Raw genomic sequence first — 57,671 nt, 5'->3', positions numbered from 1 at the left:
AATTCTACAAGCACCTCTCTCATGACTGGGAAGACCCGCTCAAGGTGATCAACTACCGGGCCGAAGGGCGCATCGAATACCAGGCGCTGCTCTATTTGCCGAAGCGCGCACCTTTTGATCTCTACTACACCAGCTTTAAAGGTGGCCTGCAGCTTTATGTAAAGAAGGTTCTGATTCTTGAGCGGGCCGAAGAGCTGCTGCCGCGTTACCTGCGCTTTGTGCGTGGGGTTGTCGAAAGCGCCGATCTGCCGCTCAATATCTCGCGCGAAATTCTGCAGCAAGACCGGCACATTACGGCGATCAAAAAGGGCCTCACGACCAAGATTATTTCTACGCTGACAGACCTCTTGGAGAAAGAGCGTGATAAATACGCCGATTTCTACCGCGAATTCGGGGCAGCGATGAAAGAAGGCGCTTCAACCGACTTTGAACATAAAGAAAAACTTTCGGGTCTGTTACTGTTCGCCTCTTCAAACGACCCTGAAAAAACGACGACGCTGAAAGAATATATCGGGCGCATGAAGGCCGAACAAAAAGATATCTATTACCTTTCGGGTGAATCTCGCCTCACGCTCGAAAATTCGCCGCATACCGAGTCATTGCGCGCGAAAGGCTACGAAATTCTGTACCTCATAGACGCGTACGACGAAATCGTGCTGCAGAACATCGGCGAATTTGAAGGCAAAAAATTCAAATCGGCGAGCAAGGGTGAGCTTGATCTCGCTGACGATAAGCAAAAAGAAGAAGCGACCGAGAAAGTCAAAGAAGCTGAAAAGGCCATGGGGGCGCTGTTAGGCGCGCTGAAAGAGCAACTGAAAGACGTCGCGAAAGAGGTAAAGTTTACCTCGGTGCTCGTGTCAGCCCCTTCGCGCGTTGTAGCTGACGAGTTTGACGTCTCCCCTTACCTCGAGAAAATTCTGAGCCGCAATGGTGAAAAGGTACCGCCACGGCTGAAAACGCTCGAGCTGAACCCGGCGCATGAGCTCGTCACGAAGCTATACGCGCGTTACGATAAAAATCCCAATGACCCGGTGATTGCTGATTACGCGCAGCTTTTGTGGGGGCACGCGGTGATCGCCGATGGCGGCGAGCTCAAAGACGTCGCGCGATTTAATAAAGCATTGCTTTCGGTCGCAACCGGGGCATTGCAATAAAAAAGGGAAAGGCTCCCGTAGATGCAAAATCGGCCTCGCCTGCAGTGGGCGAGGCGATTTCGCGCGGCCGCAACGAACACCTTAACCGACTGTGGAAATCTTACACTGACTACCCCACGGCGCGCCAGGCAGACAAGTGGCTCGCCGGGTATTTTCGCGAGCACAAGAGCTATGGCAAGCGCGACCGCGCATGGTACAGCGAAGCTTTCTTTACGCGACTGCGCACTGTCATCGCGCGGCTGCCCTTAGAGCAGACCAGTGATGCCGCAAGCGTTTGGGTCGCGCTGAAAAATCATGCGGCTGGCGCCACAGCACCTGCGAATGTGATTCACGCGGCAGCGCTGCCTCAAAGCTGGCAAACCTGGCTCGAACACAGCTCTCTACCGAGCGACTCAATACCGGCGTTCTTAAGAAATCTCGAATCAAAACCGCCGCTGTACCTGCGCGCGAACTTCACCGATAAGGTGGGGCAGATCGAAACCGAACTCAGGGCAGCCGGCTTCGAGGTGACGACTACCCGCCGCGATTCGGGTCTGATTACTTTTACCGTGAAAGGTACAACTCCCATTTACGATTTGCAGGCGCTGAAAAAAGGCTACATCGAAATTCAAGACCTGGCCTCGCAGCTTTTGGGCGAGGCCGTCGATGCACACCCCGGCATGTCGGTGTGGGATGTCTGCGCCGGCGGTGGCGGCAAGACGCTGCAGATAGCGTCGCAGATGCAGAACCGCGGCGTACTCTACGCTTCAGACATACGCGACTATAAACTCGATGAGCTTAAGTTGCGCACGCGCCGAGGTGGATTTCATAACGTGAGAAGATTCATTTATGATGCAGAGAAATCGCCCACGCTGACACGCGAGATCACCAACAGTGGCGGCTTTCACCGAATTCTCGTCGATGCGCCTTGCTCGTCTTCTGGCACGCTGCGCCGCAACCCCGATGTGCGCTTTCGCATACAGAATGACGACCCCGAAAAATTTGCCGCGCTGCAGCTGAAGATTCTTTCATCGGTCGAACCCTACCTGCGCGCGCAGGGCAGACTGGTCTATTCAACCTGCAGCGTGTTTCGCATTGAGAACGAAGGCGTCGTGGCAAAGTTTATTGCCGCGCACCCGCAGTATAGGGTAGTCGATTCGAAGCTCGTCGGCTCGCCAGAGCTTGATTCAGATACGATGTTTTATTGTATACTGGCAAAGGCTTGACGACCGTCAGGGCGCAAGACGTAGTGCGCCGTGCTCACAGTCGTCGCAGGGTTCGCGCCATTCTGTCAGTTGGCCCACGCCTTCTGGCTCATCGCCGGCTTTCTTTATGTCATGCTGGCCGCGATTGTTGTCGCTCTTGGGTTCTTATTCGACCTCGTTAGTTGGTTCAGTCTCGGTCTCTATGAATTCTATCTGCCTGTTTTCATGAATGCCTGGCACTTTTTCGCAGCAGCATTGAACTTTCAATGCGGGTGAGCGCAAACTGTCGAGCTCAAGCCGAAAAATACTTGCCTCCCGGTATTTCGACCCGTAAACTGTACGCATGGTCCCCGGGACTCTGGAAAAAATACTCCACGAAACCGAGTCGTTAAGTGCTGAAGACAAGACACGTCTGGCCGACCAATTATATTCTCAGGTTGGCATTTCCAGAGAAATCGAAAATGAATGGCGCTTCGAGTTAGACCGCCGCAGTGCACTTTCGACTTCAGGGAAAATGGGCTCGATCACGCTCGCAGAGTTCAGGGCCAAATACGGTGAAAGAATTAATCGTCACTCAGAGCGCCCAATTTGAAATAGAACAAGCCATCGCTTGGTACGACGCCATTCAGCCCGACTTGGGTGACAATCTGTTGTACCAGATCGACATTGGGCTTAGGCATATTGCAGAGAGACCTGCCGCGTGGTCTTTATTTGCGGTGAAATACCGACATTGCTGGTCAGCGCCAGATTAAGAATCGCTTTCGCGGGAGTTTTTCCGGAGCCTGCTAAAGATATATCTCGGTTAGGCTCTTGGTCAAGAAGCGAAAAGCCTCTTCTGGGTCGTCAGAGAAATGGATAAAGTCTATATCCTCATACTTGATCATGCGCCACTTTGCCATGGCTTCAATGTTCAGAACTTTTTCCCAATATTCTTTACCGAAGAGCACGATGGGCAGGCGCTTCTGTACCTTGCGAGTCTGCACTAGAGTCAGCACTTCGAAAAGTTCGTCGAGCGTGCCATAACCGCCGGGAAAGGCGACCAGCGCTTTCGCCATGTTCATCAGCCAGAACTTTCTCATAAAGAAGTAATGAAATTCGAAGTTGAGTGTCTGCGTGATGTAAGGGTTCGGCTCCTGTTCGAAAGGCAGCGAGATATTCATACCGACTGAGAGCCCGCGCGCGTGCGCTGCGCCTCGGTTGGCTGCTTCCATAATACCGGGGCCGCCGCCCGAGCAGATGAGAAAACGGCGCGCATCGGCGGGCAGCGCCTTCGACCACTGCGTCAGTCGGTATGCCAGGCGCACCGCGTCTTTGTAATACCTGAGCCGCAGATTGAAATGCTGCTCTTCTTCGGCATTCCATTCGCCCGCTGCCTGCAACTTTTCGCGCTCGGCCTTCGCCTGGTGCGGCGCGGGCAAACGCGCTGAGCCAAAGAAGACGATGGTATCCTTGACGCGCAACTTCTCAAAATGAGTGAGTGGCATCAGGTACTCTGTGAGAATGCGAACCTGCCGCGCCTCGAACGACGTCATGAACTCAGGGTCTTCGTATGCTTTAAAGAGCGCGCGCTTTTTGGTCATCGTTCTAATTGTCGGCAGCTTTGGTGTGATGCTACATGCCGGTTCGCGCAGAGATGGCCTCCCCTTCGACCCGGCTCAGGGCAGGCCTGCCAGCGCGAACCATGATGCATCCGCCAGCCAAGGAGGGCGAGGGTCGCGAGAGCTATGGAGGGCGGCAGCGACCTTGTACGCCGGATCGCACGCAGATGCCATCCTTGGCAGTGCGATGCCCGGTACCTCCTTGTACGCCGGAACCAGGCCACCCACTACGGGTGAGAGGTGGCGGCCGCTGAAGGGCGATATCGACGTGCTGCTGCTGCGCAACCAGCCCAACCATGTCATCGAAGGCATCGGCGCTGCGGGCATGCTTCTGGGCGAAACCGAGGTGGAGCTCAGAGCGAAATACGGCGAACCCGCATACCGCGACCTGGCGAGCCCCGAAACGCTGGTCTATACGCAAGAGACATTCAATGGCTCATTCGTGCTGCGCAACGGACGCATTACCGAAATTCGGCTCGAGGTCGAAAAACACAAGTCACCCTCGTTGAACTTTTTCACTCCCCATGGGCTGCATGAGACAGACCTGAAGGGCAAGACAGCTGCAGAAGCTTATGCCTACCTCTCGCGGTTCTACAAAACCCGCAGATTGAGGCAGGTCGGCGAAACCGTCGATGTTTATGGCCGGGGAATAAGGTTCATTTTCCGTGGCCGCGCGATTATTCGCGTCGAAGTTTACGCGGCGGCAGAATACGGTAAAGATTGAGGCGCAGGCGCGCAACGCGGGTATCTTCACCTTGTCGCTCTGACGCCAAACGAAAAACTCTCGTCAGGTCGATGCTGACACCCTTGACACAACCCCTGATACCGCTGACCGACGCCGAATTTGCGCTCTTTCAGAAGCTCATCTATGAGTGGGCGGGCATTCACATGGGTCACACCAAACAGGCGTTGGTGACCGGTCGCCTCATGAAACGGGTGCGGCACTACGGCTTCAACAGTTTTTCTGAATACCTGAAGCTCGTGCGCGACGAGGCCCATGCTGACGAAAAGCAGGTGATGATCAATCTGCTGACGACCAACGAGACGTATTTTTTTCGCGAGCCCAAACACTTCGCGTGGCTCAAACGAAAGCTTGCCAGCCACCCGCAGGGTGAAACGTTTCGCCTTTGGAGCGCAGCCTGCTCATCGGGGCAAGAGGTCTATTCGCTTGCGATGGTGCTCGCCGACACGTTGGGCGCGCGCCCATGGCAGATTGTCGGCTCTGACATCAGCGAAAAAATACTCGAAATTGCCATGCGCGCCATATACCCCATAGAGCAGGCTGCCCAGATCAGCCCCGAATACCTTAAGAGATTCTGCCTCAAGGGTGTGCGCGAAGCTGAAGGCACGTTCTGCATTCAAGGCGACCTGCTGAAAAATATCCGGTTTCTGCAGATTAACCTGATTGCAGCATTACCACCCAGCCTCGGTGAGTTCGATGCCATTTTCTTACGCAATGTCATGATCTATTTTGACCGCGAGACACGGCAAAAGGTCTCTGAAAATCTGGCGCGTTATCTAAAGCCGGGGGGCCACCTCGTGATTGGCCACGCCGAAAGTCTGCACGGCATCAGCGCGCGGCTGAAAGCGGTTGAGCCGACAATTTACACCGTCAGCGACAAAGGTGATGGCACCGGCCGATGAATTCGATGAAACCTTCTGTGCAAGAAATCTACCTACAGCCCGGCGAATATTTCTGGGGTGGCGAAAACAACCGGGTGAAGACGCTGCTCGGTTCATGCGTGGCGATCTGTATCTGGCACCCCAGATTCAAAATCGGTGGCATGAGCCATTGCCTGTTGCCCTCAAGAGGTTCTCAGGGCGGTGAGCAACCTCAGGCCGAACTCAGCGGCAAGTATGTCGACGAATGCCTCGAGATTTTCTTTCGTGAAATGGTGCGCGCCGGTACGCGCAAGCAAGACTATGTCGTGAAAGTTTTCGGTGGCGGTAACATGTTCGAGCTCAAAGACCCATCGGGTGCCACAGTCGGCGAGCGCAACATCGAGATGCTGAAGGTTGTGCTGGCCCGTGAAGGCATTTCGATTGCGGCGCAGCACCTCGGCGGCAAAGGCCATCGTAATGTAATTTTTCAACTGTGGAACGGTGACTGCTGGGTGAAACACGCAGACTTACTCTTGCCCACAGGGCATGAAGAAACATGAACGCGCTATACCATCACGCATCGAAGTTGGTTGCTATAGGCGCTTCGGCCGGCGGGCCGCACGCAATTGAAACGGTGCTGGGTGAACTTGGCGCCGACATGCCGCCGATTCTCATCACGCAGCACATGCCCGAAGTCTTTACGCGCGCATTCGCGCGCCGGCTCGACGAAATTATGGCGCTCACCGTTGTTGAGGCCGATGCGACCGAAAAGCTGAAGTCGGGCACAGTCTACATCGCACCCGGCGACCGCCACCTCATCGTCAGGCGCCAGGGCCTCGAACTATTCGCGACCACCGATGCGGGCCCGCCGGTTAATCGCCACCGGCCTTCTGTCGACGTGCTTTTCGAGTCAGTCGTCAGCGCCGCACCGGCATCGGCCATGGGAATCATTCTCACCGGCATGGGAAACGATGGGGCACGCGGGCTGGCAGCAATGCGCCATGCAGGATTTCTCACGATCGCGCAAGATGAAGCGACTTCGGTTGTCTGGGGCATGCCGCGAGAGGCGGTCAAACTCGAAGCGGTCGACGGCTCGCACATATTGCCGCTCTCAAAAATCGGCCCCGCTATAAAGAATTTTGTGAAGTTACCTATTTAGGGCTGCGCCTGCCTAAAAAGTCGCCGCTCCGGCGAAAACGCTGCATTTGCCTGCGGCAAATACACGCGAAACGGCCTAATCAGGCCGGTTTCCGCCTGTGCGCCGCGCCTGTGCAGCGCGGTTCGCGACTTTTTGACAGTCCCGAAAAATCCGGCGCAGGGTTCTGCGCCGGATTTTTTCGGTTTACATCGGCGGCGCGACATTTATCGTAATTTTATCGACCTCAAATTCGGGGTCAAACGTCTAATGAATTGACCGGCTCGTGTCGGCCAAAAGGAGAATTATGAAGAACAAACTGCATTCTATTATGCTGGCAGCTGCGGTAATCAGCGCTGCACCACTTTTCGCCCAGGGCGGCGGGCTCGAAATTAAGGGCGGCGTCGGCTCAGTCAAGGCAGCCAACGATAAGGCGGGTTTTGACGCCGGCATCGCATACGCCTACAAAATCGAGCGCTTCTTTGCGTTCGTGCCAGAAATCAACTTCAACTGGATCAACTTTGACCAGTGTACTAATTCGCCATGCCGAACGCAAACCGTCGGTGGCCTTACGTCGACACTGACAACAACCCGCAACCACTATACCCTGCCGTTGATGCTCAATCTGCGCTTCATAGTGCCCATGGGTACCGAAGATACCCCGGCCGTACAGCCATACGTAACGCTTGGTGCGGGCTATGCATGGTCTTTCTTTGAGGCAAAAACGCCTGCGTACACTGACTCAGTAACCAGCACACCAGTGCCAGCTTCAACTGTCAGCGATTCGGCAGCTGGTTTTATGTATCAAGGCATGGTAGGCCTTGCGTTTAACCTCGGCATGCTCACCGAAGGTTCTGCGTCCACAACCAACATTCTGCTCGAAGGTGGCTACCGCGGTGGCGAAGTTGAAAAAAGCGGATTCAAGTTCGACATGAGTGGCTACGTGCTGCGTGTCGGCGCTGCTTTCAATTTCTAAGCAACCTTTACAGCAAACACAAAAAAACGGGCGTCAGCCCGTTTTTTTATGCCTTCAGCGCAATGCACTTTACAGTATAAGAAAGCAGTAGTGGCTTGAATCCGCATGCGTACTGTTGCCTCCCTGTTGCTGCCGCTTGCGTTTGTCTTTCTGCCCGGTTGTAGCCAGCGCGCACTCGCCGCGCCCGAGAGTGCGCTGCCCATTATTTATGGCGCCGACGAGGCCTTTCGCCCTTACGAATGGTTTAGCGAAGACGGGCGGCTCGACGGTTTTCAGATCGAGCTCGTGCGCGAAATCGGCGCGGTCATGGGCCGCCGTGTCACCTTCGTTTCAGGCCCGTGGAGCACAATTCGCGGCCGGCTGATCGAAGGCAGCGTCGATGTCGTGAGCATGTTCGACCAGCCGGTGCGGCGAGAATACGCTGACTTTGGCGATCCGCATTCTGTTCTCGCTTCTGAAATATTTATTCGGGTTGGGTCGAAACCAATTCATTCGCTCGAAGAACTCAATGGCAAAGAAGTCATTCAGCAGGCAGGCGCGCTTTCTACAGAATACCTGCGCACGCAGGGCATCAAATATACTTCGATTCAGGTGCGTGACCAGTTTGAGGCAATGCGGCTTCTGGCGTCGGGTAAACACGACTGCGTCATCACGACCCAGGTGGGCGGACGCTATGCTTTGCAGAAACTGAAATTGCAAAACATCACAACCTCGGGCAAGCCGATTCTGGCATCGAATGTCGCGTTTGCAGTAAAAAAAGGGAATACCGAGATATTGAATTTGTTGAACGAAGGCCTTGCGAAACTCAAGGCCAATGGCACGTACGAAATTATTTACCAGCGCTGGCTTGGCGAAGGTAACCGCATTCAGCTCGGTGAAATGCGGCAGATGCAGCGTGTGCTGCTCTTGAGTCTGGGTGTTCTGGCGTTGCTCATTATCGGAGCGCTCGTTTGGGTCAAGATGCTGCGCCGCGCCGTGGCGGCAAAGACGTTCGAGCTGCAATATCTTGCCGAACACGATTCACTGACCGGCATATACAACCGGCATTACATCACTGTGGCGATCAGAGAGGCGATTCAAGAATTTCATGCGCACCCGACGCAGCGTGCCTTTGGTATTCTTTTCATCGACCTCGACCGGTTCAAACTTGTGAATGACAGCCTCGGCCACCATATCGGCGATCTTGTCATTAAGGCGGTCGCGTTCGAACTGCTCGCTTCAGTCGACAACCGCTGCCTGGTCGCACGCTGGGGTGGTGACGAATTTGTCGTGCTGGTGAAGTCGGTGCCCGACAATGCGGCGCTGCTCAAAGTTGCGCACAAGATCGCCGACAAACTCAAGACTCCATATACCCTCAGCGGCAAAGACATCTTTATCGGGGCGAGCGTCGGCGCCGTGATGGCTTCGCTAAGGTACCAGTCGGCAGACCAGATGCTGCGCGACGCCGATAACGCGATGTACCGCGCCAAAGCCGACAAGCGCACTTCGGTGCGCGTTTTCGAGCAGCAGATGCACGAACTCGCCGCGCGCAACCTGCGCCTCAGTTCAGATTTTCAGAAGGCAATCGCGCGCACTGAGCTCGTGAACTTTTACCAGCCGATTTATCATTTGAAATCAGGCCAGCTTGTCGGCTTCGAGGCGCTTGTCAGATGGCAACACCCTGAACTTGGTCTCTTGGCGCCGGGGTCGTTTCTGCCGATTCTCGAGAAGACCGAGGCGATGCGGCTTCTGGGCGAAGCAGTCATGCGCGAAGCTGCTGCGACCGCGAAGCGCTGGCATGAAAACCACACGAGCGAATTCTATGTGAGTATCAACGTCTCAGACGAACAGTTCGCTTTCGGCAATCTGGCTGAGATGTTGAGGTCGCTGCTTGAAGAATTTAATCTGCCCGCGCATTTTTTGCGCATCGAGATTACCGAGACCGTTCTCATGGCCGATATTTTCGGCGGCATGTCGCAGCTCGACGAACTCAAGCGGCTCGGCATTCGCATTCTGATCGACGATTTTGGTACCGGGTTTTCGTCGCTCAGCCATCTCGCGACGATACCCGCCGAAACCATCAAGATCGACCGCTCGTTTGTGCATTCGCTGGCGGCGAACACCAAAAACTATGAAATCGTGCGCACGATACTATCGCTCAGCAGCAATCTGCATCTGGGCGCAGTCGCCGAAGGCATCGAGACGATCGAAGAGCGCGAGCTTCTCAGCAGTCTTGGCTGTGAATTTGGCCAGGGCTATCTTTTTGCTGCGCCAATGCCCGCAGCCGACGCCGAAATTCTTCTGGGCATGAACCGATTATCGGGATAAAAATGGCTCGACGGCTGCGATTCTGCCCGCGCAGTACGCCTATGTCGCTTCGAAAAATAAGGATTTCTCAAGTTCTGTTTCTTTTTCTGCTTAGCTCAGGCAGCGCGCTTTTTGCTGAGGTTACGCTGAAATATGCGACCCTTGCCCCAGAAAACACCGTCTGGGCCCGCACGATCAAAAAATGCGTCGATGAAATTGATGCGAAGACGCAGGGGCAGGTGAAAATTCGCGTGTTCTACGGCGGCATCGCGGGCGACGAACCGTCGGTAATGCGCAAGCTCAAGACCGGCACAATCGACATCGCGTCTTTTACGGGCCAGACGCTCGGTACGGTCGTCACAGAATCGCGCATCTTTGAGCTCCCCTTCTTTTTTGAGAACAGCCGGCAGGTCGACGCAGTCATTGCGAAAATTTACCCTGAGCTATCGAAAAAATTTCTCGCGCAGGGCCTCGTGCTTTCAGGTTGGGGCGAAAACGGCTTCGTTTATCTGATGAGCAAGAACAAGCCGATCACGCGCTATGAAGACATGCAAGGTGTGAAAATCTGGGCGCCGAAAGGCGATCCGCTCGTGAAGGCGATGCTCGCCGAATATGGTCTTGTGCCGGTCTACCTCGGTTTCGAAGCGGTGCTACCGCAGCTCAAGACCGGCGGTATCGATGCCTTTTACGCGCCGCCTTACGGTGCAATCGGCCTGCAATGGTTTCGGGAAGCAAAGTACCTGACGAATAGCCGCCTCGCGAATGCGGCCGGCGCAACGCTGCTGGCAAAATCGGCTTATGATAAATTGACTGACGATCAAAAGAAGATCGTGCACTCGACGCTCGAAAAATACGCGCATGAGCTAACGCTTGAGCTGCGCAAAGAGAACGACAAAGCCTATCAGGTGCTCTTAAGCAAAGGCATACAGAAGGTCGAGCCGAGCGCAGAAGAACTTGCACGGCTGAAAGCCACGGCACTCAAGGTACAAGATAAGCTCGTCGGCCAGCTCTACTCGAAAGAATTGCTGCAGGCGGCGCGTAAGGCCCGCGACGGAGTCAAATAATGGCGACAAAGAAAAAAAAGACTGCACGCAAGGCGGCTGTCAAAAAGTCGAAAGCTAAACCTAAGGCAAAAAGCAAACCGAAGGCCCGCGCGAAAGCAAAGCCAGCGAAAAAAAGCTCTGGCAAAAAGCGCGCTACCACCAAGCGCCGCAATAGCCAAAAAGCGAGCACCAGCCGCGTCGCACGAACCTCGCTGCGAATTCCCGAGCCGCCACCGACACAATACCGCTACGCATGGGAGCGCGATAACTATGAAACCCTGAAGTCTTTCTGGCCTTTCTATCTGCACGAACATTCACGGCGCAGTAACCGGTTGCTGCACTTCGTCGGTTCAACTCTGGCGCTGCTGTTGGCTGCAGTAGGTATCGGTACCGGTACGTATATACTTATGTTGTTTGCACTCATCAGTGGCTATGCATTCGCCTGGTTCGGCCATTTCTTTATCGAAAAGAACCGGCCTGCGACATTCAAATATCCGCTGAAATCTTTTATTTCAGACTGGCGCATGTGGTATGCAATGCTTACCGGCAATATCGACCGCGAGCTGAAAAAGTTCGGCATCGTCTCGCGTTAGAACCCCGGCCAGATACCGCATAAGCGGTTTTTTGCCGCATTTGGCATGCCCTTTGCTGCGCAAGGGCGGATGCTCGAACTCAGGTACGGCAAACGGCGGGTAGTAAAATATCGGGGCGCAAAGACCGTTATCGGTGGCCTTACGCCCAAAGACAAGATCGACATTCTCATGTACGTCAGCAAAGAGCTGTCGACAATCAACGATAAAGACACGCTGTTCTCGCGCGTCATTTCTCTTTGCTCTGAAATTTTCGAGGCCGACAACGTGACGCTGCGCATATGGGAAAACGATATGCTGCACCCGGTGGCGTTTCTCGCGCAGACAGTGCCCGAACGCCGGCCGCTCGCGAGTGGCGAAGGTTTTTCGGGTTCGGTTTTCGCCGAACAGAAGTCGAGCCTTATATACGATCTTTCGCAGAACTCGAAATACCTAGACCCGGGAGAAAATACGCTCTGCGTTATTTGCGCGCCGATCAGCGTGCGCGAAGACAAGCTCGGTACGCTCGCAGTCGAAAAGGGGACTTCGCACTTTTACAAGAACGATGACCTCGAGATTCTTGAAGCGATGGCAGCGCAGATCGCGCTCGCGATTTTGAGCGCGCGCCTCATCACCGGTATACTTGAGGCACAGAAAACCCAGCAACGCCTCACCAGCCAGCTACAGTTCGACCTGCGTATCGGGCGCACAGTGCAGTCGCAGATAATACATTCATCGATACCCGCTTTTAAGGCAATCGACATCAGGGCAGCGTATGAGCCGATGGTTGAGGTGAGCGGCGACTATTTCGACTATTACAGGTCGCATGAATCGCTCACGCTGATTATGGCCGACGTCTCGGGCCACGGAGTACCCGCTGCGCTCATCACCATGGCATTGCACTACCACTTTCGTCTGCTGAGTGCGCAGGGTTTGAGTCTGCTCGAGCTTCTGGCACAGCTGAGCGACCATATGAAGCCAATATTGCCTTCGGGTATTTATTTTACAGCACAGCTTCTGCGCGTTCACAGCGATTACAGTTTTACTTTTGTGAACGCGGGACATCCTAAACTCATGCATTTTTCTGCCTACAGCAACCAACTGCTGACGCAATACGACACGCCGGGTTACCCGCTCGGCATTGCCTCGTTTGACATCAACGACTATCAAGAGATCAGCGGAAAGTTGCGCCCCGGCGAAACGCTCGTGATGCTGACAGATGGTTTTGCCGAGCAGCAGAACAGCCAGCGCGAACAGCCCGGTGTCGAAAAAGTCATCAGCTGGATAGGCACAGCCCTCGCCGAACCCGCCGGCGCGATCGACTCGTTTATGCAGAGCTTCAAGCTCTATAAGGGCGACGAACCCAATGGCGACGACTTAACCATACTTACGCTGCACTATAATCTGCGCCACCTCGAGGCTGACACACTCATTCACCAGAGCCGGCAGAAAATCAAGAAAGCCGATCACGCCGGGGCAAGAGCGTCGGCGATGGCGGCGCTGGCGGTACGCCCCGAACACCAGGATGCTCTGATAATTGTCGGCAAACTTGCACTCGTCGAGCGTGACTACCGGACTGCAGCCGAATACCTCGGGCATGCATGCGCCTTTGACGACCATGTCGAGCCGCAGATTTTGTTGCTTGCGGGGCATGCCGCCTACAAGGCCGATGATATTTCTTCGGCCAAACGCTACTTAAAGCTGCTGGTCGCCGATGAGCCGCAAAACCTGAAAGCCTCGCTGCTGCTCATTCGCTGCTATGTGCGTGCCAACGAGCCGCACAAGGCACTGAGAACCCTGAATGCGGCGATGAAATATGCACCGCAAAATGAAAAATTGCACCAGGTCGCGGCGTATTTGACAAAGTCGAAAAAAACACCGATTCCGGCGAAAGTATAAAAAACGCTCGATCTTATCTTTCACCGTCCATAATCGCCTTATGGAAATTTCATACTATTTCAAGAATCTGCCCCCAACCGACGCGATCAAAGCATATGCAGGCAAAAAGATTGAAAAGCTCAAAGAGCGGCTGCACCATATCGAAGGCATCGACGTGCGGTTCTCGCTCGAACGGCAAAACCAGTTTTTTGAGATCACAGTGCACGGTGACGCCACCGTCTTTCACCTTAAAAAGAGCGACAAAGACCTCTACGCGGCGATCGACAATGCACTCGATGTGCTGAACAACCAGATCGACAAGTATCGCAAGAAGTTCGAAGAGAAGACTGCCAATGTAAAAGAGATGTTCATACCCCAGGCGGCGGGCCGCGTTCAAGACGAAGAGACTGAAATCGAGGTGCGCGATGCAGAAATTAAGCCCATGGACGATCTCGAAGCCGTGCTGCAGTTGCGGTCTAAACAATTTCGTTTCTTAATGTACCACCATGTCGACGAGAAACGATACGGCCTTGTGACCGCCCGCAACGATGGCAACTACAGCATTGTCATGCCGGGCGGCGGTGGTTTTGTTGAGACAATCGTGCGACTCTCGGGCAATAAACTCGAAAAGCTCGCCGAATCGGTGTACCCCGTCTCGAAGTTCACTGTTGCCGAGGCTCTCGATGTGCTCAGCGATGCGGCGCTCGAATTTCTTGCGTTTGTGAACGAAGAGTCTGGCCGCCTGAATGTCATGTTTCATGCCCAGGGTGGCGGTATCATGATCAAGAGGCCTGCTATCTGAAATCGGTCAAGGTCCGCGAACTTTTAAAAGACGCAGACCGGCTGCGTCTGAAGCTCATCAACGAAGACGCCGATCTCGACAGAGAGCTGCGCGAGATCGACGTCAACCGCCCGGGGCTTGCACTGAATGGATTTTTCGAACACTTTGCCCACGATCGCGTGCAGGTCTTCGGGCAGGGTGAGCATGCGTTCGTGAGCAGCATTTTGCCAGAAAAGCTGCAAGAGCCGCTGGAGCGTTACTTCAATTACCCGATTACGGGAATCGTCTTCACGCATTCTAATTTTCCCCCCGACCTTTTTCTCGAATACGCGCGCCGCAACCGCACACCGGTTTTTATTTCTGAACACCGCACGAGCAAGTTTATCAATGTGTTCACCGATTTTCTCGATGCCGCGCTCGCACCGCAGACTCTGCTCCATGGCACACTCGTTGAGGTTTCGGGCGTCGGTATTCTGATTCAGGGCAAGAGCGGCGTGGGCAAGAGTGAAACGGCGCTCGAACTCGTGCAGCGCGGGCATAGCCTCGTCGCAGACGACGCCGTGCGCATCATCTGCCGCGACGGCTCACGGCTTTACGGTTATGTTTCGCAGACTATCGAGCACCACCTCGAAATTCGCGGTCTTGGCATCATCAGCATCAGCGACCTTTTCGGGGCCGGGGCGGTGCGAATGAACAAACGTATCGACCTTATTATTCATCTCGAAGATTGGGATGACAAAAAGGAATACGACCGGCTGGGGCTTGAAGACCATACCGAAGAAATTCTGGGCGTTGAAATAGCCGTCATGACAATACCGGTGAGGCCGGGCCGAAACGTGCCGGTGCTGATCGAAACGGCCGCAAAGAATTTTAACCTCAAGTCGCGCGGCCACAACGCGGCGCGCAAATTTCAAGAAAGGCTTTCCCGCATGATTCGCGAGGCTGCAGAAAGCTAGGGGGCACCATGGTATCACGCACAGCGACAATCAAGAACGAATCGGGCGTTCATGCAAGGCCGGCAGCAGTTTTCGTAAAAATGGCGAATCGGTTTCCCTGTGAAATATTCGTAGAAAAAGACAACCAGCGCATTAACGGCAAGAGTATCATGGGCCTCATGATGCTGGCGCTCACGCGTGACACCCGCATTACCGTCATTGCTGAGGGCGAAAAAGAAGAAGAGGCAGTTGCGGCCCTCTGCGCGCTGGTCGAGAATAGTTTTATTGAAGCTTAGGGTGCCGCAAAAAGGCGCAGATCCCCGGCCATTTCATGGCCTGGGAAAATCAGCATGCCGTGGGCGCATCGCGCGTACCTTACCTTCAAACTCGTAGAGCGATCGCTTGCCGTAATAGTCTGACTGGGTTTCTGCTGCGTGGCAATCGGCATTCGCAGCATTGCCGCGAATCGCATGCGCGAGATCGATTTGCGCGCGCAAATGGCGAATTTCTGCTGGGTCTGAAGACATCGATTGGTCAGGGCCGGGCAAAGTTTTGTCGAGGGTAAAATGTTTCTCGATAATCTGAGCTCCGCATGCGACTGCTGCAAAAGCCGCTTCGCTGCCCGTTGTGTGATCAGAGAAACCGACGACTGTTGCAGCCGGTGCGAGGCTCGCGATGCGCAGCATGCGGCTGATATTTGCCTGCTCGTTTTTGGTAGGGTAGAGTGAGACGCAGTGCAGCAACGCGTAATTCTGCTTCGCTTTTTTGTTCAGGTGCGCGATGGCGCTGACAATCTCTGCTTCGCTGGCTGCGCCCGTCGAAACGATAAGAGGTTTGTCGCACGCGGCAGCGGCATCGATGAGCGGCCAGTTGTTCACATCGCCCGATGCAATCTTGAACGCGGGTGCACCGAGTTGATCGAGCATCGGCACCTGATCTTCAGTCAGCGGGGTCGAAAAGAATGCCAGCCCCAAGCCCACGACATGGTCGCGCAAAGATTCGTGAAACGCCGCGTCGAGTTCGAGGCCGGCGAAAATATCATAAAGGCCGTGCGTATTTTCGAACTGCCTGTTGATAAAGTATCGGGTGGTGTATGACTGCATTTTGACCGCATCGACGCCCGAATCTTTTGCGGCGTCTGCCATGCGGCGCGCCAGATCGAGATCACGATTATGGTTTAAGCCGAATTCGGCGATGAGAAATGGCTTTTCAACCGGCGAGATGACGCGATCGGCCGGGTTGGCCGCGCTCTTGCGAAGAATCACGGTTCGACACGCCTTCGGCTGCTCACCGCAAGCTCTACCTTAATGCTTCTTTGAACGGCCGCGCAGGCCCTTCAGAAACTTCACGGGGTTTACGTTCTCACCGTTCTTGGAAATTTCAAAATGCAGATGCGGTCCGAATGAGTAACCGGTGTCACCGGTGCGCCCGAGCACCTGACCACGGCGAACGCGCTGGCCGACTGCCACGTGGCGGCGGCTGAGGTGTGCATAAAGCGTTTTATATGTTTCGTCGTGCTGTACGATAATCGCATTGCCATAGCCGCCGAGCCAACCCGAATACGTGATGGTGCCTGATTTTGCCGCCCGTACGGGAACGTAGAACGCCTTGAGGTCGAGACCCTTGTGAAAAGCCGAACGCGGCCAGCGGCGGTAGCCATAACCACTCGTGATGACGCGGCTCGAAACGGGTATCAGCCAGCCTTCTGCATGGCGAATAGGCTTCGCTCCGGGCAAGAAAATTTCTTCACCGATGTCGAGCAGGTCGATGTTGACATGCTCGTTTTCGGTCATGAACTTATCGAGCGGTACCTTATGCGCCTGTAAGATGTTTGCGAGGCGTTCATTTTTCTTCACGATGTAATAAAAGCCATCGCGCGTCGGTATCGACAGAGTCTGCCCGACAGAAATCTCTTGAAATTCGTTGAGGCGACTTGAACCGCTGATCGACTCGGGTTTAACTTTGTATTTTTTAGCAACGGATTTCAGGGTGTCACCCGGCTTTACTTTGTACTGCAGCTTCTGCACTTTTTGTGCGCCTTTTTCGCCGGCCTTGTCGACCTGCTCGCGTTCTTCGAGCACACCCATCAACTGGTCTTTGATTTTTTCATCGCCTTCAAACTGTGCGATTTCACCGGTGATGTCAGAAGCTTCTGAAATAACCTTACCGGATTCGAGACGGCCGACACCGCCCACGCCGGTCTTCGCATCAGAGAAGGCGAGCTTCACTGCATTCTGGCGCTTTTTCCAGAGGCCAAAGCTCAGCGAGACAGAGAGGCAGGTAACGGCCAGAAGCAGCCAGACCATCGCCTTGCGGTCGATGTGCAGCGCGCCGCTCTTGAGTGTGCCGCGGCGCTTGTAAAAATACAGAAACTGGCCTTTGCCCTGGTAGGCGATTTCGGCAAAACCCAGATTGATTCGCATGCCCGCGATCGCAGGTTTCGCCTGCTGCGCAGGCAATACCGTCGCCGCGCTTGCAGCCGCAGTCGGCTTCACGTTCAGAACGAAGAAATCTTTGTCGGCTCTTTTGCGTGGCTTCTCAGAGGGCATGTCGGGCCTATAGTTTGATTTTCGACCCGAAGAGGATGTTTTTGTGAGTGCTTTTTTTTTCGCCAAGGCAGACCTGGGTTTATTGAATACCCTTTTTGTCTAATTCGCGCATGAGACCGTAACTCTCTTCGACGATTTTGCGCGGGTCTTTCTTGTGGCCGCCGTGAATGTTCACGGTGCCTTTGAGCACCACGCCGCGCGAAATATTGAGCACCGGAGTTGTAATGTCACCGAGCATGCGGCCGGTTTCGGTCAGGCGCACTTCGTCTTTTGCATCGATGTCGCCGATGAGCGTGCCTGCGAGTACAACCTCGCGTGCGCTGATGTTGGTCTTGACTTTACCGGTTTCGCCGACGACGAGCGCTTCGTCGGTGCGAATATCGCCCTCAAATTTGCCGTCGACGCGCAGGCTGCCTGAAATATAGAAGCGACCTTCAAAGATCGAGCCTTCGCCGATTACCGAGTTTGTTTGATCGTACTTCGCCATAATGTCTCTGAGCTGCCTTTTTGTTGTAGATTAGCTATACCAAATCTAACCAGCGAGGCGGGGCGAGAATCAAAAAAGACCCTAAAGACCGCCGGCCGGGTTCGCACGTTACGACCCGGCGCTTGCGGGCGAAGGTTTATTTTGGCACCCGTAAATGCCGATAATTGTATGCATGGTGGGTACCCGTTCGCAACTTTTTACCCGATATTTTGCCGCTTTTCTCATGGCTACCCCCCTCGTTGCCGTCGGGGGTATAAGCGATAAGCCGGATTTCGACGATTACCGTAGGGTGGGGCGCGTGGTTCAGCCCTTCTCTCGCAGCAGTGAAAAGAAACCATACGGAGTCACCCTGCAGCTGCGCGAGAATTCAATACGCAACCTCGCCGGCGGGGTCGTCTATGGCACCGGCACTATGCGCGGTTACGGAAAGTATATCATCGTCGATCACGGCAAGGGCTGGCATACGCTCTATTCAAACGTGGCGCGCATTCATGTCGCGCGCGGGCAGCAACTGGCGCGCGGCAGCGTAATCGGTTCAGCGCGAAGCAAAAGGCTTTTTTTGGTTGTATCCTACAGGGGAAATCCAATTAACCCCTCAGAGACTATTGGCAGATCAACGCATGAAGAGCACGCGGGGCGTGCTCTTCATGCGTTGGCTGCAAGCGACGAAACAAGATAATGGCCTGGGAACTCGTAAACGGAACAATCATCACTCCCCACGATGTGCTTGAGCGCGGCTCGGTGCAGATCGACAAGACGCACATTCAGCACGTGTCGAAAAGTTCGCGCAAGTCTGCCGACACCATGCAGATCGACGTCAACGGCATGTTGGTTTTTCCCGGGCTGATAAACTGCCACGATCACCTGCTCGGCACCTACGTGCCGCGGGTCGGCGACCGCCGGCCATACCTCAACTGGCTCGAATGGGATAACGATCTCAAGAGCGCCCCGGTCTATGCCGAGCGGCAGCAGATAGATTCTTCTGACCTTTACCTGCTCGGTGGCTACCGCCACCTGTTATGCGGCATCACGCGTGTGCAAGACCACATTCCTCATTTTGTGCGCGAGGCGTTTGCCAAAAATCTGCCGATTCGCATTATCTCTGATTTTGCCATGGCGCACTCGGTGACTTCGTTTGCCCTCAAGTGGGGCGACGGTATCGAAGCAGAGCACGCAAAAGCAGTGAAGAACAACATTCCATTCATCACTCACTGCTCTGAGGGTTACGACGAAGAAACCCTGCGCAGCGTCGAAACGCTCGCGGCGAAAGGTGCGCTCAGCAAACAAACCGTGCTCATTCACGGCATCGCGTTTTCTGACAAAGACATGGATCTTCTCGCCGAGCACCAGTGCAATGTCGTGTGGTGTCCCGTGTCGAACCTCTATATGTTTGAACAGACGGCGCGCGTCAAAGAACTCATGGACCGCGGCATCAATGTCACTCTTGGCACAGATTCGCCGATGTCGGGCAGTTTCAGCATTTTCGAAGAGTTTCGCACCGCGAGGGAGTTCTACCGGTTTGCTTATGGCGCCGAGCTCGACGACAAGGTGCTCATCGACATGATGACCACAAACGCAGCACGCGCGATGTGCCTCTCCGATGCAGGTTCAATCGCCGATGGCAAAGCGGCAGACCTGCTGCTCATCGACGGTGCGGCAACGAACCCGTGGGCTGCACTGACGCACGCCGACTATTCTGACATTATGCTCGTGATTACTGAAGGCCAGCCCAAATATGGCGACATTGCCTTTGCGCCGGTTTTCGATGCGATGAAAATACCCTACCAGACTATCATGGTGAAGGGTGCGCGCAAGATTGTTGCCGGCGATATTCTCGGCCTGCAAAATCGTATACGGCGTGCGGTCAAATTCAAGAAAGAACTCGACTTTTTGCCGATAGAGGCCGCCTAATGCCGATTACACGAAATTACTCCGCTGGCTCGATCGTCTACTTTGCGGGCGATGTCGGCGAAGATGTGTACGTCATGCAAAAGGGGCGTATCTCTCTGATATCCACCTCGCTCGACCAGAAAGATGACATCAAAGAAGATGTGCGTAAGGGTGAGTTTTTTGGCGTCAAGTCGGCACTCGGCCGCTACCCGCGAGAAGAAACTGCACAGGTGCTCGCCGATTCGCAGGTGCTCGTTTTCAAACTCGCAGAGTTCGAGCAGTTTGGTCAGAAGAACACGCGCATTGTTTTGCAGATGCTCAAGGTGTTTTCATCGCAGCTGCGACGGGTGCACAAAGCCGTTCGCGAATTTCTCGGCGAGCACGGTGCTTCAGAAGCATCGATGGAGCTCGTGCGCGTGGGCGAATATTATTACAAAGCGGGCAAGACCGATTACGCGCTTTATGCCTTTGGCGCATACCAGAAGAATTTTCCCGCAGGGCCACTCACCGAACGCGTGCGCCGTCTGGCACAGTCGGTGAAAGAGGGCGCGGCTTTTCCCCTTGATTTGCCCGACATCAACGAAGAGATGCAGCGAAACGAAGTCGCGCAGCGCACCGGTCAAATGGTAAACCGCAGCGAGCCGCAACCGGTCGACGACTACGCAAACCATGCCGACGTCGACATGCCGTCAGATATGCCACCACCGCTCGATGTTGACATGGGTGACATCGGCGATCTGCCGCCGCCTGCCGGCGATTTTGATCTGCCCATGCCCGACGACTTTGATATGGGCACGCCGTCGAAAACACCTGCGCAACATTACAGCGACGGGCTCAGCGCATTTGCCAACCACCAGTTTGACGAAGCGCTCGCCGCATACCAGCAGGCGCTCGAAGGCTCAGGCAGTGATGCGGCGCTGCACGAAAAATGTTTGTTCGAGCTCGGGCGCACGCATGTGAAAAAAGCCGATGCCAAGAGCGCCGTTGAAAAGTTCTCAGAGCTGCTGCGCACGCATGCGCAGGGATCTCTCACCCGCAAGGCAATGATACAGCTCGCCGAAATATATGAGCGCGCGCGTGACAATGCCCGGGCTGCATCGCTCTACGAAAAGGCCTCGCGCATACCACCTCAAGATAAAGAGGCTAACATCGCGCTGCAGAAGGCGAATCAGCTTAAGGGGCAAAAATGACCGGCGGCGGGCTATTCAATAAATTCGGTAAGCAGTTCAACACGGGAGAAATCATCTTCTGCGAGTTTGAACCGGGCAATAGCTTCTATCTGATCCAGACCGGGCGCGTCAAAATCTCCAAGGTCGTCAAAGACAAAGAGAAGACGATGGATATTCTGAGCGTCGGCGACATATTCGGCGAAATGGCCATTCTTGAGGAGCAACCCCGTTCTGCGACCGCCACCGCTATTGAGCCTGTGACTGTGCTGCACTTTGATCGCGACAACTTTGTGTCGATGATGATGAGCCAGCCGCAGCTGGCGTTCAAGCTGCTGGTCGTTTTTTCAAAACGCATTTACGATGCAAAACGCCGCCTCATGATTCTGTTGCTCGACGACATTCAGTCGAAAATTTCAGACGTATTTCTGATGCTCGCTGAAAAAGAACCCACCTATGCGCACATGCGCGAGGTGTCGTTTCCCGTGACAATGGACGATGTCGCCAATTGGGCGGGTACAAGCGTCGACCAGGTGGCCGAGCAATTGAATCACTGGGCGAAGGTCGGTAAGGTCGAATTGTACTCAGACCGCATTTTCGTGCGAAACCTCGCCGATTTTAAGAGAATTGTCGCGCAGAAGCGCAAAACGGAAAAAAGGTAAATAACGGGCGCATTTATGCCGAAGTACAAATGAGGACAACCATGCTACGCAAATTGATATTTTCGACTCTGCTCGCGGCACCTTTGGTGTTTGCGCAAGACAAAGACAGCAAGGCGTCGCCTCCCGATACGCAGCCAGCGGGTGGCCAGATTCGTGACGAGCGTGTATCGGTTGAAAATCTCAGCTTCTGGAAAAAGAACGCGACCGATGGCAAGGGTGATTACCTCGAACTGACATTCGATATTGTCAACAAGACTGAAGACAGCATTCCGCTGAAATTGTTTATCATCGGCTTTAACGAAAAAGATCTCGTCGACTCGCAATACCGCCGTTACGTTGAATATCCCAAATGGAGAAAATTCGACGAAGATAAGCAGCTGCACAAGATTGTACTCTTCAACAGCATTCCCGACATAAAGCATGAAGACGTGGCAGCATACGCCAAGAAGAAAGAAGAGGCCGTGGCAAAAAACGGGGGCTTTAAGCCGCGCGAAGACGAGCCTGCGCCCGCGGGTTCAAAAAACAAGACCACGCTTAAGCAATTTCTCCACTATGTTCAGTACATTCACGAAAAACCCGAGTCAGGCGTCGATGTGCTGCTGCAGGGTTTTGAAGATGCAAAATATACTTTGAAAAAAGAGAAGGCGTATCGCATCGAAGAGAAGGCGCTCAAGGCCAACGTTTGGGGCAAGCTGCTCTCGCGCTACCGCGTCGACCGCAAGTTCTTTAATCATGTCGGGCTGGTGCTCTACGATACCGAAGCCAAAAAAATCGTGCATCGCCAGTTCTACAGCATCAACGGCAGATTCAAGATTCTCTGATCTAATCTTCTTGTCGTCGCGGCCCTGAGATTCATATTCGGCGCACATGCTGACGCGCCGCATCGGCCACTTCTTTGAACGCAGCCGCGAGCACTGGTTGTTCGTGCCGCTCTTCGTGCTGCTGATTTTGTCGTTCATCTACGTTTTTTTTATCGGCGACAAAGGGCTCATGGCCTATCGTGTGCGCATCAAAGAGAAAGAAGAGCTCAAAGAGCAGATTGAAAGTTTTAACCGACAAAAGAGCGAGCTGAGGCAAAAACTCACGATGCTGCGAAACAAAGACATGGCCGTGCAAAAATTCAGTAAGGATTTCTACCTTTTTCAGGAGAAGGTCCGTATTCTGAAATTTCGCGAATCTGCTGATGAAAAAACCGCAGAAGCAAGCGCGGCGGCCGACCTTGCGACCACGCAGAAATTCTATATCGTATTCACGAGTGTTCTAATCGCTCTCGTAACCCTGTTCTTCTACCGCCGCAATTCAGCGCGCATCATGGCCGACAAGGTGCGACCTTTCGCCCTCGGCGATGAAATCTAACATGAGGTATCTGTGATCAGAAGTATTTTAATTTTCATTGTGGCTGCAGCGCCGCTCGCTGCGGTTGCAGACCTGCGCAAATACCATGACGCGGTCGGCCGCTACGAGGCCCGCGAATACGATCAGGCAGTGAAACTATTCGTTGAGTTTGTCGCCGAAAACCCTTATGAGCCCGAGGTCAAGAAGTCGTGGTTCTATTTGGCAAATGCACTCGCCGAACAGGGTAAGTGCAACGAAGCTGTGGCCCGGGCCAATATCGCGCTCGAGCGCTACCCGGCCCACCCCGATCGGCACGAGTTGCGTGTGATCACCGGCGAATGCCTTTATCAGATGAACGCGCATTCCCGGGCCGACCGGCTGCTCGCCGACACCCGCAAACAGGCAAATATTGAGTCTTTGCACTACCGTATCGATATGTACCGGGGCTTTATTGCATATGATGCGAGATCATTTGCGCCCGCAACAAAACTCTATAAGAGCGCGATAGCCTTTGCCACAAAGTTTGGTTTTGAAGACCGCAACTTGTTTCGGGTGTATCGCGATCTCGGTACAATGCTGGCGCGCGACCCGCTGCAGACCGAGTCTGCGGTCGAATATTTGTCGCGGGCAATACAGTTGTCGGCAAAATACAAGCCAGGTGAGGCCGGCGCATTACGCCTTGCACTCCGCCGTATTTCACTTCGCCGCATCGACAAGCTGAATGGCCTCGATGACAATTCTATCGCAGATATCAGGGTCGATGGTGATGACGTCTATATTGCAACCTGGGGTGCCGGCCTCGTGCGTTATACAAGGTCTGCCGATAAGCTCGAAAAAATTAAATTGCCCTCGCCACAACTGCGCGGGCTTTACGCTGATTTCGATGAGCTCTATGTAACCTCTTTCGACGGTGTTTACCGCTACAGCAAAAAAACCGGAGAGACAGAAAGCCTTAGCGACGAAGCCGGTGCGTTGAAGCTGGGGCAAAAAACCATCAAAGACGACCGGTACGTGTATTTTTCAACTCTGAACCGCGGCTTGATACAATACGACACCATCAAGCGCAAGGTTGTGACGCTCGGTAAAGATTCATGGGTGGGTAGCAACCAGGTATATGCACTCGATGCAGATCTCGATTATATCGTTGTCGGCACGCTTGATCACGGCGCTGTTATCTATCATAAAAAAACCGGTGAGGTGCAAAGAATTACCGTCGGCGAAGGTTTGCTCAGGTCAGAAAACGTCAAGGCAGTGCTTCTCGATGGCCGGTATGTCTATATCGGAGCGCATAACGACGGTGTTTATGTTTACGATATTCAGCAGAAAAAACTGACACCGATCAAAGCCGAATTGCCTTTTCCCTCGGCGTTCGCCCGGCGTGACCATGAAATTTTTATAGGTACGTCGGGGCAGGGGTTAAGAGTTCTCGACAGAAACACCAACAGCCTCAATCGCATGACCGCCGTTGAAGGCCTGTCATCGAATGAAATTCAGATATTGCGTATCGAAGGTGATTTTCTCTGGATAGGCTATCTGGAAAACGGCATCGACGTCGTTTACCGCCCAGCCAAAGAGAAATAGACTACTTTTCGGCGAAGCGAATACGGGGTTTCTTCGCCGTCAGGGTGAGAAATTCGCGCCAGATGCGGTCTTGCATATTGACACCCTGACCAGTCGGCGCCATGTATTGCAGTTTTAGCACGATGTGATTACCAACCATTTGCGTCAGCACGCGGGGGTCACGATAGAAAGAAATCATGTCGAGCTCGGCATCGCCCGTCTGCAGCTGCTCTTTGGCTGCTCGGGCCGTCTCGTATTGCTTTTTCGCGCATTTTTCGAGCAGCTCGGCAGCGCTTTTCCAGTCTGAGGTTGCGGTGAGGCTGACCTGTAATTCTTGAAAGACATGCCCGACATGAGCACCGGTTGTTGCGAAACTCTCCGTGAAGATTTTGGCATTGGGAAAAAACACCACACGTCCGGTGGTCTGGCCGCCTTCAGCCGAAGAGACTTCCATTATGCTGGTTTCCATAAGGCGAATGTCGATGACGTCGCCCGCGACGTTACCAATCTGCACCCGGTCGCCGATGACGAAGGGTCGTCGAATCATGATGTATGCCCAGCCGACGACGCAAACCCACAGGTCACGCGTGACGATCAGAAAACCGGCGCCAAAGATACCCAGAAAGGTCGCCACATTGCGAATCGACGGCAGCCAGATTGGCAGAAGTAAAAAAAGCCCGATAAAGAAGCTGATATAAGAGACGGTGCGCTTGTAGCGCATGCGCACGAACTTGTCTTCGATGTTGCGGTAGGCGATGCGCAAGACGACCATGCGTGTGAGCAGCAGAATGCTCACGACGAGGGCCGTCGCGGCGAAAGCATGCCCGCTCGTCAGTCGCGCCCAGAATGCGTTCAGGTTCTGTGGCGAGAAGAACTCGAGCATTATGCGATCAGGCGCTTCGCTTGCGCATTGATGGGTTCAGTACTTTTTTGCGCAGTCTGAGGCTGGTCGGCGTCACTTCGAGAGTTTCGTCTTCTTCGAGAAAGTCAAGGCACTGTTCGAGTGACATTTTTTTGTGCGGCACGAGGCGCAGCGCTTCGTCTGTGCCCGAAGCACGCACGTTACTCTGCTTCTTTTCGCGTATTGGGTTTACGTCAAGGTCATTGTCTTTCGCGTGCAGGCCAATGATCATGCCCACGTAAACCGGCACCTGTGCGCCGAGAAACAGGTCGCCGCGATCTTGTATGCTGAAGAGTGAATACGCGTTGGTTGCACCGGCTTCCATGCTGACAATTGCGCCGCGGGTGCGACCCGAGAACTCGCCCGCAAAAGGGCGATAACCCAGAAAGATACCAGACATCGAGCCTTCGCCGCGGGTTTCCGTTAAGAAAAAGCTGCGAAAGCCGATAAGGCCGCGCGTTGGCATTTCATATTTGATGCGTACAAAGCCCGTTGAGAGCGTTTCCATGAGCAGCATAATGCCTTTGCGGCGGTTGAGCTCTTGGATCACTCCGCCTGAATACGCTTCGGGCATATCCATAATCATTTCTTCGTAGGGCTCGAGTTTTTCGCCGTTTTCTTCTTTAAAAATTACCTGTGGCTTTGAAACACCGAGTTCAAAACCTTCGCGGCGCATGTTCTCGATGAGAATCGCGAGCTGAAGCTCACCGCGGCCGGCGACCTTGAACGAATCGCCGAGATCTTCTACGCGCAGCGCGAGGTTAGTCTTGAGTTCGCGCTCAAGCCGCTCGCGAATGTTGCGCGAAGTGACCCATTTGCCCTCTTTGCCCGCAAACGGTGAATCGTTAACTGAGAACTGCATCGATACCGTCGGCGGCTCAATTTTGATACGGGGCAAAGCTTCGCTGACGCTTTCAGCGCACAGTGTGTCGCCGATCGTCATTTCTTCGATGCCCGCGATCGCGATGATATTCGGGCATGAAGCTTCGGTTACGTCGATGCGCTTGAGGCCCAAAAAGTCGAAGAGTTTTGTGATCTTGTGTTTGCTGACGGTTGGCTCGCCCTTTTCGTTCTCGCCGCGCAGAACCACCTGGTCGCCGACTTTGACCGAGCCGTTAAATACGCGGCCAATGCAGATTCGACCAAGGTAGTCGTTATAGTCAAGGCTCGTAACCTGAAATGTGAACGGGCCCTGCGGGTCGCCGGCGCCATCGCGCGCGTGTTTCAGTACCATGTCGAGCAGAGGCTTAATAGACGTCTTTGATTCTGGCTTTTCGAAATCCGCCCATTCTAAAAAGGCATAGTTGTTTTTCGCGCTCGCGTAAATGACAGGAAAGTCTGTCTGCTCGTCAGAAGCATTGAGCTCGACGAAGAGGTCGAATACATCGTTGATGACCGCCTGCGGATCGCAGTTCGGCTTATCTACTTTATTGATAACTAGAATAATTTTATGACCGAGTTCGAGCGCTTTCTTCAGTACGAAGCGTGTCTGTGGCATTGGGCCTTCCATCGCGTCGACGAGCAAGAGGCAGGTGTCGACCATACGCAGAATACGCTCGACTTCGCCGCCGAAGTCAGAGTGACCAGGGGTGTCGACGATATTGATTCGGGTACCTTCGTACTCAACCGCCGTGTTCTTCGCAAGAATCGTAATACCGCGCTCGCGCTCGAGGTCGTTCGAGTCCATCACGCGTTCTGTGACGTCTTTCGCTTCTGCTGTGCAGAAATTGAGAATTTTATCGACGAGAGTTGTTTTGCCGTGGTCGACGTGGGCAATAATGGCGATGTTTTTCATGTTTGTTGTTTGCTTCGGGGTATTGGCCCCTTCTATGCACCGCCAAAAATGGGCAATGAGATAGGGTGTAAAGAACAGTAAAGGGCTAACGGCCCGGTAGCTTGCCGCCCAGGCACTTACTGCGCTCAGACGTGTATTGGTAAATTTCTGAAAGCAGCGTCTGGTCGACAAAACCAAAAAGATGTTTGAACAGATTTTCGTCGAGCGAAGTTACCTCAAGAAAACGCCAGGTTTCACCCGAATCGGCCGAGACACCCATGAGGTTATAGCGCAGATCCATCGTTTGCTCGCCGTATTGCCAGCGCGACTTGCGCTCGATCAGCACGAAAAGCTGCCCGTGTGCCGTGTGTATGCGATCGGGGCGAATAAATTCGAAAGACAGCAGCTTTGCCTTATCTTTTTTCATTTCGGCAAATTCGGCGATGAGTAGCTTCTCCAGCGCTTCAGCGCCGCCCTTACGCTTCACGATCGGCTCGGCAGTGTAGCGAACCAGGGCCTTTGCATCTTCACGCTGAAAGGCATGCGTCATATCGACAGCCTGGGTGCGGGCGCGCTCCAAAAGCTCATCGGCCATCAGCGCGCCAGGCAGATGCAGCAGCGCCATAACGAATTGTAACTGCAATCGGCGAAAAGATAGTCTGGGCATGTACCAGCACAGATTGTGGGTATACCGTGAAAAGCCGCAGCCGTTAAACAGACTGCGATTCGCCGTATTCAAGCAGCAATTGGCCCGGCCATGTCCACGAGAATGTCAGGCTCGCTTTCGATTTACCATTGTTCCATTCGCTGCTTACCGCCGCAATCGAACGGTCGCCCGACTCGGGCAGAGGGGATTCGATCAGCTCTTTCCACGCGAGCTGTCGCGTGGTTTTCACCGGCGCCGCGTAACCCCGGTCTGGCATCGTTTTCATGATTTCTTGCACCACGGCAGAAAGATTCTGATAACTCTCTTCATTAAAGTCTTCATTGACCGTGAGGCGCAGCGAGGTCAGTTTCTCTGCATCGAATTGCAGCACGTAGACAATAACGCCACCCGTGATGGCCTCGCTCATCGCGGCAGTATTTTTCGGAGTAATGATGACACCGGCAAACTTCTGATTGAAGTCAGCCCGGCTGAGGTTTAGTGGTAATTCATGCAGGCGCATTACCGGTTCTTGAACCGAAACGCGACACCGTCTGCCTTGAGCGTGTCGCCGTCGCGTTTGTACTCAATTTCGCAGATGCCGTCGGCTCTCAGTTTTTCTGCTTCTTTTTTGAGCTCGCGCAGTACATCGGCGCGCTTTTTCTTCGGCCCTTCGACTTTCGCCTCGATAATACCCAGTTCTTCAATCGTGTCGCCAATTGGGCCACGATAATACATCGTCACACCTGTCGTGTCGACATTGGCACCTGGGTCGCCTGCCGCCATGTCCCAGAAGACGAGTTTGCCATTATTGGGGTAGGTGCGCCGCGTCTTGCTGGCGCAGGCGCCCAGTGAAACAAAGAGCACGATAAAGAGGGCAAGGCGAAGCATGACTACTCTTTTGCTGCCTTTAGCCGTGGTCAATTAAAAACACTGGCGCGCCGCGGGATTTGGCCTCCTGTTCGAAAGAACTTGCCGCCCGGCATTCACAGGCAACTTTGCCTGGCTGACGCATGGCAACCGAAGTCTACGAGTTTATCACCACTGCGAATGAAGCCGAGCTACAGGCCGAGCTGATACGGTATGTATCGCTCTTTCAGATCAACGAAGTTCTCTCTTCAACTCTCGATTACGATGAGGTCTTGCGTCTCGTGTTGCAAGAGATGCGCGCGCTTTCAGGCGCAGAAATTGCCTCGATTTTTCTCATTAACAAGAAAGACCAGGTGCTCGAGTTTGCCGCGACGACTGATGCGCAGGCAGAGCTTCTGAAAAATATTCGCGTGCCTTTGGGCAAGGGTATTTCGGGTTACGTGGCGCAGACCGGCGAGTACGTGAACCAGAGCGACATCAAGACTGACTCGCGCTATTATAAAGAAGTCGACGTGACGCGCGGTGGCGAAACGAAATCATACCTCTGCGTACCGCTGAAGCTGCGTGGCGAAATAAAGGGTACGGTGCAGCTCATGAACAAAGCGGGCGGGCACCCGTTCACCGACGCCGACGTGCGGCTCATGCTCAACTTCTCGACGCAGGCGGCTATGGCGATTGAGACTTCGCTCTTGCACCGCGACGCTCTCTCGAAAAAAGCGTTTGAGCGCGACGTGCACCTCGCTGCAGACATTCAGCGCCAGTCTTTGCCGCACGCAATGCCGCAGATCGAAGGTTATTCGATTCACGGGCACACCGAACCCGCACAAGATGTCGGCGGCGACTATTTTCAGTTTATCAACCACGTCGACCGCACCGGCAATACCAAGATCGACCTCATCGTCGCCGACGTTGCCGGCAAGGGCATACCGGCGTCGCTGATCGTTTCCAATTTCCACGCGGCTTTGCAGTTGCTTTCGCCTCTTTATGATACGTTGGGTGAACTCGCGTTTCAGCTCAACAACTTCATGCGCCAGAACCTCATCACGGGTACTTTCGTCACGGCGTTCATCGCGCGCCTCGACGCTGCTTCGGGCAGAATGCACTACGTAAGCTGCGGCCATAACCCGCCTTACATCTTTCGCAAAAATGAGGATAACAAAATTACTGCAGAGCTCTTGCAGCAGAGCGGCACCGCCTTCGGCCTCAGATTCGACATGGAATACCGCGTGCACCGGCTCGACCTCAAACCCGGCGAGACAGTGCTGATCTATTCTGACGGCATCACCGAAGCGATGGACCCTGAAAACGTGCAATATGAAACCGACCGCATGAATGCGTGCGTCGAGAAAGTGCTCGCACGCACTTCAGGCAAAAACTCCGCGGAGCAGGTTGTGAATGACCTGCGCGAAGACGTCGATAAATTCAGACGCGGCGCTGAAGTGAACGACGATTTGACAGTGGTTTGCTTACAGCGGCTGTAGCCGCAGTAAAAATAGTTGCCCGTATAATGCCGTTGGCCACCGGGGGCAATGCCTATACGTAAACTTGCCTATCGTCTGGTCTTCGGCTTAGCTGTTTCGACCTCATTGTTTGCCGAGTCAAATGACGCCGCTGCTGCAGCTGGCGCGACGGCAGAGAACACGTCGTTACCTGACGCAAAGCCTGCTATTGCAAATCGCTTGCCTGTTGCGAATCCTCTGTTTTTGCCCTCGCAGAACCAATTCTACGTTGAGATACAGGGCGGTTGGCAGCGTTATGCGTCAAAAGTTACTTTTCCCGCACAGACGGTTTCGGGGGTTCCATTGGCGGCGGGCAGCACCAAAACAACTCGGGACTCTGTACGCATGGCAGCGACCCTTGCATACGCTCTTCACGATCGTTTTGTTTTAGGCTTAGATGTACTTTATTTGGCCTCCGAACGGGTTTCCTTGAGCAATACCGGGTCATTATCATCACTTCGTGCCTCTGCGACGACGAGCACGGGTTTTTACAACCCCCGTTTCTCGGCGATAGGCCGGCTCTTGGGTCTCGGCCGCAATGAATGGTTTTTGGATGCCGGTGGCATCTATTCTCCCGGTATCAAGAGTGATGATCCGAATGCTTTCGCGAAGCCTATGTCTGAAGTTGAGGCAAAGGTTCGGGTCGGCAAGAACTCGGGGCCATGGACCGCCGGCATCGGAGTCTCGCTCGCCTACAGTATAGAAACTATGCATAAGGGCATCACCTATCGTTCGACCACGGCACTCCTTACCGAAGCGGTTGTTCAATACGATATGGCTCGGCATTTTATCGACGCGGGTATTGGCCTCATACAATATGTAGATCGCACTTCAGCCAATGATGCCCTCAATGGCAAGATGCGCACAATCATTCAATTCGGGTTGGGTACGCGATTCACGCAGAATGTCTTCGCCCGGGTTTCCGTGGGTTGGCTCATGCCTATCTCCGCAGATTACCGCGAATCAGGCTACTTGTTTCAGGTAGAAGATATTGGCGGCCCCGTTGCCTTCTTGACTATTGGTGCTCGCTTCTAGGCAGCCGCAACTCTCAAATCAATAGACGCCCTCTCTCTGCAAAAAATTCTCGTCCCATGACAAATCCCTCATGGGCCGACAAACTCGGCACACGCAAAAAACTCCAAACCGCCGCCGGCGAGGTGTCGTACTATTCGCTTCCCGAACTCGCGAAAAAATACCCCAATATCAACCGCCTTCCTTATAGTATACGCATTCTGCTCGAAGCGGCGCTGCGGCAAGAAGACGGATTCATCATCGATGAGAACCATATCAAGACGATTGCCGAGTATGACCCGAAATCTGTAAAAGAAGAAGAGATCCCGTTTAAGCCTGCACGAGTGGTTATGCAGGATTTCACCGGCGTGCCGGGCGTTGTCGACCTCGCCGCGATGCGCGATGCGATGACTGAACTCAAGATTGATCCCAAGAAGATCAACCCCGTACTGCCCGTCGACCTTGTGATCGACCACTCGGTGCAGGTCGACTTCGCGGGCTCGGCCGACGCGCTCGACAAGAACAACAAGCTCGAGTTCGAACGCAACGGCGAACGCTATGAGTTCTTGCGCTGGGGTTCGGGCGCATTCTCGAACTTTCAGGTTGTACCTCCTGCAACCGGTATCGTGCACCAGGTGAACCTCGAGTACCTCGCGAAAGTTGTGCAGACGCGCCAGCACAACGGCGAACTCGTCGCCTACCCCGATTCGCTCGTCGGTACAGATTCGCACACCACGATGATCAACGGCCTTGGTGTGTTGGGCTGGGGCGTCGGCGGCATCGAAGCAGAAGCCGTCATGCTCGAGCAACCGATCTATATGCTGATTCCTGAAGTTGTCGGCTTTAAGCTGACGGGCAAGCTGCCCGAAGGCACGACTGCCACCGACCTTGTGCTTACCGTTACGCAGATGCTGCGCAAGCACGGTGTCGTCGGTAAGTTCGTTGAATTCTACGGTGAAGGCCTCTCACAGATGAGCCTCGCCGACCGCGCCACAATCGCGAACATGGCACCCGAGTACGGCGCGACGATGGGCTTTTTCCCGATCGACGACGAAACGATTCGTTACATGAAGCTCACCGGCCGCGACGAAAAACTCTGCGACCTGGTCGAAAAATATTCGAAAGCTCAGGGCCTTTTCTTAACAAAAGAAGCTCCGACGCCTGACTTCAGCTCAACGCTTGAACTCGACATGGGCAAGGTTGTGCCGTCGATTGCCGGCCCCAAACGCCCGCAAGACCGTATCGAACTCAAAAATGCAAAAGCCGATTACCGCAAGGCGATGGCCGACGTGTTCAAAGATGCTCCCGATAAAAGTGTGGATGTACCACTCAACGGCAGAACGGAAAAACTGGGCAATGGCTCGCTTGTCATTGCGGCGATTACCTCTTGCACCAATACGTCTAACCCCTCAGTGCTGGTAGCGGCAGGCCTCGTGGCAGAAAAAGCCGCGAAGGCGGGCTTAAAGGTTCCGGCAACGCTGAAATCCTCACTTGCACCGGGTTCGCGCGTGGTGACTAAATACCTCGAAGCAGCGGGCTTGCAAAAATCGCTCGATGCAATTGGTTTTAACACTGTGGGTTATGGCTGCACGACGTGCATCGGTAACTCAGGCCCGATAGACGCGGCACTGTCAGACGCGATCAACAAGAACAACCTGACGGTGGGTGCGGTGCTTTCGGGTAACCGCAACTTCGAAGGCCGCATTCATGCCGACGTGAAAGCCAACTACCTCGCTTCACCGCCGCTGGTCGTGGCGTACGCGCTCGCCGGTACCATGGATATCGACTTTGAATCAGAAAAGATTCAGGGCAAAGTTTCGCTGAAAGACATCTGGCCGACGCAGAAAGAAGTGAACGATGCGCTCGCGAAAGCGGTTACATCTGACCTGTTCAAAAAAGAATACGGCAACGTGTTCAAAGCCAATGAGATGTGGAACAACATCAAAGTCGGCGCGGGCGACACCTATACGTGGGATCAAAAATCGACCTACATCGCGAAGCCAAACTATTTTGAGAACTTCTCGCTGACCGAGCCGGGCATCCCGAACCTCAAGGACATCAGTTGCCTCGCGATCTTCGGCGATTCGGTGACAACTGACCATATTTCGCCTGCGGGCAATATCAAGAAAGACTCGCCTGCAGGCCGTTACCTGACAGGTCGGGGTGTGCAGCCGGTTGATTTTAATACTTACGGCGCGCGCCGTGGTAACCACGAGGTAATGGTGCGCGGTACTTTTGCCAACACGCGCATCAAGAACCTCATGATGGCTCCCGAAGCAGTTTCGGGCAAAGTCGCCGACTGGACAAAAGTACCCGAAGGCGGTAACACAGTCCATATTCCGTCTGGTGAAAAAATGAGCATCTTTGACGCAGCGATGAAGTACATGGAAGCGAAAACTCCGCTGATTGTGCTGGCCGGTAAAGAATACGGCACGGGCTCATCGCGCGACTGGGCGGCGAAGGGCCCGGCGCTGCAGGGCATCAAGGTGGTGATCGCCGAAAGCTTCGAGCGTATTCACCGTTCGAACCTGATCGGCATGGGCATTCTGCCGCTGCAGTTCAAAGACGGCCAGAACGCACAGTCGCTGGGGCTCGATGGTTCAGAAGTCTTCAATATCGAAGGTTACGATAACAACCTGAAGCCGCGCAGCGACATCAAGGTCACGGCGAAGAAAAAAGACGGCGCAGTGGTTTCATTTACCACGATGAACCGTGTCGATACACCGGTTGAGGTGGTGTACCTCAAAAACGGTGGTATTCTGCACACGGTGCTGCGAAAACTGGGAGCAGGTTAGTAATCTGCCCTTTTAGCCACCGAATTAATTCGGTGGCTAAAAGCTGTTATTTCAAATACATCACAGCTTCGATTTCAACCGACGCCCCGCGTGGCAGCGCAGCTACCTGCACTGTCGAACGGGCGGGTTTATGCTCGCCGAAATGTGCTGCATACACCTCGTTCATTGCCTGAAACTGCGAAAGATCGGTCATAAACACCGTACATTTAACGATTTTGCTGAGGCTGCCGCCTGCTGCTTCGCAGACCGCACGCACATTTTTCATAACCTGCTCGGTTTGCGCCTTTATATCTTCTGACGCCAGAAGACCTGTTTCGGGCACGAGGGGAATCTGGCCAGAGAGAAACACGTATTCGCCGGCCTGAATTGCCTGCGAGTAGGGGCCGACGGCAGCGGGTGCGCCTGTGGTAGCGATTACTTTCATAACCGATGCGCCCGGTTGAAAACCTGCCCCGTCAATGAAATAAAAGGTAAAAAAAAGACCGTTCTGGGTCGAAAATGAAATGATGAGGTCTTTACTCTCAAACCTGCGGGTGCGTACAAAAATGTCGATTGCCGCATCACTTTTGCTGTTGCCGCTTATTTTTCTTTCCCTGCAGTTCTTTCTTAAGACCGCGGAAGATATACACTCGACACGTCTCGAAGTTGCGGGCATTCATTTCTCTGCACCGCTGTTTCGCCTGACTTCAGCCGTGCAGCAACGGCGCCTTGCCGTGGCGCGTTCTGCCGGCGGTGAAAGTTCTGAATTCAAAACAGCCACCGATGCCCTGCGCAAAGCTGCCGATGACACCGAAGCCACGCAGGCACGCGAGAAGAAACGCATTGATCTCGAAATCGTCTGGACTGATCTGCGCACAAAGCTCAATTATCTGGCTGACACAAACCTTAAGGCCGACCGGGTGCGCCATGTGATGCTGCATACTGAGACAATTCAGGCGATCGCGGTCTTTCAATCGCTTGTCGCAGAAAAGTCACAGCTTGACCTTGAACCTGAGGCTGCTGGTTTTTATCTGAATCAGCTCTCGCTGCATATCGTTACGCCGTTGATCGAATCTTTGCAGTTGTCGCGCACCACCACGAACCTACCTGTTGCGTTACGCGAGGCGAACCGGAGCAATATCTTGTTTCACGCCGATCAGCTCGAAAGAAATCGCTGGCGTATTCAGAACTATCTGTCTGAGAAAAAATCGGCGTACGAAAAGCGCTTCGATGAAGCACTGAAACTGCTTGATGACCTGCGTGTCGCATTTTCCCGAGCGGCAACTGCCGAGAAGACAGAGGCGATATCAGCAGACGCTGTCGCTGCAGCCAATGCCCTTTTCACCACAGCTACCGATGATTTGCAGGCCCAACTCGAATCACGTGCCTCGACGCTAAGAATTAAACAACTCACCGTGCTTTTTCTCGCTGCGATCGGGGCGTTGCTTTCGGGGCTGGTTGGTTGGTTCATAATGAAACAGATATCCCGCTCACTCGATGAAGCGATGCAGATATCAGAGCGCCTGGCCTCGGGCAATCTCGAGTTTGAAATCAACGCCAATACACACGACGAGATAGGCGCATTCATGAACTCATTGCAGATCATGGCAGAAAGGCTGCGGGGTGTGCTGCGGCAGGTGCACCAGGGTGCATCAGAGATCGCGCTTGCGGCGCAGCAGGTTTCGAGTACCGCCGAAATGCTCAACAACGGGGCAATGGATCAGGCTGCCCATGTCGAAGAGACCGGCGCGGCTCTCGGTGAAATGGTGAATCTGATTCAAAGCAATGCCAAAAACGCCGTTGAAACGGACAATACCGCCAACATGGCCGTCAAAAATACGCAGATGGGCACAGAGAACGTCTTGCGTGCGGTCGAATCGATGAAAGTCATCTCTGAACGTATTCAGATTGTACAAGAAATCGCCGCACAGACAAACCTGCTCGCCCTCAACGCAACCATAGAAGCCGCGCGCGCCGGCGAACACGGCCGCGGGTTTGCCGTTGTGGCAACAGAAGTTGGCAAGCTCGCTGAAACGAGCGGGCAGGCCGCGAAACAGATACAGGCGCTCTTGCGTGATAGCTCCGCAGTTTCTGAAAATGCTGCATCGTCGCTTTCGCTCATCACAGAAAGTATGCAGAACACCGCGCAGAAAGTTCTGGCGATACGCCATGCCTCTGAAGAGCAAAATCAGGCGGCGCAGCAGATCAGCGAAACTATGGGGCGCCTCAACCAGACGACTGAGCAGACCGCTTCGGCCGCCGAAGAACTCGCGGCGACGGCAGAAGAGATGAGTTCGCAAACTGCTACTCTTATCGAAGGCTTGAAGTTTTTCAGCTTTGCGAATGAAGGCGCTGCTGTATCGCACGGCTATTCGGCCGTGAACACATTCAAGCAGGCGATCGCCAAAAAGACCGCCCGAACGGCGCCCGGCGCCAACAGTTCAGTCGGCAGCGAGCCGATGGTCATTCACTCAGGCTCGTATGAGAAATTCTGATTTTTGAGTCCGGCGTAGGCCAGACTCAAAAATCAGAATCGATTGCCGCCTGCGCTGCGACTTTTACACAACCCCATGAGCTTAGATACGCAGATACGTAATCGTGTCGCACTCATAAAGATCAATCACAACGCAGCGAATACCCTGACTGCTGACAGTTTCGAAGGTATTCGCGACGCGCTGCGTGCGCTGGCAGGTAACGACGAGGCGCGCGTCGTTATCTTTACCGGCAACGATTCGGGTTATTTCTCCAATGGTTTTGAGCCGGCGCTTTTTCTTGGGCAGACTTTCGACTATAACCATCAGGTATGCCAGCTCGTGAATGAGACTGCGCAGTACTTTTTCTTTTTCGAAAAGCCCATCATTGCCTGCCTCAATGGGCATGCGATGGGCGCGGGGGCAGTTTTTGCATTGTTTTCCGATTGGCGAATCATGGCAGATAAGTCAGCCCGCTTCGGTTTTCCCGAAGCTTTGCTGGGCATGAACTTTCCGGCATTCGTGGCGCGCTACATGCAAGACCTGATCGGCATTCAAAAAACACGCGACATTCTTTTCGCCGGCAAGTCGCTCAAAGGCCCCGAGGCGTTGGAGATTGGTCTGGTTGATCAGATATATTCTGAGGAGACTCTGCACGCTGAAACACTTAAATTTGCCGAAAAGCTCGCCAAGAGCCCGTTACAGACACTCACCGGCATGAAGCGCTCGCGCACAGAACCCTACCGAAAAGTATTCGCCGAGCTGACCGATGACGATGCGCGTGCACTCGCAACTATCATGACGAGCCCCGTTACGCAAGAAGGGCTAAGGTCCATAGTTGAAAAAAGGAGACCGAAATGGCAGTAACTCCCCACCCCGCGTACGGCACCCCTCCCCGTTTACGGGGAGGGGCTGGGGGTGGGGATGGGTAACCGCTCAGAAGACAAACGTGTGGCGATTCTCGCTTCAGGCGGCGATTCGCCGGGAATGAACGCCGCGATTCGCGCGTTTGTGCGTTCGGCGCTTTGGGAAAACTATCAGGTATTCGGAATTCAAAACGGCTATGAAGGTCTGTTAGAGAATGAAATCCGCGAACTGAGTTCGCGTGATATGGGCATGATTATCAACCAGGGCGGCACGATGCTGGGCACTGCGCGCTCGGCCGAATTTCAAACGCCTGCAGGTCTGCAAAAAGCCGCGGCGAACCTCAACGCAGCAAAAATTGATGCGCTCTGTGTCGTCGGTGGCGACGGTTCGTTTCGCGGTCTGCTCGCCCTCAGCGAATTCTATAAAGGGCAGGTCGTCGGTATACCCGGCACAATCGACAACGATATTCCCGGTACCGAGTATACGATTGGTTTTGATACGGCAGTGCAAACTGCCGTCGAGGCGATCGACAAACTCAGAGATACTGCGCTCTCGCATGGCCGGGTGTTTTTTGTCGAAGTGATGGGGCGAAAGTCGGGGCAGATTGCGCTCTCAGTCGGTCTGGCGTCGGGCGCCGAAGACGTGGTGATTCCCGAAGAAAAAACCGATGCGGATGTTGTAGCCAAACGCCTGCTCGACGGTCGTAAGAAAGGTAAACGCTTTGGTATCGTCGTTGTCGCCGAAGGCGATGATAGCGGCGGTGCTTTCAAGCTCGCTGAAACCGTGCAGCAAAAAGTGGGCTTTAACATACGCGTCTCGGTACTCGGCCATATTCAACGCGGTGGTTCGCCGACTTCGCATGACCGTGTCTGGGGCTCGCGCATGGGTGAAGCGGCGGTGCGCTTTCTGAAAAATCGCATGACGGGTGTGTTTACGGCGATGCGCGGCGGGCATATAATACCCGCGTATCTGATCGAGGCAACCGTGGGCGTGCGTGCAGTTGAACCTGAGATGGTGCAGCTTGTGCGCATCATGGGCAGCTAAATGCAAGTGAGAATCATTATCAAATAGATTGACGGGCCAATGATGGTACGCAGGCTGCCGCTATGGAAAACCATAGCAATCCCCACCCCCACCGTAGCCGGCTGCAATGCGGAGAATTGCTCGCGCAGGGTAAGGTCGCCCGCGCCGAGATATTTCCCTGCGGGCACACGATTCTGACATTCGACAATTTTAAGCTGGCGTTCGCGCGCGAAGATTTTTACGATTTCGCGAACACTGTGGCGATGGCAACTGCGCACCTGCAATGCCGCGAGACAGAGCGCAGCGAATGGGGTCTTTTCATGTAGTTGAAATGACTTGTGCCGAGCTTAGCCGCTGTCATTGCGGCATTCAATGGCGCAGATCATCGCAATTGCACTTCTGACGCTGCTCAACGGATTATTTTCACTCGCTGAAATGGCAGTGGTTTCGTCGCGCCGCGCGAGGCTGGCCGCGCTCGCAGAGCAAGGCCACCATTCGGCGACCCTGGTCATTAAACTCTTGCAGAACCCCGAGCGGTTCTTGTCGACCGTGCAGGTGGCGATCACGGCCGTCGCCATTGTCACCGGCTTTTTAGGCGGTTCAGCGGTTTCAGAACAGGTTGCCGAGTTGCTGAAGAATTCAATGCCCGCACTTTCGGCTTACGCAAAGCCGATTGCGACAGTGGCTGTTGTCGGGTCGACAACAGCTCTTTCGATTGTTGTGGGTGAACTCGTGCCCAAGAGTATTGCGCTTGCGCACGCCGAGGCGATTGCCTGTTTTGCGGTGCGGCCTTTTTTTCTCGTGATGTGGCTTCTGACGCCGTTCTCTTATGTGCTTTCGGGTCTCGCGCAGATTCTGCTGCGCCTCATGCGTGTAAAAAAATCGGCGACACCGCACGTGACTGAAGAAGAAATCAGGGTGATGTTGCGCGAAAGCCGCAAGTCGGGGCTGGTGCACGCGAGCGAGCAATACATGGTCGAGAATGTCTTCAATCTCGACGACAAGCCGGTTGTGCAGCTGATGACGCCACGCGCGCGCTTAAGGTGGATAGATATCGCCACGGCGCAGGCAGACCTGTTGGCATTCATTGGCGGGAACCCGCACTCTTATTATCCCGTGTGTGCGGGTTCTGTCGACAATATCGAGGGCATACTTGCGGTGAAGTCGTTGCTGCAGGCGCTCGCGAAAGGGGCTCGTTACGATTTGAGATCCTCATTGATTACGCCACTGATTGTACCCGAGTCGCTTAAATCGTCGAAGTTGCTCGAGCTTTTTAAGCAGCAGGGCCAGCACTTTGCGGTTGTCGTCGATGAATATGGTACGGTGCAGGGCGTCGCGACACTGCACAATATTCTCGAAGCGATCGTCGGCGACATGCCTGCGGGCAAAGCGCAAGACGGCCCGATTGTGCGGCGGGCCGATGGCACGTTTCTGATCGATGGTAATTTGCCGATCGCCGATTTTGCATTTTACTTTAAATGTCGTCCTGAGGCGCTGCAGGGCACTGATGTGCACTATACGACGCTCGCTGGTTTCGTCAGCGCCCGACTGCAGCGCCTGCCAGCAGTGGGTGACCTCGTCGAGTTCGAACACGGCCGCTTCGAGGTGATGGACATGGATGCGGCGCGGGTCGATAAGCTGCTGTTTTCACCGAACAAGGTGGGCTGAGTGAGGCAACTCAAGACACGCACCGCAACCGCACGGAGGAGATAAATGAAACGCGTTCTACCACTCATTCTGGTGGCTTTGGCTACAACTCCTGTTCTGCCGACAGCCACGGCTGCCGAGCCCGCGATTGAGTCGCCGCTCACGGTCACAGCGCTCTTCTGGGGTGGATACAATCTGCCCACGAGCGATGAATTCAGCAAGGTCACGTTGGGGCTCACGACGGGTGGTTTTGCTGGCGGCGTTGAATTTCTCGCAGGCGCGCGCTACATTCGTGGTGGTGTCGCCACATCGTTTATACCCATTTATGTCTACACATCGGATACCGGTCAAGACACCAAGGCGCTGATGCCGTTCGAGGGTGTGTTGAACTTCTACCTTCTGGGCTTTTACGCTGGCGGTCGGGGTGGCTACGTGGTCGATATAGGCTCAACCACTGTGACCGGGCAGAACTACCTAAAGACCAACGGAACGGTGCTCGGCGGCCAATTCGGTTATCAATACACTATTGGTTCGCTGGCGTTCGATATTGGGGCCGTTGTGACATTTGTGCATACCGAAGCCGCTGCGACGGTTCGCAGCGCCGGTGCGCACGCCGACTACACGAACATCACACCGCGAGTCGCATTACAGTACACATTCTGACAGCGTGGCGCATCGGCAGTGCCGTGAAGTTGAGTTGAGCGAATGGTGCTCTTCATGTAACGTCTAATCGACTAAATCAAATGGGGCCGTGATCTTGAAATAGACATTCACCCCCGGATTCAGCGCAAACAGCTTCTGCCGGCTGAGGTAGTCGACGTAACGCTGGTTCAGCAGGTTGTCGGCGCCGATCGTGTATGTCCACATTTGGCCGCCGACCGCAAAGTCACCGCCGGTTGAAAGCGATACCAGCGTATAGTCGGCAAAACCCGGGTAAAGGGTGCGCTCGGCTGCAGAAATTTCTGTTTTGCGTGCGACATAGCGCGCCTTCAGGCTGATATAAGGATTCAGAATTGATCCCAGTTTGTCGCCGCTGAAAGTGATTCCCGTTCGGTAGCGGTTGGCGGGTATCAGCGCCAGCGGCTCGCCGAGCGTTTCATTGCGGCCATAGATCAGGTCGACGCCGGCAGAAAGTGTTAACCATTTGAGCGGCGCAAATTCGCCATCGGCTTCGCCGCCATAAATCGTCGCCCTGCCCTGGGTCGTCTGGTATTCGGGATACGCATTGCCGTCGACATTCTGAATATTGCCGGTTGGCACAGCAAACACATAGTTGTCGATACGGTTGTAATAGCCGTTCAGCTCGGCGCGCACCTTGCCCTTGCGAACGCGTATGCCGCTGTCTGTGGTCACCGAGGTTTCTGACTTGAGATCGTTCTTGCCGATGTCGTACGTGCCCGCGCCTTCGTGCACTCCCGTGCTGTAGAGCTCAAAAATTGTGGGGGCGCGAAAGCCGCGGCCGAGGTTGGCGAAGAGCGACCAGCCCGGTGCAAAGCGCCAGACTGCGCCGACCGAACCTGTCATCGCTGAATTCTGAACAGTTTCGTTGTTGTTGCCGAGCTGCGCATTCTGCTGGACCGAGAGCACGCGCGTATCACCGCGCACGCCCGCCATGATACTGAAGGCATCGAAGCGCAATTCTTCGAAGAGATAGGCGCCGTAGCTATTGGCCGTATAACCGGGGATCAGCGGTTCACTCCCCAGCGTTTGGTTCTTCTGGTAAATGTAGCTCAGACCAATTGTTCCCAGGAGAGGTCCCAAGGGTGCATGGTGGGCCTTGATTTCAGAGTTGAAGGTATCGAGCAACAGGTTCAGCCTGGGGTCGGGATTGATGTTGTCTTCAAACTCGCGCCGCTGGTTTTGCTGGTAGGTCAGGCCAATATCAAATTTCGCAATCGAAGTCTGGATGAGCGATTTGAGCTGCAGCCGGTTGTGCGCGACGCGCTGGTAGGTCGTCGCCCCCGGATCGGCAATGAGTTTTCCCGCGGCGTCGTTCGTTGCCTGGGGCAAATTGAGTTTTGTATCGTAGCGCGAGAAGCGCAGTGAGAGCATGCCCCATTTTTCATTGATGCCAATGAGCCCGCTGCCATTGAGATTCTCATAGGCGCTGTTAGGGATTGCGCCGGCTGGAGTGAGAGTGTTACCCGCCTGGCGGTAGCTGAAATTTCCGCGGTAGCCAAAATCATTTTTAGCACCCGCGAGCGAGATAGCGCCCGCGCCGCCAGGGTTATTGGAATTGGCGTTGCCGATAACCTTTCCGCTGAGGGTCTTTGCGTGCTCGGCCGAGCGCGGCAACTCGGGTGTCGTGACGTTGATCACTCCTCCCAATGCGTCGGAGCCATAGAGCAGGCTGCCTGGCCCCCGCACAATTTCAATGCGGTCCATATCGAGAATGTCGATATTGGGCCCATGTTCATCGCCGAACTGCTGTGATTCTTCGCGCATGCCATCGACCAGCACGAGCGAACGAAAAGAAGGCAAGCCGCGAATCACCGGCTTTGCGATAGAATTACCGGTTGAAAAGTTTGCCACGCCCGGCGTATCTTCGACTGTCTGAACGAGGCTCTGCCCGCGCAGGCGGTCGAGTTTTTTACCTTCAATAACGGTAACCGCCTGTGCAATTTCTGCTTCGTCGGCTGGCCGGTAACCCGAGATGATAATCGTGTCTTGTTTCAACTGCACGTAATCGAGTCTGATTTTGAGTTCAACGTTTTCGTTTCTGAGGTCGATCGTCACAACGCGCGACGGTAAACCTTCTTTAGTAATCTTGACGGCAAAAACTCCGCGGGGCAGGTCAGTGAATTTGAAAATACCGGCAGCATCGGTATGCAGGTGCCTGTTGATTGCGGGTATCGTCACGTCGGCATCTTCGACGGGCTTGCCGTCTTCTGCATCAACCCGGCCCGAGAAATCGGCGGCGAAGATGCCCGTTGAGAGGGCCGTGACGAGCATCGCGAATCGCAGTGGTAACGAAAACATGCTGCCGTGTCTGCGGTAAAAGATGGCATGTCAATTAAAAATGATAAATCATTATCATTAAAGTCGCATAAGGGGGATATATCCCCATTATGCCATGGCAGGCTACTTTGAAACTCCCCGCAGTACCAGCGGCATGCCGCCACGCGGTCTCAGTGTGATCATTGGGTGAATTTCGGCGGTATAGCCCGGTACAATGAGGCATGGCTCGAAATGCTGAAGAAATACGGCGAGAATCAGCACGCCCTCGATCGACGCGAACTGGTCGCCGATGCATTGTCTCGAGCCGCCGCCAAATGGAAAGTAGGTAAACTTCGCTCGGTCATGCGCACGATCAGGGTTAAAGCGGGCGGGGTCGAACTGCGCTGGGTTCGACCAGTAAGCAGGGTGTCTGTGCATCACCCACTGGCTCATGACGACCGTAGTGCCGGCCTTAACTTCGTAGCCCTTGATTTGCGTATCGACGAGCGCTTCGCGTGAAATTGTCCACGCGGGTGGGTAGAGGCGCAGCGTTTCAGCGAAAATATTCTGCAGCAGCTTAAGTTTCGGGTAGTCATCGGCAGTGACTGGCCTGTCGCCGGTAACTTCTCGCAATTCTGCGCGCGCCTTCTTTAACCATTCGCCGTTCGCTGCCAGCAGATAAAGCGCCCAGGCCAGTGCATTAGCAGTCGTCTCATGCCCGGCAATAAAGAGCGTCATGCATTCATCGCGAATCTGTTTGTCTGTCATGGCACCTGTCGCTTCATCATCGCTCGCTGACATGTAGATGCTCAGCAGGTCGCCTCGATCGCCCGGATTCTTGCGACGGTCGGCGATGATGCCATAGACAATCTTATCGAGTTTCGCCTGCGCTTCACGAAGTCGTAATGTCGAAGGCAGCGGCAGCACATTCAGAATCTCGGTGAACGGATTCAGAATTCTGTCCATGTTATTGAGAATAACTTCGAGCGCGTCGGCAACCGTGTCAGCCTCAGCCGAAACGTCGGCATCGAAGAGTGTCTTGTTGACGATCGCGAGAGTCAGCCGCATCATCAGCTGGTTTGCGTCGACCCGAACGCCAGCGGGGTATGAGGCGACATGGCGTTCTGATATCCTCACCATGTCTTCTGCGTATTTCGCCATGCGGCTGCGCGCGAATGCGGGTGACGAAAGGCGGCGCTGGCGCTTATGAAAATCGCCTTCGCTGGTGAGCAGGCCGTCTCCCAACAGAGCCTTGGCGAGTTGCAGGCCGCGGCTCTTGCGAAAGTTCTTGGGCTGCTCGATCAGAACTTCTTGAATCAGATCGGGGTGAGACAAGAGCAATGCCTCACGGCCAAAGACAGAGAAACGCGCGACATTACCATAGTCGGCAGCGAGCCTGGCAAAAAACTCAGGCGGATTTTCCCTGAGACTGAGAATGCTGCCGATAAAAGGCAGCTCGACAGGTCCTTTGGGTTCAGGCATGCTCTGAGAAAAATGGCGGCAGGCAGGGTGTCAATGAATCGCCGGGCACTCAAAGTGCCAGTTTTTTGCGATACGCAAGAAACAACAAGGCAAAAAGATTTACCTTATACTCGTGAAGCATGTGGTGCCTCACCCGCATGCCTTTCTTCAGTGACAAGAAAGTTCAAAGTACCCTGCGCCAGATGGTCGTGCAGCTACCGTTTTCTGTCGGCTTCATCGTAATCTATGTGGCTTCTGCCGTATTCGTTTTGCGCTATTTTACGCACAACGGTGTGGTCGCAATCTTCTGGCCGCCAACGGGTCTGGCTCTAGCGGCTGTCATGATTCAGGGCCGGATATTTTTGCCGGTTGTCGCAGCCGGAGCCCTGCTCGCGAACCTCATTTCCGGTGTTCCCTTATGGCCAGCGATCATTTTCGCCCTGGGAAACGCTCTCCAAGCCTGGCTGGGTCACTTCGCGCTGAACTTTCGCGCCGATAGCTCGCATACACTTTCGCACGCGCGTGAATATTTTCTCATCGTGCGCCGGGCCGTATTGGTCGCGCCGTTGCCGAGTGCATTCATCGGGGCTGCAACTTTGCACATGTTCGGGCTTACGCGCCAAGATTGGCTCACGAACCTGGAACACTGGTGGATGGGTGACTCGCTGGGCGTTCTGGTGCTGACGCCATTGTTGCTGGTCTGGCGGCGCGTGCCTGAAAACTGGTATTCGTCGCGGCAATGGATAGAAGGCATCGTGGGCCTCGCGCTGGCCGCGCTGGCGGGACAGATTATTTTTGCCGGCTGGTTCTCTGAGATATTCAGCGATTATGCACATGGCTTCGTGCTCTTTGTTTTTGTATCATGGGCGGCTGTGCGGTTCGGCCGGCATGCAACTGCTGTTGTGATTGGTCTTCTTGTATTGCAGATACTGTACGGAGTATTGAGCCAAAGTGGCTATTTCTACCGCACCGGCAACGCAATGCCGCTCACGAGCATCTGGCTCTACATTTTCATTCTGGCCTTTACCGGCATGGCGCTGGCGATTTTTGTGCACGAGCGCAAGAATTCACTGCTTGGCCTCACTCAGGCGCATGAACGGCTCGAACTTGTTGGCTCGCTCGCCAAAATCGGCGCATGGGATCTCGATGTAATGACCGGTGAAATGCAATTATCCCGTGAAGCGAGGCGAATCGCTGAGCTGCCGCCCGAAAGTCCGATGCATTTTCAGGCAGCGCTGACATTTCTCGATGAGCAAGAGCAGCATGCACACGCCGGCAGGGTTCAGCAGGCGATCGAACAGGGTATCGGTTGGGATACCGAGTTCGCGATGGTGACGCACACGGGGCGTAAAATTTGGGTCAGATCGCAGGCGAATCCCGTCAAAGAAAACGGACGGATCGTTCGTCTTGTCGGGTCAATGCATGATCTGACGGAAAAACGAGAAAAAGAACTGGCGCTGAAAAAAAGTGAACTCGACTTCAAGCGACTCGTTGAAACTTCAGAAGAGGGCATCTGGACTATCGATTCAGAGGGCAAAACAACCTTCGTGAATGAACGTATGGCCGATATTCTTGGCTATACTCAAGATGAAATGCTGGGTAAGCCGTTTACGTACTTTATGACTCCCGACCGGGCAGAAGCGGCGCTCGCCCTGTTGCAGCGGCGCAACGAAGGTATTCATGAGGTGCACGAGTTCTGCCTGCAAGACAAGGGTGGCCGCGAGGTCTGGACTCTCTCGAGCACCAACGCGATACGCAGCGAAGACGGCACAGTCGTGGGCGCACTCGCGATGGTCACCGATATAACGGCGCGCAAGCGCATAGAACGCGACCTTCAGCTCAGCGAAGAGCGCTACCGCCATCTTGTTGAAAGCGCCTCAGACGGCATTATCGTTCATGTGGGCGGGTTCATTGCCTACGCGAACGATGCGGCGCTGCGGCTGGTTGGCGCCAAGAACGCCGAAGAAATAATCGGCCGCAACGCGCTTGAGTTTGTCGCCCCGGAATACCGGCAAATGGTTATCGAGCGCATGAAAATAGTCAATGCTCCCGGGGGCAGAGCGCCGGCGATCGAAGAGAAGTTCATGCGGCTCGACGGCTCGACAATCGATGTCGAAGTTTCAGCCACTGGTACGCGCTTCAACGATTCTAACGCAACCATGGTTGTCGTGCGTGATATTTCTGAGCGCAAGAATGCTGAAGAGCAGATACGGTATTTGGGCCAGCACGATCTCTTGACCGGGCTGCCAAACCGTGCGCTCTTCGCCGATCGCCTGACGCAGACCATTTCATTCGCGGCGGCTCACAAGAAAAGTTTCGCATTGCTGTTTCTCGATCTCGACCATTTCAAGAAGATCAATGATTCGCACGGGCACCAGATTGGTGACAGGTTCTTGCGCCAGGTCTCGGGCCGCCTGCTCGAATGCGTAGGCCCTCTCGACACAGCTTCGCGGCAGGGTGGCGATGAGTTTAGCATTATTATCGCTGAACTCGAACACGCGGACGAAGCTGCTTTTATGGCTCGCCGCATCTGTGAAGCACTTTCAGAGCCCTTTCAGGTCGAGGCGCTGCGTCTGCATGCATCGGCGAGCGTCGGTATCGCGATGTACCCAAAAGACGGGCTGCAGGCCGAAGTATTGCTTCGCAATGCGGATATAGCAATGTACCATGCGAAGGGCAGCGGTCGAAATCAATTTCAGTTCTTCTCAGAAGAGTTAAACAGAACGACGCATGAGCGCCTCGAAATTGAAGCGGCTATCGATGACGCGCTGGAAAAGAACGAATTTGAGGTATATTACCAGCCGCAATTGAATCTCGCGACGGGAAAAATCGAGTCATGCGAAGCGCTCATCCGCTGGAACCATGCAAAAAAGGGCCTTCTCGCCCCGGGTGAATTTATTTCGGTTGCCGAAGAATCAGGGCACATTGACGCCATAGGCCGATGGGTGCTGCGCAGGGTCGCCGCCGACTTTGCAGAATTTTCCGCTGCCGGTTTTTCGAACATGCGGCTCGCTGTGAACGTGAGCTCTCCGCAGATGCGCGTCATTGACTTTGCGGCTTTTGTCGCAGCTGTTGTAGCCGAACATAAGATACCCGCTGGCTGCCTCGAACTCGAAGTCACCGAGAGCATGCTGATGAGTGACACCGAGCAGGCGATAGCCACCATCTCAAGCCTCACCGCGCAGGGGGTCAGATTCTCGATTGACGATTTTGGTACGGGGTATTCGTCGCTGAGCTATCTGCGGTCGTTGAAGATTCACCATTTGAAAATCGACAGATCTTTCGTCGCCGATGTCATCAGTGACCCCGACGATGCGACGATCGTTCGCGCGATCATCAGTCTAGCGCATAGCCTGAGGCTAACGGCGATAGCAGAAGGTGTAGAGAGCGAGCAGCAACTACAATTCTTGAAAGACGAGGGCTGCGATATGGTGCAGGGCTATCTGCTTGCCCGCCCCATGCCCCTCGCCGACTGCATTCAATTTGCTAAGTCATATGGCAAAGGTGCCTGAGGGCGGCCCCAGACGTTTTCAAGTCTCTTCTGGATAAGCTTCGATACCGTGCTCAATGATATCAAGGCCTTCAATCTCTTCTGATTCAGGTACGCGTAAGCCGATGAAGGGCATCCATTTCATGAACATAAAGACAAGAAACGAGATCGGGAAAGCCCAGGCGAATGCGACGCCCGCACCGAGAGCCTGAACGCCCAGTTGGCCTGCATCACCGCCATATAAAATTCCTGTGGGGCCGCCGCCGAATTTCGGGTTGGCAAAAAGACCAATCGCGATAGTGCCCCACGCTCCGCAGAAGCCGTGCACTGACACGGCGCCCACAGGGTCGTCGATTTTTAACCAATCGAGCAGCAGCACGCAGTAGACCACGAGAATGCCGGCGACTGCGCCGATCGCGACAGCACCTTTTGCATCCACATTATTGCAGCCGGCCGTGATAGCGACGAGCCCGCCGAGAATACCGTTAACGACCATGCTCACGTCGGGGCGCTTGAAAAGCAACCATGAGGTAACAATTGCCGTCACGCCACCAGCGCAGGCCGCCAGGTTGGTCGTGATCGCGATGATCGCGAAGGTACCGTCTTTGACGACGGCGGTCGAACCCGGGTTGAAGCCGAACCAGCCAAACCAGAGAATGAACATACCGAGCACTGACATGCTCATGTTGTGACCGAGAATCGGCTTCACTTCGTGCCGGCTGCCGAACTTGCCGATTCGGGGCCCGAGTGCGATTGTGCCGGCGAGGCCCATCCAGCCGCCGAGTGAGTGTACGACTGTTGAGCCCGCGAAATCAATAAAGCCCATCTTGGCGAGCCAGCCGGTATTGTTCGTGTCGAGCAGATTCGACCACACCATGCTGCCAAAAAGCGGATAAATGATCGCGCTGCAAACCAGAGAAAAGAAGACGTACGAAATAAATTTCGTTCGCTCGGCCATTGCGCCTGACACAATCGTGGCGGCGGTGCCGGCAAAAACCATCTGAAAAAACAAGAAGCCATAGTTAAATGCGATCGGCTTGCCGTCAGCGCCTTCGAGCAGCTTTTCGAACATAAAAGGTGAACCGAAACCAAAGCCGACGAGCAGATGTGGTCCGAACATCAATGAAAAGCCGATTAGCCAGTACCCGAGAGAACCGACGAGAAAATCAGAAATATTCTTCATCAGAATATTCACTGCGTTCTTCTTGCGCGAGAAGCCTGTCTCGACATAGGCAAAACCCGCCTGCATAAAGAAAACCAAAACGCTCGCAACCACTAACCACAACAGGTCTGTTTCACCGCGCAGCGTTTTAATCGCCTCTTCAGCATTGAATGCGGCAGTCTTGGTTTCTTCTGCGGCGAACACCGAAGTGCCGAGCAGAGTCATCATGAGGATTGCCCAATGTACTACTTTCATAACTTCACCCTGACACTCGCGAGCAATATTCATGCCAATTTTGCGCCTCTGCATCAGCACGCACTGCAAGGGCGAAATTTTCTGTAACGGCTACTGATTTCATTTGTGTTTACGCTCCACCTGATGCATAGAGGTTAACCGACGCGCACGGGTAAATACCCGTGCACGTAAGAGGAAGTCCGGTGAGAATCCGGCGCTGACCCGCAACCGTGTTCGCCGGTATGTAGGGGTAGGTTTAAACCTACCCCTACATACCGGCGTAAGTCGGGAACTCTTGTGCAGGTGGCCCGAGGTAACGGCCGCCAGCCGAAAAAATCTGAGTAAATTTTTTTTGATGCTCAGATTGCGGGCTCCGGGAAACGACGGGGCCGGTTCTCGCAGTGCAACGCTGCGTTGTTCCGTTCTTGTTTTTTCCCCAAGGGGCAAAAATGATTTATCGACACATTCAGCGAGCGGCGTGCTTTACGCTGGTCGCTTTCGCAGCAGCGCATTGCACTGGCAATGCGGGCATTTCAGAAAACGGCTCAGCCGTCTCTGCCGAGGTTTTCACCGGCAGGTTTATCGACGCGCCCGTGCAGGGCGTTGAGTACAGCACGTCGACCCAGCGGGGCATAACCGACGCCGACGGCAACTTCAGATATCAGGCGGGCGAGCAGGTGACTTTCTCGATCGGCAAAACCGTTCTTGGTTCGGGGCCCGCCATCGCGTACATGACACCCGAACATCTTTCGGCATCGGGCACGGGTCTCAGCGACCAGAGTGTCATCAACATGCTTAGATTCTTACAGACCGTCGACAGCGACGGCGTTGCTGAAAATGGCATCGAGATACGCCAGGCTGTGCGCGACCTGCTTGCGGGCACCACGATCAACTTTAACCAGACAGTTTCGGCATTTGATGCTGACGTTGTTGTGAAGGCCGTGGTTCAGGTCTCGCGCGGCTCGGTTGTGCCGTTGGTGAGCGATGCCACGGCGACTGCGAACTTTCTTGGCTACCGGTTTTCGGGTAGCTTTACCGACAACTACGGCGGCAAACATTTTCTGACTGCAGGCACCTGGCAGCTCAAAGACGACTGGACTAACCAGACCGATACGATCACCAAAATAAACGGACAGGCCGGCTATTTTATCGTGCAGAAATCTGCTGCCGATGCGTATAACGCTTCAAAGTTTCAAAAAGTGGTGTATATCTCGAACAGCGACGGTTCTTTTTACACCTGTACGCTCTCGCCTTTCAACAGCAACGACGCCGCAACGGCAGAGGCGATCACTGACAACACGACTAAGACGAACCCGCTGACGGGCGGTTGCTCGGGCTTTTCATGGACGAAACTCAGTCCGGTGAAAAATCCGTTGATCGGCAAATGGCGCGACGCCTATTCGGGCAAACACACAATCTCGGTTTCTAACTGGGTTTCAGACTACGGCACCCCTTCGACCGACGCGATAATCCGCTACAACGCAATCGACGGGTATCTCGTGATTCAGAAATCGGCAAGCGACACGTACAACCCGTCGAAGTACCAGAAGATGATTCTCACCGAATTCAGCGGCTCGTGGTATACCTGTACCGTGAGCCCGTTTGATTCGGCGACGGCCAATGCAGCAGCCGCGATTGCCGACACGACGACGAAGACGAATCCCGCGGCGAGCGGCTGCGGTGGCTTTTCGTGGACGCAGCTTCTGCCATGAGGGCCACCAAATGAAGTCCATAAATCCCCGTTTTTCGGTGCTGGTGACGATTGTGTTCGCGGCTGCCTTTAGCCGCGTCATACCGCACCTGCCGAATCTGTCACCTCTGAACGCCGCAGCACTTTTTGCCGCAGCACATTTTTCGGGTAAAGCTAAGGCCATAGTTTTGCCGCTGGGTGCCGTGTTTCTGAGTGATCTGTTTCTGAATAATGTCACGTACGCTGCCAGCGGCCAACCTTTCGTCTGGTTCTACCCGGGGTTCTACTGGCAATACTCGGCATATGCCGTCATCTCTCTCTTTGGCCTGGCCATCTTTCGTCGCGGTGTGACCGTGGCGCGCACCGTGATCGCGGCACTTGTCGCCGGGCTGATTTTCTTTTCGGTCTCTAATTTCGGCGTATGGGCCGGCGGCGGTCTTTACCCGCCGACGTTCGCGGGTCTGGTCGCGTGTTACGCGGCGGCGTTGCCTTTCTATCAGGGCACACTCATGGGTGATGCGGTATTCGTGACTCTCCTTTTCGGGGGATTTCACATAGCCCAGCGGCATTTTGTGCTGCTTGCTGCGGCTTCACCGAACCTGTCACGGGCCTGACAGCAGGTTTGTTCAGCCGCGGCAACCGCAGCGGAACAAACCAATTATCTTTACGGTCAGTTTCGGCTGCGGTACCTGCCAGTCATGAAGCATGTTCTTTCAGTGCGGGTCAACAATTCTGCCGGTGTTCTGAGCCATGTTACCGGGCTCTTTACCCGGCGTAGCTACAACATCGATTCGCTCTGCGTCGGTGAGACCAATGACCCGCGCTATTCGGTCATTACGCTCGTCATTGACGAAGACGAAGCGATGGTACAGCAGATTACCAAACAACTCTTGAAGCTGATCGACGTCATCGAAATTCAGAATCTTACCGGCGAGGGTTCGGTAAAGCGCGAACTGCTGCTGGCATCTATCGAAATCAAAAAAACCGAGCGCGCCGAAATGCTGATGTTGTCGAGGCTCTTTGAAACGACCGTGATTGAAATGTCAGAATCGGTGATCGTGCTGCAGATGGTCGCAGAACCGCGGCGTGTGACGCACTTTCTCGATGCAATCAAGGGTTTCAAAATTATCCATATGGCGCGCACCGGTGTCGTGGCGCTGGCGCTGCCATGACACGCGGTAAATTTCAGCGATTCCGCTCGATTCTGTGCCTTGCACTGAGTTTGCCGTTGCCGTTTCTGGCTTGCGGTCCGACTCCTGAAAAGTTTATCGAAAAATCGCAGGCCGCGCTGGCGCGTGAAGATTATGACGCCGCGCTGCTGTACATGAAGAATGCGTATGAATTGTCATTGCCAAAAGAGTTTTTTATCACCGCGCGCGATCTTTCATTTTCGCATCTGCGCGCATCGCATGACGGGCAGCGCATACTGTTGGTTGAGAAAAAAAGCCCGAAAAAAGCCTACGAAAACATGCGAATTTACATGATAGACCGACAGAAAGGTTCACAGCAGAAGAATTCGATGCAGGGTAAGATTCGTGACGTGAATTTTTCTCCCGATGGTCTGCAGGCAGTCTTCTTGCAACAGCCGACAGAATCTGTTAAAGACTGCAAGATCTGGTTATGGCAGATATCCGCAAATAAAATGATCGAAGCTGGTGCATCGCATTGTATTACGAAACCCGCCGCCAAGAATGACGGCACGGTCTGGTACATGAAGAACGACCAGATTCATACGTTCGATTCAAAGACCGGCAAAGACAGCCTGTTCAACCGCGGGCAAAAGCCCGAAAAGTCGGCGCGCAAGTTTCCCGCATATGCACATTTTTATGCCGCGCCCGATAACAAAGTGTGGATGATCTACGGGGCCGCAGGCAGCTACCGTCTCTACCAGCTTTCAGACAAGACCAAACTCGTCTCAAAAGATATCGCAGCGAGCCGGCTGTATCTCGTCGCCGAAAGCCGCATACCAGGCGTTTTCGTCGGTGGGGCAGGGGCACAGCAGTTCGTGACGCTTAACCCGAAAGATTCAAAGATCGGCCGGCGCATGAAGGCTAAAGTCTGGGGCGATGCGGCGTTTGTGAACGACCGCCAATATTATTACATCGAAGATGGCGTGCTCGCGTACCGAGACGGTACAAAAGAAGTTGAATTGCCCTTCTGGGCAGAGCAGCTTGCCGTCGGAGTAAAAGACGAACTGCTGTTTTTGTCGTCAACGGGGTCTGCGATGCGCTACGTGCAGAAAATGCCCCCTGCAGAATCTCTCAAAATCTACAACAAGGCCGTCGAAATCGACGACAGTAAATCATGACATACTTCGTATTTGCCCTCATCGTCGCAGCTGCGGCGATCTACCTGTATTTTTCTGAGCTGCGCGTCGCCAAATCCGATGCGCTGCCGGTGAGCGAAAAGCGCCAGCGTCTGCTCGAACGCCAGCATTCGATTCGTCTTTCGCTCAAAGATCTCGAATACGAAACAAGTGTCGGTAAAATGGACCAGCTGACGGCAACGCGCCTGCAGAGTGAACTGCTTGAAGAGTGGCAGGCGATCGAAGCCGAAATGCCGCAGCTGGCAGAAACACCGGCGGTTCAGCAACCGGCCGCGTGCCAGAGCTGCAACACACCGGTCGTTTCAGCCGCTGCGCGCTTCTGCCACGTCTGCGGTGCGCGACTATTGCAGTTACTGCTGTTCGTACTTCTGGTATTCTTCGGCGCACCCTCGCAAACCGAGGCGCTCGACATCAAGGTAACCGTCGAAAACGGTACTGCCGGCTCAGTGCACAAACCACCCCTCAGCGTGCAACTGCTGAAGCTTGAGCAGGGTATGCAGCCAGTTTCAGCTGCAAGCACAGTCGGTGGGGTAACGAAATTCACGGGGCTGCCTGAGATGACCACGGGGCCATATATGGTGCAGACCGTCTACCAGGGCGTCACCTACAGTAAGGTGATTGCACCGAATATGGCGAGCCCGGTATCGGTGAATCTTGAGATTTTCGAAAGCACCGACGCGACCGCCAAATTGCGGGCACGCACACTCGTAGAACTTCGCCGCGTCGAAAAAGACCGGCTCGCAGGCCTCATGATTGTTTACTTTATCAACAGCGATCGCCGCACTTTTCGCGGCGGCCAATCGGGCCTTGAATTCTATTTGCCGCCTGCGGCCACTGTCGCCGAGGCATCGGTATCGGTCGGCAGCGGAGCATCGAACATACAGTGGCTGAAAGTCGCTGCGGCGAAAGGTTCAGTGCCTGGCCAGTACTATGTGGCGCAAAGCGTGAAACCCGGTGAACGTATTCTTCAGGTTGCATTCCAGATGCCTTACAATGAATCGGGCACGCCGTTCGCCTTGCGCACCGTGTACCCACAGGATGCAGGTGTGCAGCTGATCGCCGAGCCGCAGAATCTGGCCATCACCGACGGCGAACGCGAACTTGCGCGCGTTCAGGACAAAAACCTCGGGCGGGGAGTGATTTCTTTTCCCGCAGCGGTCACACGACTGGCGCTAAACCTCAAAGGTGGCGGCGTCGTCCAAGCGCGCGCCGAAGAATCGGCCGAGATTGAAATTAAGTCGCCGCTTGAGTTATGGCAGAAGCTGATTTTCCCGGTAGTGGCCGTTCTGCTGTTCATGGTTGTGGCTTTTCTGCGGCTGCGCCGCAGTGCGGCAGCCTGACTTCCCGAGAGTCGGTGGCGAACCCGTCAGTCCGGGTTCATGAGATCGGCATAATCGTCGTCGCTCATCGGAAAAGCCTGCTCGAGAAAGATCTGAGAGAGAATCTCGAACCGCTCAGGAATCACCTCGCCGGCGCGCTCGGCCTGCTGCCGGTACCGTATCATGAGAAACTCAACGGTCGGGTCTTCGAGTGAGAATTCCAGTTTCAGAGAGTTCAGTTTTCTGACGAGCCAGTTGATGTTGTACGTTGTGTAATCCCCTACGATTTCGAGTGAAACGATCGACGGCTCGAATTTGCGCAGCACCTCGCACGTATAAAGCGCTTTGCGAAATCCGTCGGTTTCGCCTGCCAGGCCGTCTTGAATGCTGCGGCTAAGATTCTCGATGATTCCCATCTGCGGTGAGAGGTAGTCGAGCATGCGCACGAGAAACTGCGGGTACTCATCCATCACCTTCATCAGGTCAATGGGTTCATTCAGATTCTTGAAATGTTCGAGCACCATACGTGCATTGTCGTTGCGTGGCTCAGGGTCGTAGAGCGGAACGTACAGGTACTTTACCTGATAGGCAAACCGGCTCTCTTTCGGGATATAATATTCAATCGTAACGGGTTCTTTGTAGTAGTTATCTGATTCAACGCTCGCGATCTTGGGTACTGTCTCAATCGCCTTGAGCACAGCGACATTTTCGGTAATAACGCGCGTGCCCCCTGACCTTTTGGTCAGAAGATTTTTCATCATGCGCCGCGAAACGAGGCCTGACATAGTTTCAGAGGATTCGCGCTGTGGTGCCCGCGGTGTAAAGCTCGATCGCGCCGGTTTTCGCCGATTTGTCAAGCAGGTTAGAAAGCGTTTTCAGCACATGCTGCGGCGACCCGGTCGTCGCGGAGTCTTCAATGAGGCCTGCATGCACCCTTCGACCGAGATTTCGGTAAGATGCAACAAGCTGTGTTATGGCGCGTTTGGCATTACCCGACGATACCTTTTCGCCGGCGAAAACGATGAGCAGGGTATCTTCAGCGCCGCGGGCAATCGTCGGTGCAGCCTCAGCAGCAAAAAATTCGCGCATGACACGTATCGCCGTGCGCGCCGTCTTTTGTGATGCGATGCCCTCAGCGTCTTTGTCGCCGAACCTAAGGGCGGCAGTGGCGAACGCCATGCCCCCAAGAAGTTTTTCTTTCAGCGTGAAGATTGCATAAGGATTACTATAAAGACCCGTTTCGGCGTCGATAATCGAATTTTCATAATAGTGTTCTACGAGCAGCGGGCGGGTGCTGCGCCTGGCGTAGTCGCTGATACGCTCGAGCGAGTCTGTTGCCGGCGCAGCGTCGGCATTCGCAAAGCGCATCACGAAGCAGCTGAGCGGCACGGCATCATCGCCGCCGAAAAAATACCATTCGCTGCGATCGGGCGATTGGCGAAACCAGCGGTTCGAGTCTTCGCGTTGCAGGTTCTGCGGTGGCAATTGCATGGCGCCGCCCCTCACCAGAATGCTGCCCCTGAGTTCGAGCACTCCCGACCAGTTCTCGCCGGCGTCGGCTTTCTGGCGCGCGCAAAAACTTACCGACAGCGCGCCCGAAATTGCTTTGAGGTGCGCCAGCGTTTCGCGTATGTGGCTTTCGGCAATAATGCCGGGTCTCAGCTGCCACGCATTCGCGGGCGTGCGCACCCTGGGGGCCGCCTGTTGCAGGCTTTTCGGCTCAGTGTATTTGGGCACACCAGTCTTCACAGGTTTCGCCAATCTGAACGTTGGCATCGTGCCAGAGATCAGGTAGTGGTAGCCTGCAAGTATCGCGAGGCCCAAAAGAATATAGAGGGGAATCACATAGTGCAGCGCCATGTCGTGGCTCATGCGGCTCAGATACTCGCTGATGAGCATGCGTTCGAGATTCAAAGACACGATGCGCAGTTTTCTGCGTTTACTCTCCCACGAATGCAGTTTGTAGCCGGTAAAGGGTGAAGCCTCGATATCAAAAGCGCGGGTTTCGAGAAACGCTTTATACGTCTGCGGGGGCATGCGGCGCGAGTCGTACATGGCACCGAGAAAAGCACCGCGAAGATCGGTGATCTTGAGCGCGGCGGCGTGGGGGTTCTCTTTAAAGACATTCGGCAGGTTGTCGACGAGCTGCGACATACCAAAATGTGACGCCGCGACGAGCGTGATCTGCTCATCGACAGCGTCTTTGCTGAAACGCGACGTTTGCCAGTAGTGCGTAAAAAGCACCGCGACTCCCGCGAGAATCCAGCCGGCAAGGATAAGGGAATAACGCTTAGAATAAGCCATTGCTCCCTTAGAATATCGGCCTGAAGAGCGGTAAACTTGGGCAAAAGCAGTCGGTTACCGGTGCGCCTGCTAGAAATAGTAGAAGCAGCTCAGATACATCTGGTACAGGTGGCGGGCCCGCGAGGTGAGTGGAACATCCACACCGGCACGCAGCGCCAGCGAGTCACCGAGAGCGGTGCGAAATGCCAGTGCGAAGTCGACGAACGTCTTGTCGCCCTGCGCGTCATGCCCCAAAACCTGCCGCCACAGTGCCCCGGCTTCTGCCGAATAGCGGCTATACCAGGTGTACCCGCCCATGAGGCGCGCCATGAGTTCGGTATCTGTATGCGGATTCACATAGAGCACAGGGCTCGCTACACCGTGGCTATGGTGACCCAGCGTCTGCTGAAAACCCAGCTGTGCGGCAAAACGCCAGTCGCCCGTCTGCTGCCACAGATTCATGTAGGGTATCGCCATGAAATGGTCAGCGCCGAGCCCC

At 54.4% G+C, this 57,671-nt stretch carries 54 protein-coding genes (2 of these 54 only partly in view); 38 read left to right on the top strand and 16 right to left on the bottom strand.

All coding sequences use genetic code 11. The features are described from left to right. The 4 genes from htpG to TURPA_RS24280 form a co-directional block, all read left to right on the top strand. Window positions 1-1,154, top strand: the 3' portion of a protein-coding gene (gene htpG, locus TURPA_RS02110; RefSeq protein ID WP_014801632.1) for a molecular chaperone HtpG. 769 nt of this gene lie to the left of the window's left edge; 1,154 of the gene's 1,923 nt are visible here — the last part of the coding sequence; the start codon falls outside the window, past its left edge; its stop codon occupies window positions 1,152-1,154. A 44-nt stretch (window positions 1,155-1,198) separates the two neighbouring features. Continuing rightward, window positions 1,199-2,359: an RsmB/NOP family class I SAM-dependent RNA methyltransferase gene (locus TURPA_RS21265; protein ID WP_014801631.1), complete on the top strand. Its 1,161-nt coding sequence runs from the start codon at window positions 1,199-1,201 to the stop codon at window positions 2,357-2,359. Between the two features lie 30 nt (window positions 2,360-2,389). Then, window positions 2,390-2,614 carry a hypothetical protein gene (locus TURPA_RS02100; protein ID WP_014801630.1) on the top strand — a complete coding sequence of 75 codons (225 nt, stop codon included), beginning with the start codon at window positions 2,390-2,392 and terminating at the stop codon, window positions 2,612-2,614. A gap of 67 nt (window positions 2,615-2,681) precedes the next feature. After that, the gene (locus TURPA_RS24280) at window positions 2,682-2,930 is read left to right on the top strand and encodes an addiction module protein (RefSeq protein WP_014801629.1); all 249 of its coding nucleotides are present in this window, start codon (window positions 2,682-2,684) and stop codon (window positions 2,928-2,930) included. A 193-nt stretch (window positions 2,931-3,123) separates the two neighbouring features. Here the strand turns inward: TURPA_RS24280 and TURPA_RS02090 are convergent, their stop codons facing one another. Beyond that, a complete protein-coding gene (locus tag TURPA_RS02090; RefSeq protein WP_014801628.1) occupies window positions 3,124-3,918 on the bottom strand; it encodes an LOG family protein in 795 nt (264 codons plus the stop codon). Between the two features lie 205 nt (window positions 3,919-4,123). Between TURPA_RS02090 and TURPA_RS02085 the strand changes: the two genes are divergently transcribed. From TURPA_RS02085 to TURPA_RS02025, 12 genes are all read left to right on the top strand, one after another. After that, entirely contained in the window at window positions 4,124-4,660 is a 537-nt protein-coding gene (locus TURPA_RS02085; protein ID WP_169314390.1) for a hypothetical protein, read from the top strand. A 71-nt stretch (window positions 4,661-4,731) separates the two neighbouring features. Next, complete coding sequence (locus tag TURPA_RS02080; RefSeq protein ID WP_014801626.1) at window positions 4,732-5,580, top strand: CheR family methyltransferase; 849 nt, start codon at window positions 4,732-4,734, stop codon at window positions 5,578-5,580. Continuing rightward, window positions 5,577-6,098 carry a chemotaxis protein CheD gene (locus tag TURPA_RS02075; protein WP_014801625.1) on the top strand — a complete coding sequence of 174 codons (522 nt, stop codon included), beginning with the start codon at window positions 5,577-5,579 and terminating at the stop codon, window positions 6,096-6,098. The genes TURPA_RS02080 and TURPA_RS02075 overlap by 4 nt, the downstream gene beginning before the upstream one ends. After that, window positions 6,095-6,697 (top strand): CheB methylesterase domain-containing protein, encoded by a 603-nt coding sequence (locus TURPA_RS02070; protein WP_014801624.1) that lies wholly within the window; start codon window positions 6,095-6,097, stop codon window positions 6,695-6,697. The genes TURPA_RS02075 and TURPA_RS02070 overlap by 4 nt, the downstream gene beginning before the upstream one ends. Before the next feature lie 283 nt (window positions 6,698-6,980). Next, a complete protein-coding gene (locus TURPA_RS02060) occupies window positions 6,981-7,649 on the top strand; it encodes an outer membrane beta-barrel protein (RefSeq protein WP_014801623.1) in 669 nt (222 codons plus the stop codon). Between the two features lie 105 nt (window positions 7,650-7,754). Next, window positions 7,755-9,956, top strand: a complete 2,202-nt coding sequence (locus TURPA_RS21260) for an EAL domain-containing protein (protein ID WP_014801622.1) — start codon at window positions 7,755-7,757, stop codon at window positions 9,954-9,956. A 41-nt stretch (window positions 9,957-9,997) separates the two neighbouring features. After that, entirely contained in the window at window positions 9,998-10,999 is a 1,002-nt protein-coding gene (gene dctP / locus TURPA_RS02050) for a TRAP transporter substrate-binding protein DctP (RefSeq protein WP_014801621.1), read from the top strand. Between the two features lie 197 nt (window positions 11,000-11,196). Further along, on the top strand, window positions 11,197-11,571 hold the full coding sequence (locus TURPA_RS02045; protein ID WP_053332262.1) for an Mpo1-like protein: 375 nt from the start codon (window positions 11,197-11,199) through the stop codon (window positions 11,569-11,571). Between the two features lie 69 nt (window positions 11,572-11,640). Then, a complete protein-coding gene (locus TURPA_RS02040) occupies window positions 11,641-13,446 on the top strand; it encodes a SpoIIE family protein phosphatase (protein ID WP_041948239.1) in 1,806 nt (601 codons plus the stop codon). A gap of 40 nt (window positions 13,447-13,486) precedes the next feature. Beyond that, a complete protein-coding gene (hpf, locus tag TURPA_RS02035) occupies window positions 13,487-14,227 on the top strand; it encodes a ribosome hibernation-promoting factor, HPF/YfiA family (protein WP_014801618.1) in 741 nt (246 codons plus the stop codon). Beyond that, window positions 14,134-15,162: an HPr(Ser) kinase/phosphatase gene (gene hprK, locus TURPA_RS02030; RefSeq protein WP_342612518.1), complete on the top strand. Its 1,029-nt coding sequence runs from the start codon at window positions 14,134-14,136 to the stop codon at window positions 15,160-15,162. The genes hpf and hprK overlap by 94 nt, the downstream gene beginning before the upstream one ends. 8 nt (window positions 15,163-15,170) lie before the next feature. Beyond that, on the top strand, window positions 15,171-15,437 hold the full coding sequence (locus TURPA_RS02025; RefSeq protein ID WP_014801616.1) for an HPr family phosphocarrier protein: 267 nt from the start codon (window positions 15,171-15,173) through the stop codon (window positions 15,435-15,437). A 33-nt stretch (window positions 15,438-15,470) separates the two neighbouring features. Here the strand turns inward: TURPA_RS02025 and TURPA_RS02020 are convergent, their stop codons facing one another. The 3 genes from TURPA_RS02020 to TURPA_RS02010 all read right to left on the bottom strand — a co-directional run bounded on the left by TURPA_RS02020 (window position 15,471) and on the right by TURPA_RS02010 (window position 18,177). Next, window positions 15,471-16,406: an N-acetylneuraminate synthase family protein gene (locus TURPA_RS02020; protein ID WP_014801615.1), complete on the bottom strand. Its 936-nt coding sequence runs from the start codon at window positions 16,404-16,406 to the stop codon at window positions 15,471-15,473. Between the two features lie 39 nt (window positions 16,407-16,445). Further along, the gene (locus TURPA_RS02015) at window positions 16,446-17,690 is read right to left on the bottom strand and encodes a M23 family metallopeptidase (RefSeq protein WP_014801614.1); all 1,245 of its coding nucleotides are present in this window, start codon (window positions 17,688-17,690) and stop codon (window positions 16,446-16,448) included. A gap of 79 nt (window positions 17,691-17,769) precedes the next feature. Then, window positions 17,770-18,177, bottom strand: a complete 408-nt coding sequence (locus tag TURPA_RS02010; protein ID WP_014801613.1) for a bactofilin family protein — start codon at window positions 18,175-18,177, stop codon at window positions 17,770-17,772. A gap of 223 nt (window positions 18,178-18,400) precedes the next feature. Between TURPA_RS02010 and TURPA_RS02005 the strand changes: the two genes are divergently transcribed. The 7 genes from TURPA_RS02005 to TURPA_RS01975 are packed head-to-tail and all read left to right on the top strand — an operon-like array spanning window position 18,401 to window position 24,811. Beyond that, window positions 18,401-18,856, top strand: coding sequence for a murein hydrolase activator EnvC family protein (locus TURPA_RS02005; protein ID WP_157210363.1), 456 nt, complete (start codon window positions 18,401-18,403; stop codon window positions 18,854-18,856). Then, the gene (locus TURPA_RS02000) at window positions 18,856-20,088 is read left to right on the top strand and encodes an amidohydrolase family protein (protein WP_014801611.1); all 1,233 of its coding nucleotides are present in this window, start codon (window positions 18,856-18,858) and stop codon (window positions 20,086-20,088) included. The genes TURPA_RS02005 and TURPA_RS02000 overlap by 1 nt, the downstream gene beginning before the upstream one ends. After that, window positions 20,088-21,257: a Crp/Fnr family transcriptional regulator gene (locus tag TURPA_RS21255; protein WP_014801610.1), complete on the top strand. Its 1,170-nt coding sequence runs from the start codon at window positions 20,088-20,090 to the stop codon at window positions 21,255-21,257. The genes TURPA_RS02000 and TURPA_RS21255 overlap by 1 nt, the downstream gene beginning before the upstream one ends. Next, window positions 21,254-21,895: a Crp/Fnr family transcriptional regulator gene (locus TURPA_RS01990; RefSeq protein ID WP_014801609.1), complete on the top strand. Its 642-nt coding sequence runs from the start codon at window positions 21,254-21,256 to the stop codon at window positions 21,893-21,895. Before TURPA_RS21255 ends, TURPA_RS01990 begins: the two co-directional genes overlap by 4 nt. Window positions 21,896-21,936: 41 nt before the next feature. After that, window positions 21,937-22,716, top strand: a complete 780-nt coding sequence (locus TURPA_RS01985) for a hypothetical protein (protein WP_014801608.1) — start codon at window positions 21,937-21,939, stop codon at window positions 22,714-22,716. 46 nt (window positions 22,717-22,762) lie between these two features. Further along, window positions 22,763-23,251 (top strand): FtsB family cell division protein, encoded by a 489-nt coding sequence (locus TURPA_RS01980; protein ID WP_014801607.1) that lies wholly within the window; start codon window positions 22,763-22,765, stop codon window positions 23,249-23,251. Window positions 23,252-23,263: 12 nt separating this feature from the next. Beyond that, a complete protein-coding gene (locus TURPA_RS01975; protein ID WP_014801606.1) occupies window positions 23,264-24,811 on the top strand; it encodes a tetratricopeptide repeat protein in 1,548 nt (515 codons plus the stop codon). Between the two features lies 1 nt (window position 24,812). On the opposite strand, the gene TURPA_RS01970 is transcribed toward TURPA_RS01975, so the two are convergent. The 5 genes from TURPA_RS01970 to TURPA_RS01950 all read right to left on the bottom strand — a co-directional run bounded on the left by TURPA_RS01970 (window position 24,813) and on the right by TURPA_RS01950 (window position 28,999). After that, window positions 24,813-25,673 (bottom strand): mechanosensitive ion channel family protein, encoded by an 861-nt coding sequence (locus TURPA_RS01970; RefSeq protein ID WP_014801605.1) that lies wholly within the window; start codon window positions 25,671-25,673, stop codon window positions 24,813-24,815. A gap of 7 nt (window positions 25,674-25,680) precedes the next feature. Further along, window positions 25,681-27,486, bottom strand: coding sequence for a translational GTPase TypA (typA, locus tag TURPA_RS01965; RefSeq protein WP_014801604.1), 1,806 nt, complete (start codon window positions 27,484-27,486; stop codon window positions 25,681-25,683). 85 nt (window positions 27,487-27,571) lie between these two features. Then, window positions 27,572-28,132 (bottom strand): hypothetical protein, encoded by a 561-nt coding sequence (locus tag TURPA_RS01960; RefSeq protein WP_157210362.1) that lies wholly within the window; start codon window positions 28,130-28,132, stop codon window positions 27,572-27,574. Between the two features lie 43 nt (window positions 28,133-28,175). Beyond that, window positions 28,176-28,631: a hypothetical protein gene (locus tag TURPA_RS01955; protein ID WP_014801602.1), complete on the bottom strand. Its 456-nt coding sequence runs from the start codon at window positions 28,629-28,631 to the stop codon at window positions 28,176-28,178. Beyond that, window positions 28,631-28,999, bottom strand: a complete 369-nt coding sequence (locus tag TURPA_RS01950; RefSeq protein WP_014801601.1) for a hypothetical protein — start codon at window positions 28,997-28,999, stop codon at window positions 28,631-28,633. The genes TURPA_RS01955 and TURPA_RS01950 overlap by 1 nt, the downstream gene beginning before the upstream one ends. Window positions 29,000-29,121: 122 nt before the next feature. Here TURPA_RS01950 and TURPA_RS01945 point away from each other — a divergent pair, with 122 nt between their 5' ends. Genes TURPA_RS01945 through acnA form a run of 3 tightly spaced genes read left to right on the top strand, consistent with a single transcriptional unit; the run spans window position 29,122 to window position 34,283 of the window. Continuing rightward, window positions 29,122-30,459, top strand: a complete 1,338-nt coding sequence (locus TURPA_RS01945; RefSeq protein ID WP_014801600.1) for a PP2C family protein-serine/threonine phosphatase — start codon at window positions 29,122-29,124, stop codon at window positions 30,457-30,459. A 48-nt stretch (window positions 30,460-30,507) separates the two neighbouring features. Further along, window positions 30,508-31,512, top strand: a complete 1,005-nt coding sequence (locus TURPA_RS01940; protein ID WP_014801599.1) for a hypothetical protein — start codon at window positions 30,508-30,510, stop codon at window positions 31,510-31,512. 56 nt (window positions 31,513-31,568) lie between these two features. Continuing rightward, window positions 31,569-34,283 (top strand): aconitate hydratase AcnA, encoded by a 2,715-nt coding sequence (gene acnA, locus TURPA_RS01935; RefSeq protein ID WP_014801598.1) that lies wholly within the window; start codon window positions 31,569-31,571, stop codon window positions 34,281-34,283. A gap of 46 nt (window positions 34,284-34,329) precedes the next feature. Here acnA and TURPA_RS01930 read toward each other — a convergent pair whose 3' ends face one another. Then, entirely contained in the window at window positions 34,330-34,707 is a 378-nt protein-coding gene (locus TURPA_RS01930; RefSeq protein ID WP_014801597.1) for a RidA family protein, read from the bottom strand. Window positions 34,708-34,786: 79 nt separating this feature from the next. On the opposite strand from TURPA_RS01930, the gene TURPA_RS21250 reads away from it, so the two are divergent. From TURPA_RS21250 to TURPA_RS01900, 6 genes are all read left to right on the top strand, one after another. Then, window positions 34,787-36,757, top strand: a complete 1,971-nt coding sequence (locus TURPA_RS21250; RefSeq protein WP_014801596.1) for a methyl-accepting chemotaxis protein — start codon at window positions 34,787-34,789, stop codon at window positions 36,755-36,757. Between the two features lie 75 nt (window positions 36,758-36,832). Next, window positions 36,833-37,600: an enoyl-CoA hydratase/isomerase family protein gene (locus TURPA_RS01920; RefSeq protein ID WP_014801595.1), complete on the top strand. Its 768-nt coding sequence runs from the start codon at window positions 36,833-36,835 to the stop codon at window positions 37,598-37,600. Between the two features lie 57 nt (window positions 37,601-37,657). Further along, the gene (locus TURPA_RS01915) at window positions 37,658-38,644 is read left to right on the top strand and encodes an ATP-dependent 6-phosphofructokinase (protein ID WP_014801594.1); all 987 of its coding nucleotides are present in this window, start codon (window positions 37,658-37,660) and stop codon (window positions 38,642-38,644) included. A 62-nt stretch (window positions 38,645-38,706) separates the two neighbouring features. Then, entirely contained in the window at window positions 38,707-38,949 is a 243-nt protein-coding gene (locus TURPA_RS01910) for a hypothetical protein (RefSeq protein WP_014801593.1), read from the top strand. A gap of 46 nt (window positions 38,950-38,995) precedes the next feature. After that, complete coding sequence (locus tag TURPA_RS01905; RefSeq protein WP_014801592.1) at window positions 38,996-40,291, top strand: hemolysin family protein; 1,296 nt, start codon at window positions 38,996-38,998, stop codon at window positions 40,289-40,291. A gap of 45 nt (window positions 40,292-40,336) precedes the next feature. Further along, window positions 40,337-40,933, top strand: a complete 597-nt coding sequence (locus TURPA_RS01900) for a hypothetical protein (RefSeq protein ID WP_014801591.1) — start codon at window positions 40,337-40,339, stop codon at window positions 40,931-40,933. 63 nt (window positions 40,934-40,996) lie between these two features. Here the strand turns inward: TURPA_RS01900 and TURPA_RS01895 are convergent, their stop codons facing one another. Both TURPA_RS01895 and TURPA_RS01890 read right to left on the bottom strand, forming a co-directional pair. Further along, window positions 40,997-43,249, bottom strand: a complete 2,253-nt coding sequence (locus tag TURPA_RS01895) for a TonB-dependent receptor (RefSeq protein ID WP_014801590.1) — start codon at window positions 43,247-43,249, stop codon at window positions 40,997-40,999. Between the two features lie 102 nt (window positions 43,250-43,351). Beyond that, window positions 43,352-44,689: a cytochrome P450 gene (locus TURPA_RS01890; RefSeq protein ID WP_014801589.1), complete on the bottom strand. Its 1,338-nt coding sequence runs from the start codon at window positions 44,687-44,689 to the stop codon at window positions 43,352-43,354. A 137-nt stretch (window positions 44,690-44,826) separates the two neighbouring features. Here TURPA_RS01890 and TURPA_RS21245 point away from each other — a divergent pair, with 137 nt between their 5' ends. Beyond that, window positions 44,827-48,180: a bifunctional diguanylate cyclase/phosphodiesterase gene (locus tag TURPA_RS21245; protein ID WP_053332094.1), complete on the top strand. Its 3,354-nt coding sequence runs from the start codon at window positions 44,827-44,829 to the stop codon at window positions 48,178-48,180. Between the two features lie 18 nt (window positions 48,181-48,198). Here TURPA_RS21245 and TURPA_RS01880 read toward each other — a convergent pair whose 3' ends face one another. Continuing rightward, a complete protein-coding gene (locus TURPA_RS01880; RefSeq protein WP_041948835.1) occupies window positions 48,199-49,575 on the bottom strand; it encodes an ammonium transporter in 1,377 nt (458 codons plus the stop codon). Between the two features lie 428 nt (window positions 49,576-50,003). Here TURPA_RS01880 and TURPA_RS01875 point away from each other — a divergent pair, with 428 nt between their 5' ends. The 5 genes from TURPA_RS01875 (at window position 50,004) to TURPA_RS01855 (ending at window position 54,910) form a co-directional block, all read left to right on the top strand. Next, entirely contained in the window at window positions 50,004-51,266 is a 1,263-nt protein-coding gene (locus TURPA_RS01875; protein WP_014801586.1) for a hypothetical protein, read from the top strand. A gap of 10 nt (window positions 51,267-51,276) precedes the next feature. Continuing rightward, the gene (locus TURPA_RS01870; RefSeq protein WP_014801585.1) at window positions 51,277-51,858 is read left to right on the top strand and encodes a DUF6580 family putative transport protein; all 582 of its coding nucleotides are present in this window, start codon (window positions 51,277-51,279) and stop codon (window positions 51,856-51,858) included. An 84-nt stretch (window positions 51,859-51,942) separates the two neighbouring features. Next, the gene (ilvN, locus tag TURPA_RS01865; RefSeq protein WP_014801584.1) at window positions 51,943-52,416 is read left to right on the top strand and encodes an acetolactate synthase small subunit; all 474 of its coding nucleotides are present in this window, start codon (window positions 51,943-51,945) and stop codon (window positions 52,414-52,416) included. Next, window positions 52,413-53,552 carry a hypothetical protein gene (locus tag TURPA_RS01860; RefSeq protein ID WP_014801583.1) on the top strand — a complete coding sequence of 380 codons (1,140 nt, stop codon included), beginning with the start codon at window positions 52,413-52,415 and terminating at the stop codon, window positions 53,550-53,552. Before ilvN ends, TURPA_RS01860 begins: the two co-directional genes overlap by 4 nt. Then, on the top strand, window positions 53,549-54,910 hold the full coding sequence (locus TURPA_RS01855) for a hypothetical protein (protein ID WP_014801582.1): 1,362 nt from the start codon (window positions 53,549-53,551) through the stop codon (window positions 54,908-54,910). Before TURPA_RS01860 ends, TURPA_RS01855 begins: the two co-directional genes overlap by 4 nt. A gap of 26 nt (window positions 54,911-54,936) precedes the next feature. Here the strand turns inward: TURPA_RS01855 and TURPA_RS01850 are convergent, their stop codons facing one another. The 3 genes from TURPA_RS01850 to TURPA_RS01840 form a co-directional block, all read right to left on the bottom strand. Then, window positions 54,937-55,674, bottom strand: a complete 738-nt coding sequence (locus TURPA_RS01850; protein ID WP_014801581.1) for a hypothetical protein — start codon at window positions 55,672-55,674, stop codon at window positions 54,937-54,939. A 4-nt stretch (window positions 55,675-55,678) separates the two neighbouring features. Continuing rightward, a complete protein-coding gene (locus TURPA_RS01845; protein WP_014801580.1) occupies window positions 55,679-57,193 on the bottom strand; it encodes a hypothetical protein in 1,515 nt (504 codons plus the stop codon). Between the two features lie 69 nt (window positions 57,194-57,262). Beyond that, window positions 57,263-57,671 carry the final stretch of a hypothetical protein gene (locus TURPA_RS01840; protein WP_014801579.1) on the bottom strand. It continues 425 nt past the right edge of the window, so 409 of the gene's 834 nt are visible here — the last part of the coding sequence; its start codon lies off the right edge, out of view; it ends in the stop codon at window positions 57,263-57,265.

The sequence above is a fragment of the Turneriella parva DSM 21527 genome, assembly GCF_000266885.1.
Classification (GTDB): Bacteria; Spirochaetota; Leptospiria; order Turneriellales; family Turneriellaceae; genus Turneriella; species Turneriella parva.
The sequence above is the reverse complement of the archived record's forward strand: the minus strand, read 5'-3'. Positions and strand labels throughout refer to the sequence as shown.

Bases quoted from the DNA above. Each gene is read 5' to 3' on its own strand.
- TURPA_RS24280 (WP_014801629.1), top strand. From the start codon at position 2,682: ATGGTCCCCGGGACTCTGGAAAAAATACTCCACGAAACCGAGTCGTTA.
- TURPA_RS02090 (WP_014801628.1), bottom strand. From the start codon at position 3,918: ATGACCAAAAAGCGCGCGCTCTTTAAAGCATACGAAGACCCTGAGTTC.
- TURPA_RS02085 (WP_169314390.1), top strand. From the start codon at position 4,124: ATGCCCGGTACCTCCTTGTACGCCGGAACCAGGCCACCCACTACGGGT.
- TURPA_RS02080 (WP_014801626.1), top strand. From the start codon at position 4,732: ATGCTGACACCCTTGACACAACCCCTGATACCGCTGACCGACGCCGAA.
- TURPA_RS02075 (WP_014801625.1), top strand. From the start codon at position 5,577: ATGAATTCGATGAAACCTTCTGTGCAAGAAATCTACCTACAGCCCGGC.
- TURPA_RS02070 (WP_014801624.1), top strand. From the start codon at position 6,095: ATGAACGCGCTATACCATCACGCATCGAAGTTGGTTGCTATAGGCGCT.
- TURPA_RS02060 (WP_014801623.1), top strand. From the start codon at position 6,981: ATGAAGAACAAACTGCATTCTATTATGCTGGCAGCTGCGGTAATCAGC.
- TURPA_RS21260 (WP_014801622.1), top strand. From the start codon at position 7,755: ATGCGTACTGTTGCCTCCCTGTTGCTGCCGCTTGCGTTTGTCTTTCTG.
- dctP (WP_014801621.1), top strand. From the start codon at position 9,998: ATGTCGCTTCGAAAAATAAGGATTTCTCAAGTTCTGTTTCTTTTTCTG.
- TURPA_RS02040 (WP_041948239.1), top strand. From the start codon at position 11,641: ATGCTCGAACTCAGGTACGGCAAACGGCGGGTAGTAAAATATCGGGGC.
- hpf (WP_014801618.1), top strand. From the start codon at position 13,487: ATGGAAATTTCATACTATTTCAAGAATCTGCCCCCAACCGACGCGATC.
- TURPA_RS02025 (WP_014801616.1), top strand. From the start codon at position 15,171: ATGGTATCACGCACAGCGACAATCAAGAACGAATCGGGCGTTCATGCA.
- TURPA_RS02015 (WP_014801614.1), bottom strand. From the start codon at position 17,690: ATGCCCTCTGAGAAGCCACGCAAAAGAGCCGACAAAGATTTCTTCGTT.
- TURPA_RS02010 (WP_014801613.1), bottom strand. From the start codon at position 18,177: ATGGCGAAGTACGATCAAACAAACTCGGTAATCGGCGAAGGCTCGATC.
- TURPA_RS02005 (WP_157210363.1), top strand. From the start codon at position 18,401: ATGGCTACCCCCCTCGTTGCCGTCGGGGGTATAAGCGATAAGCCGGAT.
- TURPA_RS02000 (WP_014801611.1), top strand. From the start codon at position 18,856: ATGGCCTGGGAACTCGTAAACGGAACAATCATCACTCCCCACGATGTG.
- TURPA_RS21255 (WP_014801610.1), top strand. From the start codon at position 20,088: ATGCCGATTACACGAAATTACTCCGCTGGCTCGATCGTCTACTTTGCG.
- TURPA_RS01990 (WP_014801609.1), top strand. From the start codon at position 21,254: ATGACCGGCGGCGGGCTATTCAATAAATTCGGTAAGCAGTTCAACACG.
- TURPA_RS01985 (WP_014801608.1), top strand. From the start codon at position 21,937: ATGCTACGCAAATTGATATTTTCGACTCTGCTCGCGGCACCTTTGGTG.
- TURPA_RS01980 (WP_014801607.1), top strand. From the start codon at position 22,763: ATGCTGACGCGCCGCATCGGCCACTTCTTTGAACGCAGCCGCGAGCAC.
- TURPA_RS01970 (WP_014801605.1), bottom strand. From the start codon at position 25,673: ATGCTCGAGTTCTTCTCGCCACAGAACCTGAACGCATTCTGGGCGCGA.
- typA (WP_014801604.1), bottom strand. From the start codon at position 27,486: ATGAAAAACATCGCCATTATTGCCCACGTCGACCACGGCAAAACAACT.
- TURPA_RS01960 (WP_157210362.1), bottom strand. From the start codon at position 28,132: ATGCCCAGACTATCTTTTCGCCGATTGCAGTTACAATTCGTTATGGCG.
- TURPA_RS01955 (WP_014801602.1), bottom strand. From the start codon at position 28,631: ATGCGCCTGCATGAATTACCACTAAACCTCAGCCGGGCTGACTTCAAT.
- TURPA_RS01950 (WP_014801601.1), bottom strand. From the start codon at position 28,999: ATGCTTCGCCTTGCCCTCTTTATCGTGCTCTTTGTTTCACTGGGCGCC.
- TURPA_RS01945 (WP_014801600.1), top strand. From the start codon at position 29,122: ATGGCAACCGAAGTCTACGAGTTTATCACCACTGCGAATGAAGCCGAG.
- TURPA_RS01940 (WP_014801599.1), top strand. From the start codon at position 30,508: ATGCCTATACGTAAACTTGCCTATCGTCTGGTCTTCGGCTTAGCTGTT.
- acnA (WP_014801598.1), top strand. From the start codon at position 31,569: ATGACAAATCCCTCATGGGCCGACAAACTCGGCACACGCAAAAAACTC.
- TURPA_RS01930 (WP_014801597.1), bottom strand. From the start codon at position 34,707: ATGAAAGTAATCGCTACCACAGGCGCACCCGCTGCCGTCGGCCCCTAC.
- TURPA_RS21250 (WP_014801596.1), top strand. From the start codon at position 34,787: ATGATGAGGTCTTTACTCTCAAACCTGCGGGTGCGTACAAAAATGTCG.
- TURPA_RS01920 (WP_014801595.1), top strand. From the start codon at position 36,833: ATGAGCTTAGATACGCAGATACGTAATCGTGTCGCACTCATAAAGATC.
- TURPA_RS01915 (WP_014801594.1), top strand. From the start codon at position 37,658: ATGGGTAACCGCTCAGAAGACAAACGTGTGGCGATTCTCGCTTCAGGC.
- TURPA_RS01910 (WP_014801593.1), top strand. From the start codon at position 38,707: ATGGAAAACCATAGCAATCCCCACCCCCACCGTAGCCGGCTGCAATGC.
- TURPA_RS01905 (WP_014801592.1), top strand. From the start codon at position 38,996: ATGGCGCAGATCATCGCAATTGCACTTCTGACGCTGCTCAACGGATTA.
- TURPA_RS01900 (WP_014801591.1), top strand. From the start codon at position 40,337: ATGAAACGCGTTCTACCACTCATTCTGGTGGCTTTGGCTACAACTCCT.
- TURPA_RS01895 (WP_014801590.1), bottom strand. From the start codon at position 43,249: ATGTTTTCGTTACCACTGCGATTCGCGATGCTCGTCACGGCCCTCTCA.
- TURPA_RS01890 (WP_014801589.1), bottom strand. From the start codon at position 44,689: ATGCCTGAACCCAAAGGACCTGTCGAGCTGCCTTTTATCGGCAGCATT.
- TURPA_RS21245 (WP_053332094.1), top strand. From the start codon at position 44,827: ATGCCTTTCTTCAGTGACAAGAAAGTTCAAAGTACCCTGCGCCAGATG.
- TURPA_RS01880 (WP_041948835.1), bottom strand. From the start codon at position 49,575: ATGAAAGTAGTACATTGGGCAATCCTCATGATGACTCTGCTCGGCACT.
- TURPA_RS01875 (WP_014801586.1), top strand. From the start codon at position 50,004: ATGATTTATCGACACATTCAGCGAGCGGCGTGCTTTACGCTGGTCGCT.
- TURPA_RS01870 (WP_014801585.1), top strand. From the start codon at position 51,277: ATGAAGTCCATAAATCCCCGTTTTTCGGTGCTGGTGACGATTGTGTTC.
- ilvN (WP_014801584.1), top strand. From the start codon at position 51,943: ATGAAGCATGTTCTTTCAGTGCGGGTCAACAATTCTGCCGGTGTTCTG.
- TURPA_RS01860 (WP_014801583.1), top strand. From the start codon at position 52,413: ATGACACGCGGTAAATTTCAGCGATTCCGCTCGATTCTGTGCCTTGCA.
- TURPA_RS01855 (WP_014801582.1), top strand. From the start codon at position 53,549: ATGACATACTTCGTATTTGCCCTCATCGTCGCAGCTGCGGCGATCTAC.
- TURPA_RS01850 (WP_014801581.1), bottom strand. From the start codon at position 55,674: ATGTCAGGCCTCGTTTCGCGGCGCATGATGAAAAATCTTCTGACCAAA.
- TURPA_RS01845 (WP_014801580.1), bottom strand. From the start codon at position 57,193: ATGGCTTATTCTAAGCGTTATTCCCTTATCCTTGCCGGCTGGATTCTC.